Origin of the sequence: Nocardioides oleivorans (assembly GCF_004137255.1) — a bacterium.
Classification (GTDB): domain Bacteria; phylum Actinomycetota; class Actinomycetes; order Propionibacteriales; family Nocardioidaceae; genus Nocardioides; species Nocardioides oleivorans.
Genome location: NZ_SDWT01000003.1, coordinates 52,313 through 107,612 on the forward strand (window position 1 = coordinate 52,313; position 55,300 = coordinate 107,612).

Annotated in this window: 57 protein-coding genes, 1 tRNA gene and 1 pseudogene (2 of these 59 cut by a window edge); 40 read left to right on the forward strand and 19 right to left on the reverse strand. The window is 70.8% G+C overall.

The features are described from left to right. The 5 genes from EUA93_RS18900 to EUA93_RS18915 all read right to left on the reverse strand — a co-directional run. Nucleotides 1–1,023, reverse strand: the 5' portion of a protein-coding gene (locus tag EUA93_RS18900; RefSeq protein WP_129401903.1) for a phage portal protein. The gene continues 162 nt to the left of window position 1, outside the view; only the first 1,023 of its 1,185 coding nucleotides appear in the window; it begins with the start codon at nt 1,021–1,023; its stop codon lies off the left edge, out of view. Between the two features lie 54 nt (nt 1,024–1,077). Next, nucleotides 1,078–2,574, reverse strand: coding sequence for an HNH endonuclease (locus tag EUA93_RS18905; protein ID WP_129401904.1), 1,497 nt, complete (start codon nt 2,572–2,574; stop codon nt 1,078–1,080). Between the two features lie 585 nt (nt 2,575–3,159). After that, complete coding sequence (locus tag EUA93_RS18910) at nt 3,160–4,071, reverse strand: AAA family ATPase (RefSeq protein WP_129401905.1); 912 nt, start codon at nt 4,069–4,071, stop codon at nt 3,160–3,162. Between the two features lie 520 nt (nt 4,072–4,591). Beyond that, a complete protein-coding gene (locus EUA93_RS21680) occupies nt 4,592–4,768 on the reverse strand; it encodes a hypothetical protein (protein WP_165355231.1) in 177 nt (58 codons plus the stop codon). Then, nucleotides 4,765–4,950, reverse strand: a complete 186-nt coding sequence (locus EUA93_RS18915; RefSeq protein WP_129401906.1) for a helix-turn-helix transcriptional regulator — start codon at nt 4,948–4,950, stop codon at nt 4,765–4,767. Before EUA93_RS18915 ends, EUA93_RS21680 begins: the two co-directional genes overlap by 4 nt. A 111-nt stretch (nt 4,951–5,061) precedes the next feature. Between EUA93_RS18915 and EUA93_RS18920 the strand changes: the two genes are divergently transcribed. Then, a complete protein-coding gene (locus EUA93_RS18920) occupies nt 5,062–5,712 on the forward strand; it encodes a helix-turn-helix transcriptional regulator (RefSeq protein ID WP_129401907.1) in 651 nt (216 codons plus the stop codon). After that, nucleotides 5,705–6,793, forward strand: a complete 1,089-nt coding sequence (locus EUA93_RS18925) for a tyrosine-type recombinase/integrase (protein ID WP_129401908.1) — start codon at nt 5,705–5,707, stop codon at nt 6,791–6,793. The genes EUA93_RS18920 and EUA93_RS18925 overlap by 8 nt, the downstream gene beginning before the upstream one ends. A 29-nt stretch (nt 6,794–6,822) precedes the next feature. On the opposite strand, the gene sodN is transcribed toward EUA93_RS18925, so the two are convergent. Continuing rightward, nucleotides 6,823–7,266: a superoxide dismutase, Ni gene (sodN, locus tag EUA93_RS18930; protein WP_242497517.1), complete on the reverse strand. Its 444-nt coding sequence runs from the start codon at nt 7,264–7,266 to the stop codon at nt 6,823–6,825. An 11-nt stretch (nt 7,267–7,277) separates the two neighbouring features. Between sodN and EUA93_RS18935 the strand changes: the two genes are divergently transcribed. Next, entirely contained in the window at nt 7,278–7,631 is a 354-nt protein-coding gene (locus EUA93_RS18935) for a S24 family peptidase (protein WP_129402055.1), read from the forward strand. A 20-nt stretch (nt 7,632–7,651) separates the two neighbouring features. Beyond that, a complete protein-coding gene (locus EUA93_RS18940; protein WP_129401909.1) occupies nt 7,652–8,824 on the forward strand; it encodes an NAD(P)-dependent malic enzyme in 1,173 nt (390 codons plus the stop codon). 15 nt (nt 8,825–8,839) lie between these two features. Here the strand turns inward: EUA93_RS18940 and EUA93_RS18945 are convergent, their stop codons facing one another. Beyond that, nucleotides 8,840–9,259: a DUF7674 family protein gene (locus EUA93_RS18945; RefSeq protein ID WP_129401910.1), complete on the reverse strand. Its 420-nt coding sequence runs from the start codon at nt 9,257–9,259 to the stop codon at nt 8,840–8,842. A gap of 56 nt (nt 9,260–9,315) precedes the next feature. Here EUA93_RS18945 and EUA93_RS18950 point away from each other — a divergent pair, with 56 nt between their 5' ends. Then, entirely contained in the window at nt 9,316–9,690 is a 375-nt protein-coding gene (locus tag EUA93_RS18950) for a DUF2256 and DUF3253 domain-containing protein (protein WP_207208862.1), read from the forward strand. A 27-nt stretch (nt 9,691–9,717) separates the two neighbouring features. Here EUA93_RS18950 and EUA93_RS18955 read toward each other — a convergent pair whose 3' ends face one another. Beyond that, a complete protein-coding gene (locus EUA93_RS18955) occupies nt 9,718–10,959 on the reverse strand; it encodes a GNAT family N-acetyltransferase (protein ID WP_129401912.1) in 1,242 nt (413 codons plus the stop codon). A 69-nt stretch (nt 10,960–11,028) separates the two neighbouring features. Here EUA93_RS18955 and EUA93_RS18960 point away from each other — a divergent pair, with 69 nt between their 5' ends. Both EUA93_RS18960 and EUA93_RS18965 read left to right on the forward strand, forming a co-directional pair. Continuing rightward, nucleotides 11,029–11,997: a zinc-binding dehydrogenase gene (locus EUA93_RS18960; protein WP_129401913.1), complete on the forward strand. Its 969-nt coding sequence runs from the start codon at nt 11,029–11,031 to the stop codon at nt 11,995–11,997. After that, entirely contained in the window at nt 11,994–12,698 is a 705-nt protein-coding gene (locus tag EUA93_RS18965) for an SDR family oxidoreductase (protein WP_129401914.1), read from the forward strand. Before EUA93_RS18960 ends, EUA93_RS18965 begins: the two co-directional genes overlap by 4 nt. Here EUA93_RS18965 and EUA93_RS18970 read toward each other — a convergent pair. Further along, nucleotides 12,695–13,354 carry a TetR family transcriptional regulator gene (locus EUA93_RS18970; protein WP_129401915.1) on the reverse strand — a complete coding sequence of 220 codons (660 nt, stop codon included), beginning with the start codon at nt 13,352–13,354 and terminating at the stop codon, nt 12,695–12,697. The genes EUA93_RS18965 and EUA93_RS18970 overlap by 4 nt on opposite strands. A 146-nt stretch (nt 13,355–13,500) precedes the next feature. Between EUA93_RS18970 and EUA93_RS18975 the strand changes: the two genes are divergently transcribed. Both EUA93_RS18975 and EUA93_RS18980 read left to right on the forward strand, forming a co-directional pair. Continuing rightward, complete coding sequence (locus tag EUA93_RS18975) at nt 13,501–14,589, forward strand: ferredoxin reductase (protein WP_129401916.1); 1,089 nt, start codon at nt 13,501–13,503, stop codon at nt 14,587–14,589. Between the two features lie 14 nt (nt 14,590–14,603). Further along, nucleotides 14,604–15,761, forward strand: coding sequence for a fatty acid desaturase family protein (locus EUA93_RS18980; RefSeq protein WP_242497519.1), 1,158 nt, complete (start codon nt 14,604–14,606; stop codon nt 15,759–15,761). Between the two features lie 48 nt (nt 15,762–15,809). Here EUA93_RS18980 and EUA93_RS21685 read toward each other — a convergent pair whose 3' ends face one another. Together EUA93_RS21685 and EUA93_RS18985 are read right to left on the reverse strand one after the other, a co-directional pair. After that, nucleotides 15,810–15,986, reverse strand: a complete 177-nt coding sequence (locus EUA93_RS21685) for a DUF6104 family protein (RefSeq protein ID WP_165355232.1) — start codon at nt 15,984–15,986, stop codon at nt 15,810–15,812. 18 nt (nt 15,987–16,004) lie between these two features. Further along, entirely contained in the window at nt 16,005–19,874 is a 3,870-nt protein-coding gene (locus EUA93_RS18985; RefSeq protein WP_129401917.1) for a multifunctional oxoglutarate decarboxylase/oxoglutarate dehydrogenase thiamine pyrophosphate-binding subunit/dihydrolipoyllysine-residue succinyltransferase subunit, read from the reverse strand. Nucleotides 19,875–20,007: 133 nt separating this feature from the next. On the opposite strand from EUA93_RS18985, the gene EUA93_RS18990 reads away from it, so the two are divergent. Both EUA93_RS18990 and EUA93_RS18995 read left to right on the forward strand, forming a co-directional pair. Further along, entirely contained in the window at nt 20,008–20,628 is a 621-nt protein-coding gene (locus EUA93_RS18990) for a hypothetical protein (protein WP_129401918.1), read from the forward strand. Beyond that, nucleotides 20,625–21,560: an LCP family protein gene (locus EUA93_RS18995; protein ID WP_129401919.1), complete on the forward strand. Its 936-nt coding sequence runs from the start codon at nt 20,625–20,627 to the stop codon at nt 21,558–21,560. Before EUA93_RS18990 ends, EUA93_RS18995 begins: the two co-directional genes overlap by 4 nt. A gap of 106 nt (nt 21,561–21,666) precedes the next feature. On the opposite strand, the gene EUA93_RS19000 is transcribed toward EUA93_RS18995, so the two are convergent. The 3 genes from EUA93_RS19000 to EUA93_RS19010 all read right to left on the reverse strand — a co-directional run bounded on the left by EUA93_RS19000 (nt 21,667) and on the right by EUA93_RS19010 (nt 23,912). Further along, on the reverse strand, nt 21,667–23,091 hold the full coding sequence (locus tag EUA93_RS19000) for a choice-of-anchor P family protein (RefSeq protein WP_129401920.1): 1,425 nt from the start codon (nt 23,089–23,091) through the stop codon (nt 21,667–21,669). Nucleotides 23,092–23,243: 152 nt separating this feature from the next. Continuing rightward, nucleotides 23,244–23,319, reverse strand: a tRNA-Arg gene (locus EUA93_RS19005). A 95-nt stretch (nt 23,320–23,414) separates the two neighbouring features. Continuing rightward, nucleotides 23,415–23,912, reverse strand: a complete 498-nt coding sequence (locus tag EUA93_RS19010) for a thioesterase family protein (RefSeq protein ID WP_165355233.1) — start codon at nt 23,910–23,912, stop codon at nt 23,415–23,417. 93 nt (nt 23,913–24,005) lie between these two features. On the opposite strand from EUA93_RS19010, the gene argS reads away from it, so the two are divergent. From argS to EUA93_RS19120, 22 genes and pseudogenes are all read left to right on the forward strand, one after another. Beyond that, nucleotides 24,006–25,676, forward strand: coding sequence for an arginine--tRNA ligase (argS, locus tag EUA93_RS19015; RefSeq protein ID WP_129401922.1), 1,671 nt, complete (start codon nt 24,006–24,008; stop codon nt 25,674–25,676). Between the two features lie 6 nt (nt 25,677–25,682). After that, nucleotides 25,683–27,101: a diaminopimelate decarboxylase gene (gene lysA, locus EUA93_RS19020; RefSeq protein ID WP_420819084.1), complete on the forward strand. Its 1,419-nt coding sequence runs from the start codon at nt 25,683–25,685 to the stop codon at nt 27,099–27,101. Continuing rightward, nucleotides 27,101–28,411, forward strand: a complete 1,311-nt coding sequence (locus tag EUA93_RS19025; protein WP_129401923.1) for a homoserine dehydrogenase — start codon at nt 27,101–27,103, stop codon at nt 28,409–28,411. The genes lysA and EUA93_RS19025 overlap by 1 nt, the downstream gene beginning before the upstream one ends. 8 nt (nt 28,412–28,419) lie before the next feature. Then, the gene (thrC, locus tag EUA93_RS19030) at nt 28,420–29,508 is read left to right on the forward strand and encodes a threonine synthase (protein WP_129401924.1); all 1,089 of its coding nucleotides are present in this window, start codon (nt 28,420–28,422) and stop codon (nt 29,506–29,508) included. 9 nt (nt 29,509–29,517) lie between these two features. Continuing rightward, a complete protein-coding gene (gene thrB / locus EUA93_RS19035; protein WP_129401925.1) occupies nt 29,518–30,426 on the forward strand; it encodes a homoserine kinase in 909 nt (302 codons plus the stop codon). A 131-nt stretch (nt 30,427–30,557) separates the two neighbouring features. Beyond that, a complete protein-coding gene (rho, locus tag EUA93_RS19040; RefSeq protein WP_165355234.1) occupies nt 30,558–32,534 on the forward strand; it encodes a transcription termination factor Rho in 1,977 nt (658 codons plus the stop codon). 115 nt (nt 32,535–32,649) lie between these two features. Next, nucleotides 32,650–32,874: a 50S ribosomal protein L31 gene (rpmE, locus tag EUA93_RS19045; protein ID WP_090969789.1), complete on the forward strand. Its 225-nt coding sequence runs from the start codon at nt 32,650–32,652 to the stop codon at nt 32,872–32,874. Between the two features lie 91 nt (nt 32,875–32,965). Then, nucleotides 32,966–34,039 (forward strand): peptide chain release factor 1, encoded by a 1,074-nt coding sequence (gene prfA / locus EUA93_RS19050; protein WP_129401927.1) that lies wholly within the window; start codon nt 32,966–32,968, stop codon nt 34,037–34,039. Further along, nucleotides 34,039–34,878: a peptide chain release factor N(5)-glutamine methyltransferase gene (prmC, locus tag EUA93_RS19055; protein ID WP_129402058.1), complete on the forward strand. Its 840-nt coding sequence runs from the start codon at nt 34,039–34,041 to the stop codon at nt 34,876–34,878. The genes prfA and prmC overlap by 1 nt, the downstream gene beginning before the upstream one ends. Further along, complete coding sequence (locus tag EUA93_RS19060) at nt 34,875–35,540, forward strand: L-threonylcarbamoyladenylate synthase (protein ID WP_129401928.1); 666 nt, start codon at nt 34,875–34,877, stop codon at nt 35,538–35,540. The genes prmC and EUA93_RS19060 overlap by 4 nt, the downstream gene beginning before the upstream one ends. A 9-nt stretch (nt 35,541–35,549) precedes the next feature. Beyond that, nucleotides 35,550–36,617: pseudogene (locus EUA93_RS19065) on the forward strand (MraY family glycosyltransferase); the annotation flags it as partial. Nucleotides 36,618–36,933: 316 nt separating this feature from the next. Next, on the forward strand, nt 36,934–37,437 hold the full coding sequence (locus EUA93_RS19070) for a hypothetical protein (RefSeq protein ID WP_129401929.1): 504 nt from the start codon (nt 36,934–36,936) through the stop codon (nt 37,435–37,437). Nucleotides 37,438–37,466: 29 nt separating this feature from the next. After that, nucleotides 37,467–37,697, forward strand: coding sequence for an AtpZ/AtpI family protein (locus EUA93_RS19075; protein WP_129401930.1), 231 nt, complete (start codon nt 37,467–37,469; stop codon nt 37,695–37,697). 4 nt (nt 37,698–37,701) lie between these two features. Beyond that, nucleotides 37,702–38,499: a F0F1 ATP synthase subunit A gene (atpB, locus tag EUA93_RS19080; protein ID WP_129401931.1), complete on the forward strand. Its 798-nt coding sequence runs from the start codon at nt 37,702–37,704 to the stop codon at nt 38,497–38,499. 96 nt (nt 38,500–38,595) lie between these two features. Then, nucleotides 38,596–38,784 (forward strand): ATP synthase F0 subunit C, encoded by a 189-nt coding sequence (atpE, locus tag EUA93_RS19085; protein ID WP_207208869.1) that lies wholly within the window; start codon nt 38,596–38,598, stop codon nt 38,782–38,784. A 31-nt stretch (nt 38,785–38,815) separates the two neighbouring features. Beyond that, nucleotides 38,816–39,397, forward strand: coding sequence for a F0F1 ATP synthase subunit B (locus EUA93_RS19090; protein WP_129401933.1), 582 nt, complete (start codon nt 38,816–38,818; stop codon nt 39,395–39,397). Next, on the forward strand, nt 39,397–40,191 hold the full coding sequence (locus EUA93_RS19095; RefSeq protein ID WP_129401934.1) for a F0F1 ATP synthase subunit delta: 795 nt from the start codon (nt 39,397–39,399) through the stop codon (nt 40,189–40,191). The genes EUA93_RS19090 and EUA93_RS19095 overlap by 1 nt, the downstream gene beginning before the upstream one ends. A gap of 61 nt (nt 40,192–40,252) precedes the next feature. Further along, nucleotides 40,253–41,893, forward strand: a complete 1,641-nt coding sequence (gene atpA, locus EUA93_RS19100) for a F0F1 ATP synthase subunit alpha (RefSeq protein WP_090969798.1) — start codon at nt 40,253–40,255, stop codon at nt 41,891–41,893. A 3-nt stretch (nt 41,894–41,896) separates the two neighbouring features. Further along, nucleotides 41,897–42,808 (forward strand): F0F1 ATP synthase subunit gamma, encoded by a 912-nt coding sequence (locus tag EUA93_RS19105; RefSeq protein WP_129401935.1) that lies wholly within the window; start codon nt 41,897–41,899, stop codon nt 42,806–42,808. Nucleotides 42,809–42,811: 3 nt separating this feature from the next. After that, the gene (atpD, locus tag EUA93_RS19110) at nt 42,812–44,269 is read left to right on the forward strand and encodes a F0F1 ATP synthase subunit beta (RefSeq protein ID WP_129401936.1); all 1,458 of its coding nucleotides are present in this window, start codon (nt 42,812–42,814) and stop codon (nt 44,267–44,269) included. Further along, nucleotides 44,269–44,673, forward strand: a complete 405-nt coding sequence (locus EUA93_RS19115; protein ID WP_090969801.1) for a F0F1 ATP synthase subunit epsilon — start codon at nt 44,269–44,271, stop codon at nt 44,671–44,673. The genes atpD and EUA93_RS19115 overlap by 1 nt, the downstream gene beginning before the upstream one ends. 115 nt (nt 44,674–44,788) lie before the next feature. Further along, on the forward strand, nt 44,789–45,232 hold the full coding sequence (locus EUA93_RS19120) for a DUF2550 domain-containing protein (RefSeq protein WP_129401937.1): 444 nt from the start codon (nt 44,789–44,791) through the stop codon (nt 45,230–45,232). Here EUA93_RS19120 and EUA93_RS19125 read toward each other — a convergent pair. Beyond that, complete coding sequence (locus tag EUA93_RS19125; RefSeq protein ID WP_165355235.1) at nt 45,229–46,206, reverse strand: LacI family DNA-binding transcriptional regulator; 978 nt, start codon at nt 46,204–46,206, stop codon at nt 45,229–45,231. The genes EUA93_RS19120 and EUA93_RS19125 overlap by 4 nt on opposite strands. Nucleotides 46,207–46,273: 67 nt before the next feature. Between EUA93_RS19125 and EUA93_RS19130 the strand changes: the two genes are divergently transcribed. Beyond that, nucleotides 46,274–47,443 carry an MFS transporter gene (locus EUA93_RS19130; RefSeq protein WP_129401939.1) on the forward strand — a complete coding sequence of 390 codons (1,170 nt, stop codon included), beginning with the start codon at nt 46,274–46,276 and terminating at the stop codon, nt 47,441–47,443. Here EUA93_RS19130 and EUA93_RS19135 read toward each other — a convergent pair. Both EUA93_RS19135 and EUA93_RS19140 read right to left on the reverse strand, forming a co-directional pair. Then, nucleotides 47,421–48,716 carry a serine hydrolase domain-containing protein gene (locus tag EUA93_RS19135; protein ID WP_165355236.1) on the reverse strand — a complete coding sequence of 432 codons (1,296 nt, stop codon included), beginning with the start codon at nt 48,714–48,716 and terminating at the stop codon, nt 47,421–47,423. The genes EUA93_RS19130 and EUA93_RS19135 overlap by 23 nt on opposite strands. Nucleotides 48,717–48,808: 92 nt before the next feature. Then, nucleotides 48,809–49,615 carry an ArsR/SmtB family transcription factor gene (locus EUA93_RS19140; RefSeq protein ID WP_129401941.1) on the reverse strand — a complete coding sequence of 269 codons (807 nt, stop codon included), beginning with the start codon at nt 49,613–49,615 and terminating at the stop codon, nt 48,809–48,811. A gap of 53 nt (nt 49,616–49,668) precedes the next feature. Between EUA93_RS19140 and EUA93_RS19145 the strand changes: the two genes are divergently transcribed. Next, entirely contained in the window at nt 49,669–50,259 is a 591-nt protein-coding gene (locus tag EUA93_RS19145; RefSeq protein WP_129401942.1) for a hypothetical protein, read from the forward strand. On the opposite strand, the gene EUA93_RS19150 is transcribed toward EUA93_RS19145, so the two are convergent. After that, nucleotides 50,256–50,831: a cob(I)yrinic acid a,c-diamide adenosyltransferase gene (locus tag EUA93_RS19150; RefSeq protein ID WP_129401943.1), complete on the reverse strand. Its 576-nt coding sequence runs from the start codon at nt 50,829–50,831 to the stop codon at nt 50,256–50,258. The genes EUA93_RS19145 and EUA93_RS19150 overlap by 4 nt on opposite strands. A gap of 152 nt (nt 50,832–50,983) precedes the next feature. On the opposite strand from EUA93_RS19150, the gene EUA93_RS19155 reads away from it, so the two are divergent. The 5 genes from EUA93_RS19155 (at nt 50,984) to EUA93_RS19175 (ending at nt 55,166) form a co-directional block, all read left to right on the forward strand. After that, nucleotides 50,984–51,292, forward strand: a complete 309-nt coding sequence (locus tag EUA93_RS19155) for an STAS domain-containing protein (protein ID WP_129401944.1) — start codon at nt 50,984–50,986, stop codon at nt 51,290–51,292. A 65-nt stretch (nt 51,293–51,357) separates the two neighbouring features. Continuing rightward, nucleotides 51,358–53,373, forward strand: coding sequence for a protein meaA (locus EUA93_RS19160; RefSeq protein ID WP_129401945.1), 2,016 nt, complete (start codon nt 51,358–51,360; stop codon nt 53,371–53,373). Between the two features lie 23 nt (nt 53,374–53,396). After that, on the forward strand, nt 53,397–54,326 hold the full coding sequence (locus tag EUA93_RS19165) for an FAD-dependent oxidoreductase (RefSeq protein WP_129401946.1): 930 nt from the start codon (nt 53,397–53,399) through the stop codon (nt 54,324–54,326). Then, nucleotides 54,319–54,930, forward strand: a complete 612-nt coding sequence (locus tag EUA93_RS19170; RefSeq protein WP_129401947.1) for a histidine phosphatase family protein — start codon at nt 54,319–54,321, stop codon at nt 54,928–54,930. Before EUA93_RS19165 ends, EUA93_RS19170 begins: the two co-directional genes overlap by 8 nt. Before the next feature lie 44 nt (nt 54,931–54,974). Beyond that, the gene (locus tag EUA93_RS19175; RefSeq protein WP_129401948.1) at nt 54,975–55,166 is read left to right on the forward strand and encodes a hypothetical protein; all 192 of its coding nucleotides are present in this window, start codon (nt 54,975–54,977) and stop codon (nt 55,164–55,166) included. A gap of 9 nt (nt 55,167–55,175) precedes the next feature. On the opposite strand, the gene EUA93_RS19180 is transcribed toward EUA93_RS19175, so the two are convergent. Then, nucleotides 55,176–55,300: the final stretch of a DUF952 domain-containing protein gene (locus tag EUA93_RS19180; protein WP_129401949.1), read on the reverse strand. The gene runs 325 nt beyond the window's last position; the window shows 125 of its 450 coding nt (coding positions 326–450); the start codon falls outside the window, past its right edge; its stop codon occupies nt 55,176–55,178.

Below are 55,300 nucleotides of genomic sequence, written 5' to 3' on the forward strand. Positions count from 1 at the left end.
GCGCAGGAAGGCGTCGAGGTCGAAGCGGGCTCGGTAGCCGCGCGGGCTGACGTTCGGGCTGGAGAGCGTCTGCTCGATCGCCGTCAGGTAGGGGCCGAGCGTGAAGTCGAGGAACGCCTTGCGGCGGTCGAACTGGTTGGCGTAGGTCCGGGAGGTCGTGGAGACGCCCAGCTCCTCGGGGTCGACGCCGGAGATACGGGCGATCTCGAGCACGGCGTGGTTTCGAGCCTCGGCCATCTGGAGCTGCTCAGGAGTCCAGCCGTCCCGCTTGTACCGCACACCCCACGGCACGAAGCCGGTCGTGTTGGTGCGGCGAGCGGTGGCCCAGTCGGACACGAGCGCCTGCGGGTCGTCGATCGGGTCATCCGACTCGAACCAGTCGACAGGCGGCGAACCCTCGGCGTACTTCGCGGCGGAGGAGTCCAGGCGTAGGCAGGTGCGGATGGCTCGCGCGCCGGCCGTCAGTAGTCCCTCGTTGAGGGAGTCGAAGCGGATGAGGTCGCGGTCCTCGACCCACTCAGTCGCCGAACCGGAGTGCAGGCCGCCCTTGGAGACGTACACCTTGCCGTTCTTGGCGACCGTGACCGACCTCGGGTGGAGGCGTCGGACCTTCGCCGGGTAGCCGCGCCAGTCACGCGTCAGGACGCGCCACCAGGCGACCTCCTCGAAGAGGAGATCCTCGACGGTCATCGCGATGGTGTAGGCCGGGATGCGGTCGGGCTCCGGACGCTCAAAGAGAGCCCACGGGGAGTTACGGCGGTCAGGGCCGGAGAGGTTGAGAGGCAGCCCGCCGATGGGGCCGCAGATCTTGTCGCGTGCACCCTTCACCGCGGGCACCTGGAGGGCCGACTTGCGGTCGATGCGTGGGGCTTGCGCGATGGGGTCCGCGTAGGACTCGAGGCCGAAGATCTGAGCGGGGATTGACTCGGCGTCGACAGCGAACGACGGCGGCTGCTCGGGGATGGACGCAGCGAACTCAGTGACCGGCGAGCTTCCGGTCAGCAGCCTTTTGTACCACCCCATGTATCAAGGGTAGCGCATGGTAAGGGCCAGATGGGCGAATGACCCTTACCAAGTTCAGGCAGTCTTGGGCACGACCATCCGAGAACTGCGGCCGGCGCGCTGGCGGGCTGCGGTCGCGGCCCACGCCGCAGCCTTCACTGCGTCGGCTCGTCCGGTCGACGCGAGCCTCACGCCGTCGGCGCCCGGTGTGGTGCGGACGGCGAGGAGCTGGCCCGTGAGGTGCTGACCACCGTCGTGGCGCAGGACGTCCTCGCGCAGCAGCCGGTCGACGTCGGCGACAGACTGGCCGACGCGTGCGCGCATGTCCTTCGTGCGGACCGAGCGGAACGCGGGATCGTCGGCGAGGGAGGCGCCGATGAGCAGCGCGTTGCGGTGGCCGCTGGCCTTGATGAGGTCGACAGCCGTGGCGGCGTCGTCGACCTCGAAGGCACGCACCCGCACCTCCGTGGCATCGGCAGCCCAGGCAAAGGCGACAGAGACCCCGCTGCCGAACCACGACTCGAGTGCGACGGCGTCCGGAATCGTGACGGGCATCGCTACGATTCGGCTGTTCCACACGTCGGGCTTGACCAGGGCTTCGCCCCGCTTCTTCTGGGTCTGCCTCAGGCGCCACTGGTTGAGGTACTGCGAGCGGAAGCCCTGCATCGGGTCGAGGTCGTCGAACTCCGGATCCTGCTCGCCGGCCGCGGCCTTCTCGTACTTGCTCGCCATCATCTTGGCGCGGTCCTCGGACCAGTGCGGAGAGGCCGCGCGCCAGACGATGGGGTCCGAGGGGTCGGCGTCGGCGGGTGCGCCCCAGACCAGCACCAGCGTCTCGCCGTCGTCGACCGTGAGTGCATCGAGGATGCGCCCGGGCATGAGGCTCGTGGCTCTGCGGTGTGCCGTGGAGGTGAGCACGAGCTGCGGGCTCTCGCGCTCCAGCATCGACGGCTCGAGGTCGTCGTCGATCGACGAGGGCTTGATGTCCCAGCACTCGTCAGCGTGCGCGAGGCAGGCGTCGTAGCCGGTGGTCGAGTCCTTTGAGCGGGCGACCCATCGGTTGACCTCGTCGCGCGAGATCTCCGGCTCGGTCATGCCCTTCTTGTGGTCCCATCCGTCGCGGGTGGCAGCCCACGGGTACGCCTTGCGCAGCACCTCGCGGACGATGGCCAGGTTGGCGCCCGTGTGCATGACGAGCTGCTCGTCCTCGAAGAGCTCCGGTCCGTGCTCCAGGCGCCACAGCGATGACCCGCGGAGGCGTACCGACTTGCCGATACGGCGTGGGCCCGACTCCAGAACCACGCGGAAGCACAGCGTGCCGTCGGCTCGGTGCTGGAGCTGGAGGACGAAGGCGAGCTTCTGCCAAAAGCGAAGGCGCAGGGGCTTGCCGCGCTCCTTGAGGTTGGCTTCCATCCACTCGATGGCTGCCGGCCCGTAGGACTCAACTGCCTCGGGGTGCACGGCTGAGACCCATAGCGGCGGTGCGGCGTCCTCTGGAACGTCGAGGAACGGCGTCAGCCAATTGGGCGCAGTCGCCACCAAGGTCGCCCAGTCGAGGCCCTCGCGGACCACGATCGGCTCCTCGTCAGGCCCGTGTGTGTGCACAGGAAGGATCGGAGACTGCCCGGGGGGTACGTCGTGGGGAAAACCAGCATCAACGAGCGCCTGACGTCGTGCCTTCTCGATCACCGCGGCCTGACCAGTGCCTCGTGAACACGCGTCGTGCTCGGGCTGCCAGTTGCTCGGCTCCCATGTGAGCTCTGGGTAGGCGGCACGGGACTTGATGTGCCCGACCACCCACTCGTCGCCTGTACCTACAGTGTGACCACAGCGTCCGCACGGGGCAGGCAGCCGGCCGGCGATGTAGGGCCGAGCCACCTCGGTGACAGCCCTGCCTCCCCACGCCTTCACTGGTCCCTCTCCTCGAGCAGGGCACGCAACCTCTGGATCTCCTTGCGCTGCTCGGTCAACATCCGGTTGGTGGTCTCGGCGAAGCGGCGGTGCTTTGCCTTGAGTCGGGCCAGTTGCAGGACGGTCCTATCTGGGGACACACCTACTGGCGCGTCCTGGGCGTGTTCCCCGCGTGTCCCCCTAAGGGGGAGGGACACGGGGTCACGGGGTGTCCCGGACACACTGGGGACACGGGGGGACACGGGGTCACGCGACGTCATCTACAACCCACTCCTTCAACTTGGTGTGAGGTGTGGCCTCGCTCAGGTATCCATCGAGGATGAGCTGATCGAGGGCCGAGTCGATGGTCATGGCCTTGCCCGTGACGGCAGCACGGATGAGGCGCTTGGAGAGTGGGCCGCGGTCGTTGATGACGGCCATGATCCGACCCATGTAGACGGTGGGCTGGAAGGCGTTGCTGGCCTCGTGGGGCGCCTCGACGGCCACCTCAGAGAAGCCCTCGGGGTGTGAGGTCAGCACGAGATCGCCGGCCCAGAACATGCCGCTCGAGGACGGCAGGGCGTTCTTCCTGAGCTGGCCAGGGCGATCCTTGGCGATGCGCAGGGTGGACTTGCCGGTGATCCCGACGCCGAACGGCTTGCGGTTCTCCAGGACGTAGGCAGCGCCGTCGAGGCCGTTGAGCTTGTGCACGGCGCCGATGGAGTACCTGCCGCGGTTCTCCGTGCTCTTGGCGACGTGGTCGAGGGAGACCGATGCGGCGCCGGCTGAGGCAAAGCGACGAGGCAGCATCCGACCGAACGCGGCGACGTCGGCATTGTCGTTCGGGTTCATCCCGTGCATGGTCAGGGCCTCGGTGACGCCGTCGAGCACGGCGAGGGTGGGCTTGTGGGTCCGCAGGATGTCCATCAGGTCGTCGAGGTGGATGCCTGTGCCCAAGGCGTCCTCGGGCCTGAGGTAGTGGAACCTCTCGCGAATGGCCTTGGGGTTGCCACCCAGGGTGAGCAAACGACCGACGATGCCGCCCTCGTCGTCCTCGAAGTCGAGGTAGAGCACGTGGTTGAGCGCGTCGAGCTCGTCGAGGACCGCGGACATCGCGAGCCAGGTCTTGCCGCCCTCGGACTCGCTCGAGATGGTGTGCACCTTGCCGGGGTAGAACATGCCGGCGCCGTCGGTCCTGCGTCCTACGGTCGGCTCGACGGGCTGCCAGCGACCAGAGAGGACGTCGTCGAGGTCGACTGGCTGCCATGACCTACGGAACACAGGTGATCGCTGGACACCATCAAGTGCCCCTGACGCCTCTAGCGCGCGGACGACGTCGGGGTGGGCAGCACTGAGACATTCCTCGAGTTCACCTTGGGCGATGATGGCGCTGAGGCTCTCGGGGCTCGGACGGTAGTACGGGTCGGCCCAGACGTCGTGCCAGCTCACGCATCACCCCACGGTCCTCGGCCATGGAGGGCGTCCGTCCATGCCGACACCGCTCCGGGCGTGCCGTGCACGTCAAGGTGGAGCGTGGGGATGTACTCGCGGTAGTGGTGGATCTCGGGCGTCACTGACCGTCGGTCGCCGACGAACAGGATCACGCGAGCACCCGGCTCCACGGCGTACAGGGATGTGACGACACGCCGATCGGCGTCGCGATCATCGCGCTCGAGATCGCAGTAGACCGTCGCAGAGATCACTCGCCACCACCACGACGGGCAGCGGCCATGAACAGCTCGTAGCCGGCCATGTCGCCCTTGGCCTTCGCTTCGGCCGCGAGGATGAGAGCGCGGTCCGTGGGGATGCCCTTGGCCCTGTCCGCGGCCTTGACCGCCGCAGTCGCGGTCGGATCCGCGTTGGTGTATCGCTTCACTCGCCGACCGCCTTGGCGAAGAGGCTGTCGATGTACTCCTGCACGTCGGTGCGCCTGTAGACGAGGTGTCGCCCCATTCGCCCACTGGTGGGACCGGTGCCCTGCGCGCGCCAGTACCTCAGCGTGTTTTCGCTGACGCCGAGCCAACTTGCCACGGCGTCGATGCGGAGAAGCTCGTCCATGCTCTACAACTCCTTGTTGGTGGTCACCTATGAAACGATGTTTGCATGAGTGACCCGTGGTGGGCAAGCACGGTGTAGACACACGCCAACAAAACGTTGTACGGTCGCGGAGTGACGGACATCGACGGAAACCCGCTGAGCCCCTGGGAGCGGAACTTCATCGTTCACATGGCTCGCCTGCGCGAATCCCATGGCATGACGCAGACCGACCTGGCGAAGCGGCTCCAGCCCTACGGCCTCAAGTTCCACCAGCAGACGATTCAACGTGTCGAAGCTGGCGAGCGGCCGGTGCGGCTGAACGAGGCCCACATCATCGCGAGGGTCCTGGAGTCAGATCTGAACGTCATGACCACCGATGTCGGCTCTAGCGATGCGTCTATCCGATACGCCGTGGCCGCATGCAGGACCAAGGGTGAGTCGCTGTTCTACAACCTGACCGAGGACATGAACTCGTGGCTCGACGAGTTCGACCAGCTCGCCCTCTTGATCGCGGAGCGCGACCTCTCTACCGAGCTGTCAGAGGGAACAGTCTGGGCTCTCGAATGGTGCTGGCGCATCCGGGAGGTCGCAGCGCACATGATGGACACTCGCGCGCAGCTCGGCGAGTTCGTCCTGGGCAAGTCCGACGCCGAATTGCAGGTCGAGGTACCGGCGTTCGATCTGGCTGGCGAGTGGATCGAAGTCCACCTCGACAAGACCCGTCACTTGGCGGAGATGACCCCCGCTGCGCTCATGGCGCTCTTGGAGCCCACGGATGGCTAGCATCAAGAAACGCCCCAATGGCCGGTGGCGCGCTCGCTACCGCGACGCCTCAGGCCGCGAGATTGCCAAGCACTTCGACCGCAAGGTTGACGGGCAGCAGTGGCTGGACGAGGTCACGGCATCCGTCGTCCGTGGTGACTACGTCGACCCAAAGGCGGGTCGCATCACCGTGGCGTCTTATGCGACCCAGTGGGAGTCCGTGCGCGTCCACAGTGACGGGTCGGCGCGGATCGTCGACAACGCGCTGCGCCTGCACCTCCTGCCGGCGCTCGGCGCCTACCCGCTCGCCAGCGTCCTGCCTACGCAAGTGCAGGGGTTCGTTCACGGCCTCGAGGCCAAGGGGCTGGCTCCCGGCTCGGTGCGCAACATCTACGACGTCACGGCGCGAGTGTTCGAGGCCGCGGTGTACGACCGAAAAATCCCGCGGACACCCTGCGTCAAGATCAGGTTGCCGTCGGGCGGTGGCGTCGAAGTGGTCCCGCCGACGGTTGAGGAGATCGATGCCGTGCGCGTCGAGCTGGATCCTCGCTACAGGGCTGCGTTGCTCGTGCTCTCTGGCTCTGGGCTACGCATCGGCGAGTTCCTCGGCCTCGGCATGTTCGATGTCAACTACCTAGGTCGATCGATTCGGGTTGAGCGCCAGCGACTCCAGACCAACGCGCTGGCTGACCTGAAGACCAAGGCGTCACGGCGCACCGTGCCAATCGGGCAGGTAGTCGTCGACGGCCTCACTGAGCACCTACGCGAGTTCCCGGGTACAGATGAGGCGCTGTTCGTCGACGAGTGGGGCAAGCCTCTTTCGTACTCCCGCTGGAAGAAGATGCTTGCGGCGGCGGCAGGGCGAGCCGGCGTCGAGCTCACCAGCCACGACCTTCGTCACTTCGCTGCCTCGGCGCTGATCTCGGGTGGCGCCTCGGTGAAGCAGGTCCAGGCATTCCTGGGCCATGCGTCCGCGGTCATCACCCTGCGGACCTATGCGCACCTGTTCCCGGGCGACGAGGACCGGACGCGCGTAGTGCTTGATGCCGCCCTCGGTCCGCTTGCGGACTCCTCGCGGACCGAGGGGGCATCCAATGCTTGAACTAGCAGGTCAACGACCTGTCCAGGCGGTTACGCCTTCTTCGTCTCCCAGAAGATCTCCGCGATCTCGTCGATCTTGGCGAGGAGCTGGTCGGCGACCTCGGCGTCCATGGTGCCCTTGGTGCCGGTGGCACCCGCGAGCTTGGTGGCCTCGTTGACCAGCGTGTGGAGCTGGGGGTACTTCTCGAAGTGCGGGGGCTTGAAGTAGTCGGTCCACAGCACCCACAGGTGGTGCTTGACCAGCTCGGAGCGCTGCTCCTTGATCAGGACCGCGCGGGTGCGGAAGTCGGGGTCGTCGCTGTCGTTGACCTTGGCGATGACCGCCTTGATCGACTCGGCCTCGATGCGCGCCTGGGCGGGGTCGTAGACACCGCAGGGAAGGTCGCAGTGGGCCGAGACCTCGACGGTCGGGGCGAGCAGGTGGCGAAGCATCTTGTTCCTCTCGATCGGGAAGCTGAACGTCTGCTGCGACACTACTCCGCGTGATGAGGGGTCGGATCCGGGGTCTCGCCCTCTGGGGTGGTGCCCGGGTGAGGGGCCGCTCGATGCTCCCGACCCTGCACGACGGTGACCTGCTCCTGGTGCAGTACGACGCCCGGCCGCGCCCGGGCGACCTCGTCGTCGCCCGCTTCGTCGACGGCACGGTCGCGGTCAAGCGTGCGGTCGAGAGGCGTCGTACACGCACGGACGGGGCGGGCTGGTGGCTGCTCAGCGACAACCCGGACGAGGGCGTCGACTCGCGCCACCGCGGGGTGGTCGCGGAGCAGTCGGTGCTGGCCGTCGTACGCCTGCGGATGTGGCCTTCGCCACGCGTGGGACGCCACCTGCGCCACCCGTGAGCTGTGCCAGTATCGCCGGCATGGCTTCGCACCCGCACTCCGGCGATCCCGTGTTCGACCTGCACGTCGGCGGCAAGATGGAGACCGTCTCGACGGTCGCCCTCACCGGCCCCGACGAGCTCTCCCTCGCCTACACCCCCGGCGTGGCCCGGGTCTGCGAGGCCATCGCCGCCGACCCGTCGATGACGCAGCACTACACGTGGGTGCCGAACACCGTCGCGATCGTGTCCGACGGCACCGCCGTGCTCGGCCTCGGCGACATCGGCCCGGCGGCCGCGATGCCCGTGATGGAGGGCAAGGCCGTGCTCTTCAAGCAGTTCGGCGGCGTCGACGCCGTGCCGATCTGCCTCGACACCACCGACGTCGAGGAGATCATCGAGACGGTGGTCCGCCTGGCCCCGAGCTTCGGCGGCATCAACCTCGAGGACATCTCCGCCCCGCGGTGCTTCGAGATCGAGGCGCGGCTCAAGGAGCGGCTCGACATCCCTGTCTTCCACGACGACCAGCACGGCACCGCAGTCGTCGCCCTCGCCGCCCTGACCAACGCGCTGCGCCTCACGGGCCGTGACGCGGCCACCGTGCGGGTCGTGGTCCAGGGTGCCGGCGCCGCCGGCGTCGCGGTCGCGCGGATCCTGCTCGAGGCCGGCGTGCGCGACATCGCCGTGCTCGACCGCCAGGGCGTGCTCAACTCCGAGCGGGCGGACCTCACCGAGGTGAAGGCCGCGCTGGCGCGCGACACCGCCGACGTCTTCGGCCGCCGCGGCACCCTCGCCGACGTGATGGCCGGCGCCGACGTCTACATCGGCGTCTCCGGCGGTCAGGTGCCCGAGGAGATCGTGGCCTCGATGGCCGACGACGCGATCATCTTCGGACTGGCCAACCCCACGCCCGAGGTGCACCCCGACCTGGCCCACAAGTACGCCCGCGTCGTGGCCACCGGTCGCTCGGACTTTCCGAACCAGATCAACAACGTCCTCGCCTTCCCGGGCATCTTCCGCGGCGCCTTCGACGTGCACGCCACCGCGATCACCGAGGGCATGAAGGTCGCCGCCGCCACCGCGCTCGCCGAGCTCGTGGGCGACGACCTCAGCGAGGACCTGGTCATCCCCTCGCCCTTCGATCCCCGCGTCCCCGGTGCCGTGCGCGAGGCCGTCTCCGCCGCTGCCCGCGCGGACGGGGTCGCGCGCCGCTGAGCGCAGCCGCGGGGGTCAGGACCGCAGGTCGGGGATGGGCGTGCCCGACTCCCAGAACCGGTGGAGTGCCGCCCAGTACCGGGCCGAGGTCGGTCGCAGCCACGGCGCGAACGCTTCGGGGTCCAGCCCGCGCGACGTGACCGTGTCCATCTGCATGCCCTCGAGGTAGCCGATGACTCCCAGCTCGCTGACGTAGTCGTCGCCCTCGGTGACGAGGCGCTCGACCAGGTCGAAGAGGACGTCGAAGCCGTCGGTGCGTCCGGCAGCGAGCTCGTCGGCCAGCCTGCTGACGACCGCACCGGCGTCGAGGTAGCCCAGTCGCCCACCCGGGCTGTCCGGGTCCGCATTGTCCTCCGCTGCGTCCTGCCAGGCCTCGGCGATCCAGCCCGAGGCGGCGACCAGCAGCCCGGGGACCTGTGCGGCAGTGATGGCCATGGCACCTGAGTATGGACGGCGGAGCGCGGTCTTGGCGCGACGGGGAGGATGAGCAGGTGACCCCACCGGACAAGACCTGCGCCTCGTGCGGGCGTCGGATCCAGTGGCGCAAGAAGTGGGAGCGCGACTGGGAGCAGGTGCGCTACTGCTCGAGCGCGTGCCGGCGTCGCGGGGTGACGCCCGTCGACCAGGCCCTCGAGGACGCGCTCCTCGAGCTCCTGGGGGCAGCAGGCGCCATGCTCGTCGACGTGGGCGAGGCCGCGGGTGCGGTCGCAGCGGCCACCGGCACGCCGCGCCGCGAGCTGGACGAGCCGGCCCGACGCGCTGCCCGCCGCCTGGTCGATCGGGGCGAGGTCACGGTCGTCCAGGGTGGCCGGGTCGTGGACCCGTCCACGGCCAAGGGACCGATCAGCGTGCGCCGCGCCCGCTAGGACCAGCCGGCAGCGCGCCCCTCCGCCTCAGAACCCGAACGACGGCTCCGGTGCGGCAGCGGTGCGCAGCGCCCGGGCCAGGTCGGCGTACGCGCCCGGGCGGTGCTCCTGCACGAGGCCCGCGCGGAGCAGGTTCGCGACGGAGCGTCCCAGGTAGCCGGCGCCCAGGACGGCGGCGTCGAGCGCGACGTCGGCCGCGGAGTCGGTCCGCACCGCCGTGCCTTCGCCGCCGGAGGCGACCACCTGCCAGCGGCCGGCGTTCCACGGTGCGTGGCGGTCCGCGACCTCGACCACGACGTCGCAGTCGTCCTCGTAGGTCCGCTGCGACCACGCGGCCGCCAGGTCGACGACCCGGATCCAGGTGCTGTCCCAGGTCTTCACGGTGCCAGTCCCGCGAGGCCCGCCGACCCAGTCGAGCACCGGGTCGTCGGTGGCGACGGCGTCGACCTTCGTCGTCCCCATCAGGTCCAGGTCGACGAGGCGCCGGAGCAGCGCCAGCCGGGCCGCGGGTCCGCCCGTGAGCAGGCCGGCGGTGACCGTGCCGGAGGGCCGGGCGTCGTCCCACTTGTGCTCGCGACGGAACGCCACGGCGCCCACGTCACGGCCCTCGCGGCGGGCGAAGAGGATGCGCCGGCGCTCCTTGTCGCGCAGCTCGGCGGCCGACTCCGAGCCGAAGAGCCGGGTGAAGTCGGAGGACCCGATGATGGTGCCGGGGGCACCCGGCGCACCGGCACGCGCACAGTCGCGCCACCGGTCGGTCGCGCCCGGCGCCGAGCTGTCGACGAGGTGCGTCGTGATGCCGGCGACCTCGTCCTCGAGGTGGGGAGCGGTGAAGGTGGTGCCGCGGCCCACGTGCACCTGGAGCTGGAGGGCCGCCATCCCGTAGCCGAAGCGTCCGTAGATGCCCTGCTCGCTGGCGTGCAGGGCCGACAGGGCGAGCCCGGCGTCGCGCGTGCGGGCGAGGTGGTCGGCCATCATCGCGGACAGCACGCCGCGGCGGCGCACGTCCGGGTGGACGCCCACCCAAGTCAGCCCCGCGATCGGCACCAGGGCACCGCCGGGCAGCGCGAGCTCCATCGGTCGGACGCCGTAGATCCCGCTGTGCCGGTCGTCCGGACCGTCGGGCAGGTCGGCCACGAAGCGCTGGTCCTCGGGGAGGCCGAGCCGCAGGTGGTCGGCGTCGGCCTCGCCGACCTCCCCGAACCACACCAGCTGGTCGGTGGCCAGGAAGCGGGCGGCGTCCTCGGACGGGCGTACGTCGATGCTCACGGGGCCAGCCTTTCGCCCGTGCGGGGGACCTGCAACCGGTTAAGGAGGCCCACTCGCTAGGGTCGGAGGATGTTCGCCGTCTACGCCGAGACCTTCTCCTTCGACGACCCGCTGAGCGGCCTGGTGGTGGGGGAGCGGCCCGATCCCGAGGCGCCGGACGGGTGGGCGACGGTGACGGTGAAGGCGGCCAGCCTCAACCACCACGACCTGTGGTCGCTGCGCGGTGTCGGCCTGCGCGAGGAGGCCCTGCCGATGATCCTCGGCTGCGACGCGGCCGGCCTCGACGAGGACGGCAACGAGGTCGTGGTGCACGGGGTGATCGGTGACCCGGCGTGGACCGGCGAGGAGGCCGACGACCCCGGTCGCTCGCTCCTCTCCGAGCGTCACCAGGGCACGCTGGCCGACCGGGTGATCGTGCCGCGGCGCAACCTGGTGCCCAAGCCCGCCTCGCTCTCCTTCGAGGAGGCCGCCTGCCTGCCGACCGCGTGGCTCACCGCCTACCGGATGCTGTTCGTCCAGGGCGCCTGCAAGCCCGGCGAGACGGTGCTCGTGCAGGGCGCCGGAGGCGGTGTCGCCACGGCCCTCATCACCCTCGCCCGCGCCGCCGGCGTCCGCGTCCTGGCCACCAGCCGTGACGAGGCGAAGCGGGCCCGCGCGCTCGAGCTCGGCGCGCACGAGGTCTTCGAGTCCGGAGCCCGGCTGCCGGTGAAGGTCGACGCCGTGATGGAGACCGTCGGCAAGGCGACGTGGACCCACTCGATCAGGTCGCTGCGCCCGGGTGGACGCATCGTCATCAGTGGCACGACGTCGGGTCCCGACGTCGACGACGCAGGGCTCACCCACGTCTTCTTCAAGCAGCTCTCCGTCATCGGCTCGACCATGGGCACCCGCTCGGAGCTGGACGCCCTCGTCCGGTTCCTCGACGCCACCGGCGCCCGCCCCGTGCTGGACCGGGTCCTGCCGATGGAGCAGGCCCGCGAGGGCTTCGCGGCGATGGCCCAGGGCGACCTGTTCGGCAAGGTCGTCTTCACCCGATGACCTCGAAGCGACACGTCATCACCGGTGCCGGGTCGGGCATCGGACTGGCGCTGGCGCGCCGGCTCGCCGAGCGCGGCGACGACCTCGTCCTCGTCGCGCGCAGCCGGGCCCGCGCCGACGACCTCGCCGGCACCTTCCCGGCCGCACAGGTGCTGGTGGCCGACCTCGCCGACCCCGGCACCCTCAACGGCCTCGGGAGACAGGTCGACGGCGGTGTCGACACCCTCCTCCACGTGGCCGGCGTGGTCGAGCTCGCCCCGGTCGAGCGGCTCCGCCTCGCTGACTGGGAGGAGCAGCTCGCGGTCAACCTGACCGCCCCGGCCGTGCTCAGTCGCGAGCTGCTGCCGCAGCTGCGGGCCAGCGGCGGCACGGTGGTGTTCGTCAACTCGTCGGCCGGGCTCAGCGCCGGCGCCGAGTGGTCGGCGTACGCCGCCTCGAAGTTCGGGCTGCGCGCCTTCGCCGACGCGCTCCGCGCCGAGGAGGTCGAGCACGGGGTCCGGGTCAGCACGATCTACCCGAGCCGCACGGCCACGCCGATGCAGGAGAAGGTCCACGAGCAGGAGGGCCGGACCTACGACGCCTCGCGGTGGATCAGCTCGGACACGGTCGTCGACACGATCGTCCACGTCATCGACCTGCCGGGGGACGCGACGATCCCCGACGTGACCGTGCGACCGGTCGCGCCGCGCCCGGGCGCCTAGCCCTCGCGCGAGCGCCAGCTCAGCGCGCCCACGAGGAGCATCCGCAGCTGGGTGCGGGCCTGCTCGAGCGTGCGTGCCTCACCGTCGGGATCCTCGACGAGGCGCTCGGCCATGGTGACCACGAACGACACGATGAGGTCGGCCAGCAGCCCGATGTCGGCGCTGGAGTACTGCTCGGCCGCGCCGCTGCGGGCGATGTCGGTGGCGAGCTCGCGGGTGATCAGCTCGATCTCGTGGCCGATCGCCTCGCGCACCCGGGGCGGACCAGCGGTCCGCTCGCGGGCGATGAAGGCGTAGTGCGAGCGGTTCTCCCGCACGTGCTGCGCCACGATCGGGAGCGAGCCGTCGATGAAGTCGGTGTACTCGGGTGCGTGCCGCCAGACGTCGAGCAGCATCATCCGCAAGGACCGGAAGCTCTCGTCGACCAGCGCGAGTCCGAGCAGCTCGAGCGACCCGAAGTGGCGGTAGAACGCGGTGGGCACGACGCCCACCTGCTTGGCCACCTGGCGCAGGGAGATCGCCATCAGGTTGGAGTCGGCGGCCAGGGCGAGGGCGGCATCGAGGATCGCGCGGCGGGTGCGTTCCTTGCGCTCGGCGCGTGAGCCGTGGTCCTCCTCGGTTGGGCGCCCGGCGTCGCCCGACCCCTCCCTGGTCATGTCGCGATGGTAGGGCATCCGGGCGTCCCGAGGTGGCGGTGAACGACTGTGCACGAAAAGTGCGGCGGATCACGTGAGCCGCCATTGACGGCCGGAACGCCACGGGTCATTGTTGAGTGAACATACGTTCACCCAAGGAGGACGCGATGAGCACCCTCACCAGGATCGCCCGCTCCCGCACCGTCGCCGCGCTGGCGTCGCCGCACGGCGTGGACCACTACCTCTCGCGGATCAACCCGATGTGGGCCGCGCACGAGGTGCGCGCCCGCGTCGTCGACGTCCACCGGGAGACCGACACGCCCGGCGCACCCGTCGCCACCCTCACGCTCCAGCCCACCGCCACCTGGCGCGGCCACCGCGCCGGCCAGTACGTCCAGGTCGGGCTGGACCTGCCGGGCTCGGCCCGGCGGATGACCCGGTGCTTCTCGATCTCGTCCGCCGCCTCGGGAGCGGGGGAGCAGATCACCCTGACCGTCCGCTCCCACGCGGAGGGCCAGGTGAGCAAGTACCTCGTCGACGCCGAGCCGGGCCTCGTCCTCCACCTCTCGCAGGCGCAGGGCCGGTTCACGCTGCCGGTCAGCCCGGCCACCCCCGGCATCGACCCGCTGCTGTTCATCACCGGCGGCTCGGGCATCACGCCCGCGCTGTCGATGGTCCGCACCCTCCTCCGCGACGGGTACGACGGCAGGGCGGGGCGGCCGGTCACGTTCCTCCACTACGCCCGGTCCGAGGCCGACCAGATCTGTGCCGACGAGCTCGCCCGGATCGCCGAGGACGACAACGACGTGACGGTGCACCTGCGCCACGGCGACGCCGTCTTCAACGAGCTCGAGCTCCGACGACTGGCCCCCGGCTTCCGGGACACCGACACCTGGGCCTGCGGGCCCGCCGGGATGATCGACCTCGTGCGGGCGGCGTACGGCGACAGCCCCCGGCTGCGGCTCGAGCTCTTCAAGCCGCCGAGCGCCGCCAGCGGCAGCGCCGAGGGCGACCTCACCTTCGCCGGCAGCGACCAGCGGGTCGCCAACTCCGGCGCGTCGATCCTCGAGCAGGCCGAGGAGCTCGGCCTCAGGCCGGAGTTCGGCTGCCGGATGGGGATCTGCTTCTCCTGCACCACCCGCAAGACCGAGGGCACCGTGCGCAACGTGCTCTCCGGCGCCGAGTCCTCGCTCCCCGACGAGGACATCCAGATCTGTGTCTCCGCCCCCGTCGGCGACTGCGTCGTCGACCTGTGAAGGAAGGACCCACCGTGAAGACCACCCCAAAGCCCACCCCCAAGCCCACCCCTAAGCCCACCCCTAAGCCCACCCTGACCGCTGAGCAGCTCGAGGCGTTCGGCGAGGAGATGGACGCGCTGCGCCAGCGCGTCCTGGCCGACCTCGGCGAGGACGACGCGGCGTACATCCGCACCGTCGTCAAGCGCCAGCAGCAGCTCGAGGTTCTCGGCCGCGCGCTGTTCTACCTCCCGCCCGCCTGGCCGCTCGCCGTCGGTGCGCTGTCACTGTCCAAGATCATCGAGAACATGGAGATCGGGCACAACGTGATGCACGGCCAGTACGACTGGATGGGCGACCCGCACCTCAACTCGCGCATCTACGACTGGGACAACGTGTGCCCGGGCGAGCAGTGGAAGTACTCCCACAACTACATCCACCACACGTTCACCAACATCCTCGGCAAGGACCGCGACATCGGCTACGGCATCCTCCGCATGGACGAGGACCAGGAGTGGCACCCCTACTACCTGGGCAACCCGGTCTACGCGTTCTTGCTGATGGTGTTCTTCGAGTGGGGCGTGGCGATGCACGACCTCGAGGTCGAGAACATCGTCAGGGGCACCCGCACGATGGAGGACAACAAGGAGCTCCACGCCGGGATCATGCGCAAGGTGCGCCGCCAGGCGCTCAAGGACTACCTGCTCTTCCCGGCACTGACCGGTCCGCTGTTCCCGCTGACCTTCGTCGGCAACGCGACGGCCAACCTGGTGCGCAACGTCTGGGCGTTCAACATCATCTTCTGCGGCCACTTCCCGGCCGGCGCCGAGACCTTCAGCCAGGACGAGTGCGCCGACGGACCGGAAGGCCGCGAGACCCGGGGCCACTGGTACTACCGGCAGATCCTCGGCTCGGCCAACATCACGGGCAGCCCGCTGTTCCACGTCCTGTCGGGCAACCTGAGCCACCAGATCGAGCACCACCTGTTCCCCGACCTGCCGGCCCGGCGCTACCCCGAGATCGCGCCCGAGGTGCGCGAGATCTGCGAGCGCTACGGCATCGAGTACACGACCGGCCCGCTGCGCAAGCAGCTCGGCAGCGTCGCGCGCAAGATCTGCCGCCTCGCCCTGCCCGACCGCAGGGCGCCGCAGCCGGGCACGCCCGAGGCCGTACGCCGTCCGCTCGCGGCCTGAGCGGGCCCGGTCGTCGGGGTCCCGGTCGGGGTCCCGGTCGTCGGGGTCCTAGTCGTCCGGGTCGTCGAGCCGCGCCAGCCAGGTGGCGAGGCGCTCGATCGGGATCTCGAAGTCGGGGTGGGCGTCGACGAACGCCTGGAGCTGCTCGGCGAGCCACGCCAGGGTGACCTCCTCGTCACCCCGGCGCTTCTCGAGCTCCTCGATCCCGCGATCGGTGAAGTACACCCGTCCGGCTCCCGTGCCTCAGTAGTCGGTGCCGCTGCCGCGGGGCGACTCGAAGGCCGCGTCGAGGAGCGTCTTCTGCTCCTCGACGTGGCGCTTGACGGTGCCGACCGACGGCGAGGCCGACGACGGACGGGTGATCGGCTCGACCACCTGGTCCAGCTCGGGCCACACGTTGAGCTGGTAGTGCGGCCACGGGCCCATGTTGCGCGGCTCGTCCTGCACCCAGCGGATCGCCTTGAGGTTGGGGTACTTCGCGATCTCGGCCCGGATCTCCGCGAGCGGGTTCGGGTAGAGGCGCTCGACGCGGCCGATGGCGAACGTCGACCCGTTCTCGCGCTTGGCCCGCTCGACCATGAGGTCCCACGTGACGCGGCCCGAGCACATGATCAGCGTCTCGACCTGGGCCGGGTCGGCCTCGCCGTCGTCGAACATGGCGTCGCCGATGAACGGGCGGAACGTGGTGTCCCCGACGAAGTCGGCCGGCTGCGAGGCCGCCTCCTTGCGCTTGAGCATCGACTTCGGGGTGAAGACGATGAGGGGGCGGTGCTCCTCGCCGAGCGAGTGAGAGCGCAGCAGGTGGAAGTACGACGCGGGGGTCGAGGGCTGCGCGACGACCATCGCGTCCTCGGCGCTCATCGTCAAGAAGCGCTCGATGCGTGCCGACGAGTGGTCCGGGCCCTGGCCCTCGTAGCCGTGGGGGAGCAGCAGGACGACGCCGGACTGCTGGCGCCACTTCGTCTCGCCGGCGGAGATGAACTCGTCGATGACGGTCTGCGCGCCGTTGACGAAGTCACCGAACTGCGCCTCCCACAGGACCAGCGCCTCGGGGCGGGCGACGGAGTAGCCGTACTCGAAGCCGAGGGCGGCGTACTCCGAGAGCAGCGAGTCGTAGACGTGGAACTTCGCCTGGTCGTCGGTCAGGTTGGTCAGCGGCGTCCACTCGTCGGCGTTGACGCGATCGATGATCGTGGCGAACCGCGACACGAACGTGCCACGACGCGAGTCCTGGCCCGCCAGGCGGACCGGGCGGCCCTCCATGAGGAGCGAGCCGAAGGCGAGGATCTCGCCGGTGCCCCAGTCGATGGGACCGGCCGAGATCGCGGCCGAGCGGCGTTGGAGCTGCGGCATCACCTTCGGGTGGACGGTGAAGTCGTCCGGCGGGGTGACGTAGCTGTCGGCGATCCGCTTGAGGACCTCCTGGGTGACCGCGGTCGAGAAGTCGCCTGCGGGCTTGTCCGGGTAGTCCGGGACGGTCGTCCACTCGGTCGGCGCCTCCGAGCTGGCCTCGCGCACCTCGGTGAAGACGCGCTCGAGCTGCTGCTGGTAGTCCTTGAGGACCTGCTCGGCCTCCTCGATCGTGATGTCACCACGACCGATGAGCGACTCGGTGTAGAGCTTGCGCACCGAGCGCTTCTGCTCGATGAGGTCGTACATCAGCGGCTGCGTGTACGACGGGTCGTCACCCTCGTTGTGACCGCGACGGCGGTAGCACACGAGGTCGATGACGACGTCCTTCTTGAACGCCTGGCGGTAGTCGAACGCGAGCCGGGCCACGCGGATGCAGGCCTCGGGGTCGTCACCGTTGACGTGGAAGATCGGCGCCTGCACCATCCGCGCCACGTCGGTGGCGTAGAGGGACGAGCGCGACGAACCCGGTGCGGTGGTGAAGCCGACCTGGTTGTTGATCACCACGTGCACGGTGCCGCCGGTGCGGTAGCCGCGCAGCTGCGAGAGGTTGAGCGTCTCGGCGACCACGCCCTGGCCGGCGAAGGCGGCGTCGCCGTGCACCAGCAGGGGGAGGACCGGGAACTTCTCGCCCTGGTCGAGGATGTCCTGCTTGGCGCGGGCGATGCCCTCGAGGACCGGGTTGACGGCCTCGAGGTGGGACGGGTTCGCGGCGACCGAGACCTTGATCTTGTCGCCCGAGCCGGCCACGAACTCGCCCTCGGCGCCGAGGTGGTACTTCACGTCGCCCGAGCCCTGGACCGTGCGCGGGTCGATGTTGCCCTCGAACTCGCGGAAGATCTGGCTGTACTTCTTGCCGACGATGTTGGCGAGCATGTTGAGCCGGCCGCGGTGGGCCATGCCGATGGTGACCTCGTCGAGGCCCGCCTCGGCGGCCGCCTCGCAGATCTCGTCGACCAGCGGGATCGTGGTCTCGCCGCCCTCGAGGCTGAAGCGCTTCTGGCCGACGAACTTGGTCTGGAGGAACGTCTCGAACGCCTCGGCCTGGTTGAGCTTGAGCAGGATGCGCAGCTGCTCCTCGCGGGGCGGCTTCACGTGCGGCTGCTCGACGCGCTCCTGGATCCACTTGCGCTGCTCGGGATCCATGATGTGCATGTACTCGATGCCGGTCGTGCGGCAGTAGGAGTCGCGCAGGATGCCGAGGATGTTGCGCAGCTTCATGAAGCGCCGGCCCTCGCCGCCGAACGAGCCGGTGGCGAACTCGCGGTCGAGGTCCCACAGGGTCAGCCCGTGCGACTCCACCTCGAGGTCGGGGTGGCTGCGCTGGCGGTACTCCAGCGGGTCGGTGTCGGCCATCAGGTGGCCGCGGACGCGGTAGGCGTGGATCAGCTCGAGGATCCGGGCCTGCTTGACGATGTCGTCGTCGTGGGAGGCCACGACGTCGCGCGACCAGCGGATCGGCTCGTAGGGGATCCGCAGCGAGCGGAAGATCTCGTCGTAGAAGTCGTTCTCGCCGAGCAGCAGGCCGTGGACGCGCTTGAGGAACTCACCCGACTGAGCACCCTGGATGACGCGGTGGTCGTAGGTCGAGGTCAGCGTCATCGCCTTGCTGATGGCGTTGCGGTTGATCGCCTCGTCGGAGGCGCCCTGCCACTCCGGCGGGTACTCCATCGCGCCGACGCCGATGATCGCGCCCTGCCCGGCCATCAGGCGCGGCACCGAGTGGACGGTGCCGATGCCGCCGGGGTTGGTCAGCGAGATCGTGGTGCCCTGGAAGTCGGCGACGGTGAGCTTGCCGTCGCGTGCCTTGCGGACCATCTCCTCGTAGGCGGTCCAGAAGGCGGCGAAGTCCATCGCCTCGGCACCCTTGATGCTCGGCACGAGCAGCTGGCGGGTGCCGTCGGGCTTCTGCATGTCGATCGCGAGGCCGAGGTTGATGTGCGCCGGCGTGATCAGGTTGGGCTTGCCGTCCACGACCTCGAAGCCGACGTTCATCTCCGGCATCGAGCGCAGGGCACGGACGAGCGCGTAGCCGATGAGGTGGGTGAACGACACCTTGCCGCCACGGGCGCGGGCGAGGTGGTTGTTGATGACGGTGCGGTTGTCCCAGAGCAGCTTCACCGGGACCGAGCGCACGGAGGTCGCGGTCGGGACCGTCAACGAGGCGTCCATGTTGGCCGCGGTGCGGGCCGGGGCGCCGCGCAGCACGGTGTAGGTCGGCTCGTCGCTCGCCTGCGTCGGAGCGGCGGGCTTGGCGTCCTTGGCGAGGGGGGTGGCGGTGCCCTTGGCGGGCTCGTCGGCCTGCGCGACGGGGCGCGGGGTGGACTTCGCGGGGGACTTCGCGGCGGCGGCAGCCGGGGCCGGCTCTGCGGCCTTCGCGGGGGCGGCGGCGGGCGCGGGTGCCGCAGCCTTCGCGGGAGCGGCGGCGGCCGGAGCCGGGGCTGCGGCCTTCGCGGGAGCCTTCGCGGGAGCGGCAGCCGGGGCCGGCGCGGCGGCGGGATCAGCCGCGGGGGCGCTCCCGTTGCCGAAGTACTTCACCCACTCCGGGCCCACGCTCGCGGGGTCCTTGTCGTACTGCTCCTTCATCTCCTCCACGAGCCACTCGTTGGCTCCCAGGTCAGAAGACGGAGCAACCGAGGACTGGTTGCCGGACGGCCCGTTCGGGGACTGCGCCACGCTTGTTTCGCCTCTTTCAGATCTCATCGCGCAAGGGTGTGACAACTGTGCCTATCAAGGCGCCCACAAGGCTAGTCGCACACGCACGCAAATGCAGGGGCGGGCTCGTCCTTTGAGGCATGGTGTGGGCCACACCAGATCCGTACCTGTCGGAGACGTCATGCCAAGCAGCTCGTGGGCACGCCGCTGCGCCGGACTCGCGCTTGCCCTCCTCGTCCTTCCCACCACCTCCCTGGGCCTCGTCGCCTGCCAGTCCGAGGTCGACCCGTCGGCCTCCTCGCCGGAGCGGCCCAGCCGCGACGACGCGCAGGCCACCCTCGCCTCGCACCCGGTCGAGACGCGGACCAGGATCCACCGGGTCTTCGGCCGACTGCCCGACGCGCGCCGCAAGGCCGTCCGCGCGCAGGTCGGCTCGGTCGTCGACGCCTGGTGGGAGGCGTCGTACCTCGGCGGCAGCTATCCGCGCTCCGACTTCCCGCAGGCGTTCCCCGGCTTCACGAAGGCCGCCGAGAGGCGCGCCCGCTCCGACAAGGCCCTGCTGACCAACCAGACGCAGGGCCCGCGCATCGACTCGGTGAGCGCCAGGCACCGCATGATCGCGCTCGACATCCTCGCCACCGACCGGCAGGCGCGGTCGGCGACCGCGTCCTTCGTCCTGAAGTTCGAGACCGGTGGTGAGCTGGTCGGCACGACCACCGTCCGCGGCCGGCTCTTCCTGGTCCGCCGCGACGGCGAGTGGCGGATCTTCGGCTACGACGTCGCGAAGGGATCGACCCGATGAGCACCCACCTCCAGCCGACCGCCGTACGACGACTGCGCCGGGGCGCGAAGGCGCTCGTCCTCGCAGGGGTCCTGGCCGTCACGGCGCTCGTGGTGCCGCAGTCGGCGGTGCAGCCGACCGACGTCGCACTCGTGAAGATCCGCCACGCCCAGGGGGTCGCGGTCGGCAGCGAGGACGTCGTGTGGATCCTCGCCGTGGGCTCCGACGCCCGGCCGGGCGAGGTGATGACCCGCTCGCGCGGCGACGCGCTGCAGCTCGTCGGCATCAACACGCGCACCGGGTCCGCGACCGCGATCGGCGTGCCGCGCGACTCGTGGGTCGCGATCCCCGGCCACGGCCGGGAGAAGATCAACTCGGCCCTCTACTTCGCCGGACCGCGCGGCATGGCGGGCGCGATGCGCAACCTGGTCGGGATCGAGCCCGACTACGTCATGGTGACCCGGTTCCCGTTCTTCGAGGACATGGTCGACGACATCGGTGGCATCACCGTGGCCAACCCGCGCCGCTTCTCCGACCCCTACCTGAAGAAGGAGGGCTTCGCGAAGGGCCGGATCCACCTCAACGGCTACAACGCGATGGCCTTCTCCCGGATCCGCAAGGGACTCGCAGGCGGCGACTTCGACCGCTCGGCCAACCAGCAGCGCACGCTGCGCGGCATCCACGCCCGGATCCGCTCGCAGGCGTCGAGGCCCGGCTTCATCGAGCGCGGCGTGATGACGGTGATGGAGCACATGGACACCAACGCCTCGCCCGGTGAGCTGTTCGAGCTCGCCCAGGCGGTCGCGCAGGTCGACCCGTCGAGGATCACCACCTGCGTGGTGCAGGGCCGGGTCGGCTACGTCGGCGCGGCCAGCGTGGTCTTCCCCGACATGGCTCAGGCCCGCCGGCTCGGCCGCGACGCCCGCGGCGACGCGGCCCTGGGGCACTGCTGAAACCGAGGGACGGACGCGACGTCGGGTCACACCCCATGGCTGACCCGACGCCGCTGCTCGTGAACTCTACGGTCGATGCCCAGATCACGCGCCCGGGCAGGCGGCCCTACTTGGCGTAGATCCGTCCGGCCGTCCGGGCCAGGTCGATGACGACGGCCTCGGAGTAGAGCGTGATCCGCAGGGCGATCACCTGCGAGCCGCGGTAGCCCGTGTCGACCAGCTGCCGCTGGATCTCACCGATGCCGTTGGGCAGCTCGACGACCTCGCCCGGGGCCGGGACGGGGACGGCCTGCCCGCCGACGGTGATCGCACCGATCGCCGTCGAGATCTTCGAGGTCACCCGCTTGCCGGTCTTCTGGCGCATCGCCGCACGCGAGCTGACGTCGGAGACGACCAGCTGCGCGCTCGGGATCGAGACCGAGGAGATGGCCGTGCGGGACCACCCCTTCGCCACCTTCTTCGCCTTCATCTGGTCGCCGTTGACCTGGTAGGTCACGCCGTCGAGCAGCACCGGGACGGGCACCAGCTGGCTGGCGGCGGCGACCCGGTAGGTCTGGGTCCTCCCGCGCGATCCCTGGCAGGGGAGCGCCTTGTGCTGGACGTTGCCGAAGCGCAGGGCGCCCTGGAGCGCCTGGTAGTCCATCGCCGTCCCGCCGGAGCGGAAGACGCCGACCGGGGCGGGCCCGCCCATGCGCACCCGGGCCGTACCGAGCTCGACGAGCTGGCGGCGCTCGCCCGCGGTCACGTCGATGCGCAGGGCCGAGGCCTGCGACTGGGCGTTGTTCGCGTTGGCGCGGCCGTTCTCGTAGCCGAGCGCGATGCTGCCCAGGCCGGGGATCTGGATCGGCTCGGTCACGTCGCTGAGCACCTGGAAGACCTGCTGGGCGGCCTGCTGGGTGCCGGTGAACACGGTGTCGGTGACCTGGTCCAGCGGCGCCAGCAGCTGCTGGAGCTCGGGCGGCAGGCTCTCGACGAGGGTGTTGTCGAGGAGCTCGAGCGAGATGCTCGCGAAGGTGAAGCTCTCCGCGTGGCCGTAGCCCTGCGGGGTGTTGAAGGCCTCGGCCGTGGTCTGCAGGCCCTTGATCACGAGCTTCGGCGTGGTGAGCGGTCCGACCGTGCCGCCGATCGTGATGTCGCCGATGGTGTTGGTCCCACGGACGCCGTGCTGGTTGCCGCTGGCGTAGGTCTCGGTGCGGCTGGTGCTCGCCGAGACGTGGATCAGCGGGTTGTCCGGCACGGACGCGACGCTCGTCCTCTCCACCACCTGGCCGACGGCGCGGGTGCAGAGCTGCTGGGCGTGGGCGTCCTTGAGGTTGAGCGCCTCGACGCTGTCGGTCACCAGCTTCACGCCGTAGACGTCGCCGCGGTAGCCGAAGTCGCTGAGCTGGGCGGCCTGCGCCGCGCGCTCCGCGGTGGCCGCCGGCACGGCGGACGCGGAGCCGCCGGTGAGTGCGAGGCCGGCGGTGAGGCCGAGCGCGGTGGCCCGGACTGCGAGGGCGCCGCCGAGTCGGCGCCTGGTCGTGCTGTTCATCGTTCCCTCCCGAGGGTGCGGGGGAGACGTGCTGGCCCGGACCGTCAGGTGACCGGCGGGTAACTCCCTCGTCCAGCCCAACGAGACGACCGCCACAGGGTCACGCCCTGCGGCGGTCTGGGTCGATCTGGGTCGATCTGGGTCGATCTGGGTGGTGCCTCCGGCAGGATTCGAACCTGCGGCACCTGGTACCGGAAACCAGTGCTCTATCCCCTGAGCTACGGAGGCCAGCCCCTTCCCGGGCAGGCCCGGTCCAGCGCGCGGTGAAGACTACCGGTCGGGGGACGAGGTCGTGAAACCGCCTCGCCCGACGTCGTACGCCGTCAGCGCAGGGCCAGCGAGCCGGACGTGTCGGCGGCGAAGGGGAGTGCGTCGTGCTCGGCGATGCGGGCGTCCATCTTCTCGGCGACGTCAGCCGGCCACGGTGCCGTGCGCCGGGTCTTGAGGTCGATGTGGAGGAAGATCTCCTCGACCACGCACGCGACCTCCTTCTCGGTCTCGTCGAGCAGGTAGATGAGCGCGTGCGCCGCGCGCTCCGAGCGGCCGAGCAGGCGGACGCGGGCCGACATCGTGTCGCCCGTCTGCAGCTCGTTGATGTAGGTGACGTGGTGCTCGGCGGTGAAGCACGCCTGCTGGTGGGTCAGCGGCCACATCTGCGGGATGCCGACCTCGACGAGCGACTCGTCGAGGCCCTCGCTGGCGATGCCGACGTAGTGGCGGACGTTCAGGTGGCCGTTGATGTCCTCGAAGGGCATCGGCACGGGCTGCTCGACGTAGGCCGGGAGGGCGATCAGCTGGTCGTAGGTGGGGTGCGTCGTCACAGCCCGAACCATAGGGCAGGCCGGGCACGGCGACGGTGGCCACGGCGTGAAACCGGTTCGGTCGGTGGCAGGCGCCGCCGATAGGCTTGCCCGGTGAATCCCGATCAGCTCTCCGAGACCATCGTCGACGTGCTGGGAGCCCTCGTGGCCGACGGCGCGATCACGCTTCCTGACGGCGTGCCGACCCAGGTCACGGTGGAGCGACCGCGGCAGAAGGGGCACGGCGACTACGCCACGAACGTCGCGATGCAGCTGGCCAAGAAGGCCGGGACCAACCCGCGCGCCTTCGCCGACCTCGTGGCCGACCGGCTGCGGGCCTCCGCCGGCATCGGCGAGGTCGAGGTCGCCGGTCCCGGCTTCCTCAACGTGAGCGTCGAGGCGGGCGCCCAGGGGCAGGTCGCGGCCGACATCGTGGCGGCCGGGTCGTCGTACGGCTCCGCGACGAGGCTCGCGGGCGAGAAGATCAACGTCGAGTTCGTCTCGGCTAACCCCACCGGCCCGCTGCACCTCGGCGGCACCCGCTGGGCCGCCGTCGGCGACGCGCTGGTCCGGGTGCTCCAGTTCTCCGGCGCCGAGGTCACCCGGGAGTACTACTTCAACGACCACGGTGCGCAGATCGACCGGTTCTCCGGCTCGCTCCTGGCGTCCGCGCGCGGTCGTGACGTGCCGGAGGACGGCTACGGCGGCGACTACATCAGCGAGATCGCCGACCAGGTCATCGCCAAGCGCCCCGACGTCACCGACCTGCCCGACGGCGAGGCGCAGGAGGTCTTCCGCGAGGTCGGGGTCAACCTGATGTTCGAGGAGATCAAGTCCGACCTCCACGACTTCGGGGTCGACTTCGACGTCTACTTCCACGAGAAGTCGCTCCACGACTCCGGGGCGGTCGAGCGCGCCATCGAGCGCCTCACCGAGATGGGCAACACCTACACCGAGGACGGCGCGCTGTGGCTGCGCACGGAGAAGTACGGCGACGACAAGGACCGGGTGATCGTGCGGTCCAACGGCACCCCCGCCTACATCTCCGGTGACCTCGGCTACTACCTCGACAAGCGCGAGCGTGGCTTCGACCGGTGCTTCATCCTGCTCGGCGCCGACCACCACGGCTACGTCGGCCGGATGATGGCGATGTGCGCCGCCTTCGGCGACACGCCGCGGCAGAACCTCGAGATCCTCATCGGCCAGATGGTCAACCTGCTCCAGGACGGCCAGCCGGTGCGGATGTCCAAGCGCGCCGGGACGGTCATCTCGATGAACGACCTCGTCGAGGCGATCGGGGTGGACGCCTCGCGCTACGTGCTGGCGCGCTACACCAACGACACCACGATCGACATCGACCTCGAGCTCTGGGCGAGGCAGTCCAACGACAACCCGGTCTACTACGTGCAGTACGCCCACGCGCGCACGTGCCGGATGGCGGAGAACGCCAAGCAGCTCGGCATGCAGCTCCCCGGCGCCGACTTCGATCCCTCGCTGCTCGCGCACGAGCGCGACGGCGAGCTGCTGCGGGCGCTGGCCGAGTTCCCACGCGTGGTGGCCAGCGCCGCCGACCTGCGCGAGCCGCACCGCATCGCGCGCTACCTCGAGGACACCGCGTCGGTCTTCAACAAGTGGTACGACACCAAGGAGTGCCGGATGCTGCCGCAGGGCGACGAGCCCGTCGGACCGGCCAACCTGGCGCGCCTCGTGCTCGTCCACGCCACGCAGACGGTCCTCGCCAACGGGCTGGGCCTGCTCGGCGTCTCCGCGCCCGAGAGGATGTGAGCGGCCGTGCCGACCGCCCACCCCTCCGGCTGGGCGCACGCCGACGGTGCCCTGTCCGCCCATCGACCGGGGGGACCGAACTGGCTGCGTGAGCCGGCCGACCCGAACGTCCTCGTCGACCACCTCTGGTCGCAGACCGCGGTCAAGGCCGACGGCGTGCTGAGCGTCGGGGGAGTGCCGCTGCCCGAGCTGGTGCGCGAGCACGGCTCACCGGCGTACGTCCTCGACGAGGCCGACTTCCGGGCGCGGGCCGGCGCCTTCCGCGACGCGTTCGCCGCCTACGACGTCTACTACGCCGGCAAGGCGTTCCTCAGCACCACCGTCGCGCGGTGGCTGGAGGAGGAGGGGCTCTCGCTCGACGTCTGCTCCGGCGGTGAGCTGACCGTCGCCGAGCGCGCCGGCTTCCCGATGGCGAAGGTCGGCTTCCACGGCAACAACAAGACCCTCGGCGAGCTCGAGCGGGCCGTCGAGCTCGGGGTCGGCCGGATCATCGTGGACTCGTTCCACGAGATCGAGCGGCTGGCCGCCGTCACCACCGAGCTCGGCCGCACCACCGGGGTGATGGTGCGGGTGACCGCCGGCGTCGAGGCGCACACGCACGAGTACATCGCCACCGCCCACGAGGACCAGAAGTTCGGCTTCTCGATCGCGAGCGGCGACGCCCTCGAGGCGGTGCGTCGCGTGCACGCCGCCCCGGGCCTGCGGCTGCTCGGGCTGCACTCGCACATCGGCAGCCAGATCTTCGACACCTCCGGCTTCGAGGTCGCCGCCCGCCGCGTGCTCGCGCTCCACGCCCGGGTCGGCGAGGAGCTCGGCGTCGAGATGCCCGAGATGGACCTCGGCGGTGGCTTCGGCATCGCCTACACCACCCAGGACGACCCGTCCGACCCCTCGCGGCTCGCCACCGAGATCACCACGATCGTCGAGCACGAGTGCCGCGCCCTCGGGGTGGCCGAGCCGCGGCTCTCCATCGAGCCCGGTCGCGCGATCGTCGGCCCGGCGATGTGCACCGTCTACGAGGTCGGCACGGTCAAGGAGGTCGCCCTCGACGGCGGCGCCCGTCGTTCCTACGTCTCGGTCGACGGCGGGATGAGCGACAACATCCGCACCGCCCTCTACGACGCCGACTACTCCGCCACGATCGCCTCCCGCGACTCCGGGGCCAGCCCGACGCTGTCGCGGGTGGTGGGCAAGCACTGCGAGGCCGGGGACATCGTCGTCAAGGACGAGTTCCTGCCCGGCGACGTGCGTCCCGGGGACCTCGTCGCGGTGCCGGGAACGGGCGCCTACTGCAGATCCATGGCCTCCAACTACAACCACGCGCTGCGTCCTCCGGTGATCGGAGTTCGGGACGGGAAGACTTTCACCGTGTTGCGACGAGAGACTGTCGCCGACCTGTTGGCGACCGATGTGGGTGTTTCTTGATGAGTGAGGGTGCGAAGTCGCTCAAGGTGGCGGTGCTCGGCTGTGGTGCCGTGGGGTCCCAGGTGGTGCGGCTGCTGACCGAGCAGGCCGACGACCTGACGGCCCGGGTGGGTGCGCCGGTCGAGCTGGTGGGCGTCGCCGTACGCCGCCTCGACGCGCCCCGCGACGTCGAGGTGCCCGAGGGCCTGTTGACCACCGACGCCACCGGGCTGGTGTCCCGCGACGACGTCGACCTGGTCGTCGAGGTGATCGGCGGCATCGAGCCCGCGCGATCCCTCATCCTCGCCGCGCTGGAGAACGGCGCCAGCGTGGTCACCGCCAACAAGGCCCTGCTGGCCGAGGACGGCCCGACGCTCTTCGAGGCCGCGGCCAAGGCCGAGCGCGACCTCTACTACGAGGCCGCCGTCGCCGGCGCCATCCCGATCCTGCGCCCGCTGCGCGAGTCGCTCGCCGGTGACAAGGTGACCCGGGTCCTCGGCATCGTCAACGGCACCACCAACTTCATCCTCGACAAGATGGACTCCTCCGGGGCGGGCTTCTCCGAGGCGCTGGAGGAGGCGCAGCAGCTCGGCTACGCCGAGGCCGACCCGACTGCCGACGTGGAGGGCTTCGACGCCGCCGCGAAGGCCGCGATCCTGGCCAGCCTCGCCTTCCACTCGCGCGTCACCGCCTCCGACGTCTACCGCGAGGGGATCTCCGAGGTCACCGCCGCCGACGTGGCCAGCGCCCGCGACATGGGCTCGGTCGTCAAGCTGCTCGCGATCTGCGAGCTCCGGCCCGGACCCCACGGCGACCAGGTCGCCGCCCGCGTCCACCCGGCCATGATCCCGCGCTCGCACCCGCTCGCCAGCGTCCGCGAGGCCTACAACGCGGTCTTCGTCGAGTCCGAGGCGGCCGGCCAGCTCATGTTCTACGGTCCCGGGGCCGGTGGCGCGCCGACCGCCAGCGCCGTGCTCGGCGACCTCGTCACCGTGGCCCGCAACCGCCTCGCCGGCACCCGCGGCGCGGGGGAGTCGGCGTACGCCGATCGCGCGGTGCAGCCGATGGGCGAGACCCGCACCCGCTACCACGTCGCCATCGACGTCGACGACCGCGCGGGCGTGCTCGCGGCGGTCGCCAACGCCTTCGCCGACCACGACGTGTCGATCCAGACGGTCCGGCAGGAGGGCCGCGGGGCCGACGCCCAGCTCGTCGTCGTCTCGCACGCCGCCTCCGACGCCGCGCTCAGCGCGACCGTCGACCAGCTGCGCAACATGGACATCGTCCGCGAGGTCACCTCGGTGATGCGCGTCGAGGGAGGGGACGAGTGAGCACCGGCATGACCACGACGACCAGTGGGACGACCAACGGCCAGTGGCGCGGGGTCATCGAGGAGTACCGCGACCTCCTCGAGATCCCCGAGGGCCTGGCGGCCGTCACCCTCCGCGAGGGCGGCACCCCGCTGGTGCACTCGGAATGGCTCACCGGCGCCACCGGCGGCCAGGTGTGGCTCAAGGTCGAGGCCAACAACCCCACCGGCTCCTTCAAGGACCGCGGCATGACCGCGGCCATCTCGGTGGCGAAGCACGAGGGCGCGCAGGCCGTGGTCTGCGCCTCGACGGGCAACACCTCGGCGTCGATGGCCGCCTACGCCGCCAAGGCGGGGCTCAAGCCGCTCGTGCTGATCCCCGAGGGCAAGATCGCCGCCGGCAAGATGGCGCAGGCCGTCGTGCACGGTGCGCAGATCATCATGGTGCGCGGCAACTTCGACCACTGCCTCGACATCGCGCGCGGGCTGGCTCGCGACTACCCGGTGGCACTGGTGAACTCGGTCAACCCCGTCCGCCTCCAGGGCCAGAAGACCGCGTCCTTCGAGGTCGTCGACTTCCTCGGCGACGCCCCCGACTACCACCTGCTGCCCGTCGGCAACGCCGGCAACATCGCGGCGTACTGGCTCGGCTACCAGCAGTACGTCGAGCTCGGGCGGGCCACGAGGAAGCCCGTCATGCGGGGCTTCCAGGCCGAGGGCGCCGCGCCCCTCGTGACCGGCGAGCCCTTCCCGGACCCCGAGACCAAGGCGACCGCGATCCGCGTCGGCAACCCGGCCTCGTGGCACCTCGCCGAGATGGCGGCCAAGGAGTCCGAGGGTCGCTTCGCCGCGGTCTCCGACGCCCAGATCCTCGCCGCGCAGATCGAGCTGGCGCGCCGCGACGGCGTCTTCGTCGAGCCGGCCTCGGCGGCCGGTGTCGCCGGCCTGCTGGCCGAGCTGGCCGCGGGCGAGAGCTACGCCGGGCGCACGGTGGTCATCACGGTGACCGGTCACGGCCTCAAGGACACCGCCACCGCCCTGGAGTCGTTCGGCGACATTGTCGACACCGTGGTGGACGCCGACGTCGCGGCCGCGGCTGCGGCCGCCGGACTGGCCTGAGGGCGGTCGATGACGTTCATCGACGGGCCGGTGCGGGTCACCGTCCCGGCCACCTCGGCCAACCTCGGCCCGGGCTTCGACTCGCTGGGCCTTGCCCTCTCGCTCCGCGACGAGCTCGAGGCGGAGGTGCTCACCGACGGCCTGGTCGTCGAGGTCGACGGAGCCGGCGCAGGTGCGGACGGGACCGGCGTCCCCCGCGACGAGTCGCACCTCGTCGTCCGCTCCATGCGCGCCGCCTTCGCGCTCATGGGGGAGCAGCCGCCCGGCCTGCGCCTGTCGTGCCACAACGTCATCCCGCACGCCCGCGGGCTCGGGTCGTCCTCGGCCGCGATCGTCGCCGGCGTGGTGCTGGCCCGCGCGCTGGTCGCCGGGGGACAGCTGCTCGCCTCCGACGAGGCGCTGTTCGACCTCGCCGCCGACCTCGAGGGCCACCCCGACAACGTCGCCCCGGCCTTCTACGGCGGCTTCGTGATCAGCGGGCGCGAGGACGACCGCTGGTACGCCGTCCGTGCGGGCGTCGACCCGCGGATCACGGCCGTCGCCTTCGTGCCGCCCACGGGGGTGGAGACCAAGGTCGCCCGCGGGCTGCTGCCCGACGTCGTCGCGCACGCCGACGCCGCGGCCAACTCCGGTCGCGCCGCCCTGTTGGTCGCCGCCCTCACCGGGCAGCCCGAGCACCTGCTCGCCGGCACCCGGGACTGGCTGCACCAGGACCAGCGCGAGCCGGCCATGCCGGAGACGCTCGCGCTCGTCCGCCGCCTGCGCGCGGACGGCGTACCGGCCGTGGTCTCGGGCGCCGGGCCGACCGTGCTGGCGTTCGGGTCGAGTGACACCGCGGCGCTGAGGGCGAGCTGCCCGGACGGGTGGGCGTGTCACGACCTCGCGATCGAGCCTGACGGGGCCGTGCTGCTAACCTGAGCGGGCGCCGTTCGGCGTACTGCCCGTCCCGTTCCTCGTGTCCACCTCGAGGGATGCGTGCTCGGGCGACCACCATCCGCCTCGCAGGCCGCTCGAGCGCTCGCAGGCGACGCAACGTGCGAAGGATCCACGTGACCGAGACTCCCTCGAAGCCTGCCAAGAAGGCCGCTTCGAAGTCCTCCAGCAAGCCGTCCGGCCTCGGCTCGATGCTGCTGGCCGACCTCAAGTCGATGGCCGTCGGCCTCGGCATCCCCGGCGCCGGCTCGATGAAGAAGGCCCAGCTCGTCGACGCCATCAAGGCCGCCGGCACCCCGATCAGCTCCGCCCCTGCCGCGGACGCCCCTCGTGCCGAGGCATCGTCGGCCGCGACGGCTCCCGCCGAGACGAACGCCGAGACGAACGCCGAGACGAACGCCGAGACGAACGCCGAGGCGACCGCCGAGCCGGCCTCTGAGCCGGCCTCTGAGCCGGCCTCCGGGACGACTCCCGAGCCGACGTCCGCCGAGCCGGAGGAGCGGACCACCGTCCAGACGACGGTGCGCACCCGCACCCGCAAGCAGCGCCAGGCCGAGCAGGCCGAGCAGCGCTCCGAGCAGCCCGCTGACGCGCAGGGCCGGCAGGACCGGTCCCAGGACCAGCCGCAGGACCAGCCGCAGGACCGGCAGAAGGACCAGAAGGGCGACCAGAAGCAGGCCAAGGGCCAGCAGGGTGGCAACCAGGGCAAGCGCCAGCAGGACCAGAACAAGGGCCAGCAGGACCAGAACAAGGGCCAGCAGGACCAGAACAAGGGCCAGCAGGGCAACCAGCAGGGCAACCAGCAGGGCGGCAAGCAGGCGCAGGCCGACCAGCGCGGCCAGCAGGGCAACCAGCATGCGAACCAGCAGGGCAACCAGAACCCCGGCAACCAGAACCAGAACAGCCAGGACCTCGACGACGACGAGGACGGCGAGGGCGGCAGCCGCCGCAACCGGCGCCGCCGCGGCCGCGACCGCACGACCGTGCGCGCCGGCACCCGCAACGAGCCGGACACCACGATCCTCGAGGACGACGTCCTGGTGCCGGCTGCCGGCATCCTCGACGTGCTCGACAACTGCGCGTTCGTCCGCACCTCGGGCTACCTGCCGGGCACCGAGGACGTCTACCTGTCGCTGTCGATGGTGCGGAAGTACCACCTCCGCCGCGGTGACGCCGTGGTCGGCCAGGTCCGCCAGCCCCGCGAGGGCGAGCGCCGCGAGAAGTTCAACCCGATGGTCCGCATCGACAGCGTCAACGGCACCGAGGCCGAGGGCGCCAAGGAGCGCCCGGAGTTCTCCGACGCCGTCCCGGTGCACCCGCACCAGCGCCTGCGCCTCGCGGTCGAGGGCGACCTCACCGGCCAGGTCATCGACATCGCGGCGCCGATCGGCAAGGGCCAGCGCGGCCTCATCCTGACCCCGCCCCGCACCGGGGCCACCTCGCTCCTGCAGTCGATCGCCCGCTCGGTGACGACCAACAACCCCGAGTGCCACGTAATGGTCGTGCTCGTCGACGCCCGTCCCGAGGAGGTCACCGACTTCCAGCGCGCGGTCAAGGGCGAGGTCGTCGCCTCGACGTTCGACCGGCAGCCGGCCGACCACACCCTGGTCGCCGAGCTGGCCATCGAGCGGGCCAAGCGGCTCGTCGAGCTGGGCCACGACGTCGTCGTGCTGCTGGACTCCCTCACCCGCCTCGGGCGCGCGTACAACCTCGCGGCCCCGGCCAACGGGCGGGTGCTCGCCGGGATCGTCGACGCCTCCGCGGTCCACCCGACCAAGGAGTTCTTCGGCGCCGCGCGCAAGATCGAGGACGGCGGGTCGCTGACCGTGCTGGCCACGGTCGCGGTCGGCACCGGGTCGGCCACCGACGAGTTCTTCCTCGAGGAGATCGCCGGCACGGAGAACCTCGAGCTCGCGCTCAGCGCGGACCGTGCGGCCAAGGGCATCGTCCCGGCGGTCGACGTCACCGCCTCGGGCACGCGCCACGAGGAGAAGCTCCTGGCGCCCGCCGAGGGTGCGGTAGTGGGCGGCCTGCGCAAGCAGATCGCGGCAGCCGACACCCAGCAGGCCGTCGTCAAGGCGATCGGTCGCTGACGGGAATTCCCGGATTCGCTTCGCTGTTCATACCGGTGGCACACTTGTGCGTCGGTTCCGGTTCACGTCCTATGCGATCCACGCGGGCGACCCGGAACAATTCGAGAGGACACCCATGAAGAAGGACACTCACCCCGACTACGTCGAGACCGCCGTGACCTGCACGTGCGGCGCGTCGTTCACCACCCGCAGCACCGCGACCTCCGGCTCGATCCACGCCGACGTCTGCTCGCAGTGCCACCCGTTCTACACCGGCAAGCAGAAGATCCTCGACACCGGCGGCCGCGTCGCCCGGTTCGAGTCCCGCTACGGCAAGAAGGCTGCTGCCGAGAGCAAGTAGTCCACGCCAGGCGCCGGTCGCCCGCTCCGTGCGGGTGGCCGGCGCCTTGCTGTCTGTCCATGGGTGTGCCGAGCAGGAGGAGTGGAGCGAGATGTTCGAGGCCGTCGAGGGCATGCGTGCCGAGCACGCCGAGCTCGAGCAGCGACTGGCGCTCCCAGAGACGCATGCCGACCAGCGCCTGGCCAAGCAGCTCAACCAGAGGTACGCCGAGCTGACCGCGGTCGTCACCACGTGGCAGGAGTGGCTCCAGCTCGGTGACGACATCGAGGCGGCGCGCGAGCTCGCGTCCGACGACCCGGCCTTCGCCGAGGAGGCCGAGGAGCTGACACACCGCCGCGAGGTCGCGAGCGAGCGGTTGCGTCGCCTGCTCGTGCCGCGCGACGCCGCCGACGGCAAGGACGCGCTCCTCGAGATCAAGTCGGGGGAGGGCGGTGAGGAGTCGGCGCTGTTCGCGGGCGACCTGCTCCGGATGTACTCCCGCTACGCCGAGGCGCGCGGCTGGAGCGTCGAGGTCCTCGACTCCACCGAGTCCGACCTCGGCGGCTTCAAGTCCGTCACGGCCGCCGTGAAGGCCAGGGGCGCCGTCGAGCCCGGCCAGGCGCCGTACGCCCTGCTCAAGTTCGAGGGCGGCGTCCACCGCGTGCAGCGGGTGCCCGTGACCGAGTCGCAGGGTCGCGTGCACACCTCCGCCGCCGGCGTCCTGGTGATGCCCGAGGCCGAGCAGGTCGACGTCGAGATCAACGACAACGACCTGCGCATCGACGTCTACCGCTCCAGCGGACCCGGTGGCCAGAGCGTCAACACCACCGACTCGGCGGTGCGGATCACCCACCTCCCCACCGGCATCGTGGCCAGCTGCCAGAACGAGAAGAGCCAGCTCCAGAACAAGGAGCAGGCGATGCGGATCCTCCGGGGGCGCCTGCTCCAGGCCGCCCAGGACGCCGCCGACGCCGAGGCCAGCGACGCACGTCGCTCGCAGGTGCGCACCGTCGACCGCTCCGAGCGGATCCGCACCTACAACTTCCCGGAGAACCGGATCTCCGACCACCGCACCGGCTACAAGTCCTACAACCTCGACCAGGTGCTCGACGGCGACCTCCAGCCGGTGCTCGACTCGTGCGTCGAGGCCGACATGGCGGTCCGGCTCGCGGCACTCGAGTCGTGATGCGGGCCAGCGCGGCCCGCCGAGCCGCCGCGGCACGGCTGAGGGAGGCCGGCGTCGCCTCCCCGGAGCGCGACGCGGACCTCCTGCTCGCCCACGTGCTCGACGTACCCCTCGGCCGGCTGCCGCTCGTCGACGACCTCAGCGAGGACGACCAGGGGCAGTACGACGCCCTCCTCGCGCGCCGCGCGGCCCGCGAGCCGCTGCAGCACCTGACCGGCACCGCGGCGTTCCGGCACGTCGAGCTGGCCGTCGGCCCGGGGGTCTTCGTGCCCCGCCCCGAGACCGAGCTCCTCGCGGGGTGGGCCATCGACGTGGCCTCGACCCTCTCGTCCCCGGTCGTGGTCGACCTCTGCACCGGCTCGGGGGCGATTGCCAGGTCCGTCGCCGACGAGGTGCCCGGTGCCGAGGTGCACGCGGTCGAGCTCGACGAGGGCGCACTGGCCTGGGCCGAGCGCAACCTCGCCGGCACCGGCGTCGACCTGCGCCACGGTGACCTCGCGACGGCCTTCGACGACCTCGCGGGCATGGTCGACGTCGTCGTCTGCAACCCGCCCTACATCCCGCTCGAGGCGTGGGAGTCGGTGGCCGCGGAGGCACGTGACCACGACCCCTACCTGGCGCTGTTCTCCGGCCAGGACGGCCTCGACGCGATGCGTGTCCTGGAGCGGCGGGCCGCGCTGCTGCTGCGTCCCGGGGGAGTGGTCGGTGCCGAGCACGCCGACGTGCAGGGGGTGTCCGCGCCCGCCGTCTTCGCGGCGTCCGGCCGCTGGGTCGACGTCGCCGACCACCTCGACCTCGCGGGTCGAGCGCGCTACGTGACGGCGAGACTGGCACGATGAGCGGCGTGGACAGGTTCGAGACCTCGACCGAGGAGGAGCGCGAGGCAGCGATCACCGCTGCCGCCGGCGCCGTACGACGCGGAGAGCTGGTGGTCATCCCCACCGACACCGTCTACGGCATCGCCGCCGACGCCTTCTCGCACGACTCCGTGAAGGCGCTGCTGGAGGCGAAGGGCCGCGGGCGCGACATGCCCCCGCCGGTGCTGGTGTCGGCCGCGACGACGCTCGACGCGCTCGCGGAGGGGGTGCCCACGTGGGCTCGCACCCTGGTCGAGCAGTTCTGGCCGGGCCCGCTGACGCTCGTGTGCCGCCAGCAGGCCTCCCTCATGTGGGACCTCGGCGAGACCCGCGGCACCGTCGCGGTCCGGATGCCCGACGACGAGGTCGCCCTCGCCGTGCTCGAGCGCACCGGCCCGCTCGCGGTCAGCTCGGCCAACACCACCGGCCGGCCCGCGGCGACCGACGCGGCCACGGCCGAGGAGATGCTGGGCGACGCGGTCTCCGTGATCGTCGACGCCGGCACCTCGCCGGGTGGCGAGGCCTCCACGATCATCGACTGCACGGTCCCGGAGGGACGCGTCCTGCGCCACGGCGCGCTGTCGCTCGAGACGCTCAACGCGGCCCTCGAGGAGCACGGCGTCGTGCTCGTGGACGAGGACTGACGGCGGCCCGTGCGGGAATACCTCCTCGTCTTCCTGGTCGCCCTCTCGGTGACCTACCTGCTCACCGTCGTCGCACGCGAGATCGCGCTGCGCACGGGAGCCGTCGCCCAGGTCCGTGACCGCGACGTGCACGCGGAGCCGATCCCCTACCTCGGCGGGCTGGCGATGCTGGGCGGTCTCGTCGCGGCGTACGTCGTCGCGCAGCGGCTGCCCTTCCTGGGCGGGCAGAGCGAGTTCTTCGTCTTCAACGACGCCGGCGTCGTGCTGCTGGCCGGTGCGCTCGTGTGCGCGGTCGGCGTCATCGACGACATCTTCGACCTCGACGCGCTGACCAAGCTCGGGGGCCAGGTGCTGGCGGCCGGGCTGCTGGTCGCGCTCGGCGTGCGGTTCTACTACTTCCCGGGGCCCGACGGGGTGCAGTTCTCCCTCGACGACGCCCAGGGCGCCCTGCTCACGCTCGTCGTCGTCATCGGCACCATGAACGCGGTGAACTTCGTCGACGGCCTCGACGGCCTCGCTGCCGGGGTGGTCGGCATCGGGGCGGCGGCCTTCTTCTTCTACTGCTACATGGTCTCGGACCAGAACAACCTCACCCTCGCCACCACCGGCGCCCTGCTGAGCGCCGCTCTGGCGGGCGCGTGCGCGGGGTTCCTGCCGCACAACTTCCACCCCGCTCGCCTCTTCATGGGCGACTCGGGCTCGATGCTGATCGGCCTGGTGCTCTCGGCCAGCGCGCTGACCCTCACCGGCCAGTTCGTCGGGATGCCGGCCACCGAGGGCAACAGCCTCTTCGTGACCGTGCTGCCGGTGCTGCTGCCCATCTCGCTGCTGATGGTGCCGATGGTCGACCTCGTGCTCGCCGTCGTACGACGCACCCGGGCGGGCCGCTCGCCGATGAGCGCCGACAAGCAGCACCTGCACCACCGCCTGCTGGAGATCGGGCACTCCCAGCGCCGCGCGGTGCTGATCATGTGGATGTGGGCCTTCACCATCTCCACCGGCGCCGTGATCGTCAGCCTCTCGAGCAGCCCCGGGGTCTGGTGGGGCCTCGGCGCGATGCTGGCGCTGACCGTGGCGCTGACCTTCCTGCTGCCCAAGGTGCACCGCCCGCGCAAGACCGGGCTCGGTGACACCGGGCTGCCGGAGAACGCGCTGGTCGAGGGCCGGTCCGCGGACCCGCTCGACGAGCCCGGGGGCGAGGCGGACGCGGACTTGACCGCAGCCTCCGAACAGGGTGTCGTGGAGGCCTCCGGTGGCACCGGGACGGGTCCGGGCGAGACCGTCGCCTGATCCCGGTTGGGGGCCCTCGGAGACTTTGTGATAACTTTCACGAGCAGTCCAGAACTGCTTCCCAACTGAGTCGCACCGACCTCTTGAGAGACAGGCCGCCGCCATGACGACCGAGTCGAAGCACACGACCCGCACCGGGTCGTCGCCGCTCCTCGGTGCGTGGGGCGCAGGTGCCGTCGCGCTCCTGCTGCTCGTCGTGCTGGCCGCCTTCGCGGACGGGCGGCCGGCCGTCGTCGGCGCGGCCGTCGGGGGAGTGCTCACGCTCGCCGTCTTCGGGTTCGGCCTCGCCATCGTGTCCACGGTCGCGCGCGTGATGCCGTCGGCTTCGCTGCTGGTCGCGCTGATGACCTACGCCCTCCAGCTACTCGTCCTCGCGCTCTGCGTGGCCGCGATCGACCGGGCCGGCATCGGCCCCGACACCCTCCGGCCGAGCTGGTTCGCGGCGGGGGTGATCGTGGTGACGCTGCTCTGGCTGGCGGGCCAGGTGCTGGCCTCCGTGCGGCAGCGGATCCCGGTCTACGACCTCCCCGAGGAGGCTGGTGAGGGTCACCTCACCCAGCCCGTGCGGGCAGGTGCTCCGGTCGATCACCCCGGGGGTGAGCGATGAGCGAAACCGCTGCTAGTGTCCGGTCTGCGATGGCTCGACAGCTTCCCCCGACGGCCTCACCCGACGACGACACCCCCAAGGGCGACCCCTGGCACGCCTTCGGCTACATCGTCTCGGGCGTGGCGTTCTACGGGCTGGCGGGCTGGGCGCTCGATCGGTGGCTCGGAACGGACTTCCTCGTGGCGATCGGCATCCTCGTCGGTGCCGGCTTCGGGATCTACATGACGTATGCACGGTTCAACAAGGCAGTAGGAGACTGACTCGATGTTCGGCATCACGATGGCGGCGTCCGGTGACGAGTTCGTCGCCCCGGGCCCCAACAGCTTCGACTTCTCCGAGGTCCCGCTGTTCCACCTCGGTGGGCTCGCGGTCACCAAGCCCATGGTCCAGCTGCTCTTGGGTGCGGTCATCGTCTTCGGCTTCTTCTGGGTCGCCTTCCGCCGCCCGCAGCTCGTGCCGGGCCGGATGCAGTTCGCCGGCGAGAGCGCCTACGGCATGGTTCGCAACTCGATCGGCCGCGACATCATCGGCAGCCGCGACTTCGTCAAGTTCGTGCCCTACCTGGTGACGATCTTCTTCTTCCTCCTGATCAACAACGTGATGGCCTCGATCCCCGCGATCCAGTTCCCGACGTTCTCGCGTGCCTCGATGGCCTACGCGCTCGCCGGCCTGAGCTGGGTCATCTACAACGGGGTCGGCATCAAGAAGCACGGCTTCGTGGGCTACCTCAAGCTGCAGAGCGTGCCGAGCGGCGTCAGCCCGCTGATGTACCCGCTGCTGGTCCCGCTGGAGTTCTTCTCCAACATCCTGGTCCGCCCCGCGACGCTGGCGCTGCGACTCTTCGCCAACATGTTCGCCGGCCACCTGCTGATGATCCTGTTCACCACCGGTGGCCTCTTCCTCCTCCAGTACGGCGGCATCGGCTACGTCGCGGGTCCCGCCGCCTGGCTGCTCGCCATCGCCATCGGCTTCCTCGAGCTGCTGGTGCAGTTCCTGCAGGCCTACGTCTTCACCCTGCTCAACGCGATGTACATCTCCGGTGCACTCGCCGACGAGCACTGATCCACCCGCACCATCCTGATCTGCACCACCCCTACCTGAAGTAGCACCAACCGAAAGGAAACTGCCGTGGACGGCACTCTCAACGGCTCGCTCAACATGATCGGCTACGGTCTGGCGGCCATCGGCCCCGGTATCGGCATCGGCCTGATCTTCGCGGCCTACATCTCCGGTGTCGCACGTCAGCCGGAGGCCCAGGGCCGCCTGCAGTCGATCGCCATCCTGGGCTTCGCTCTCGCCGAGGCACTCGCGATCATCGGCATCGCGCTCGCCTTCGTCCTGAACTGACGCTGGCCCTCCACCGACCTAGGACTGCCACATGCAGAATCTGATCATCCTCGCCGCTGCCGAGGGCGAGAACGAGGGCGGCCACGCCCCGGAGAACCCGCTCGGCTTCGTGCCCGTCGAGTTCGCCCTGTCGCTCGTCATCTTCGGCCTGCTGCTCTTCCTCATCTGGAAGTTCGTCGCCCCGCGCTTCGAGCAGACCTTCGCCGAGCGCACCCAGGCGATCGAGGGTGGCATCGCCGCGGCCGAGTCCAAGCAGGCCGAGGCCGACGCCAAGCTCGCCGAGCTGGAGAAGCAGCTCGCCGACGCCCGGCACGAGGCGGCGCGCATCCGCGAGGAGGCGCGTGAGCAGGGTGCCCAGATCGTGGCGGAGATGCGGGAGACGGCCCAGGCCGAGTCCGCCCGCATCGTCGAGCACGGCAAGGCCCAGATCGAGGCCGAGCGCCAGCAGGCGGTCACCTCGCTCCGTGCCGAGGTCGGCACCCTCGCGACCGGCCTGGCCGGTCGCATCGTCGGCGAGAGCCTGGAGGACGAGGCTCGTCAGAGCCGCGTCGTCGAGCGCTTCCTCGCCGAGCTCGAGGCCGACAACGGTGCCTCGTCGGGGAGTGTCAACTGATGATGCGAGGTGCGTCCGCAGACGCCTACGCCGCAGCCGCCGCCGTGCTTCCGGGCACCGGCGACCTGGGCCGGGTGGGGCAGGACCTGTTCGGGACGGCGGACCTGCTCCGCGCCGAGCCGGGCCTGCGCCGGGTCGCCACCGACGTGTCGATCCCGGCCGAGGCCAAGGCCGAGCTGCTCCGCGGGGTGCTGGCCGGCAAGGTCGCGCCCGAGTCCCTCGACGTCGTCACCGCTGCGGTCTCGCAGCGGTGGACCGCCGGACGTGACCTGGGCGACGCCCTGGAGCAGCTGGGCGTCGTCGCCACGGTGCGCTCCACCGGCAGTGAGGCCACTCGCCTCGAGGACGAGGTCTTCGCGGTGGGCCGGCTCGTGCAGGAGAACCCTGCGCTGCGCGACGCGCTCTCCGACCCGGCCCGCAGCCGGGGCGACAAGGCGGACCTGGTCAAGGGTCTGCTGGGCGACAAGGTCCTGCCCGCGACGGTCGCGCTCGTGCAGCAGGCGCTGTCCGGCAGCCACCGCACCGTCGCGGTCGCGCTGGCGGCCTTCCAGAAGGTGGCGGCCGAGGTCCGTGGGGAAGGGGTCGCGACCGTTCGCGTCGCCCGCCCCCTCTCGGGCGCCGACCGCGACCGGCTCGCCGGCGCGCTGGCGCGCAGCTACGGCCGCGAGGTCCACCTCAACGTCATCGTCGACCCCGACGTCATCGGTGGCATCCGTGTCGAGATCGGCGACGACGTCGTCGACGGGACGGTGTCCAGCCGCCTCGACGACGCCGGACGCAGGCTCGCCGGCTGACGCCCCACCGACAACCCAGAACTTTTCGAGCAGAGCAGACCCAGAGAACAGGTGAGATGAAATGACGGAGCTGTCCATCCGTCCGGACGAGATCCGGGACGCGCTTCAGCGCTTCGTGTCGGACTACAAGCCCGACTCGGCGACCAAGGAAGAGGTCGGCACGGTTGCCGAGGCCGCCGACGGCATCGCCCGCGTGAGCGGTCTGCCCTCGGTCATGGCCAACGAGCTGCTCGAGTTCGAGGACGGCACGCTCGGCCTCGCCCTCAACCTCGACACCCGCGAGGTGGGCGTCGTGGTCCTGGGTGACTTCGACAAGATCGAGGAGGGCCAGACCGTGCGTCGCACGGGCGAGATCCTTTCGGTCCCGGTCGGGGAGAACTACCTCGGCCGCGTGGTCGACCCGCTCGGCAACCCGATCGACGGCCTCGGCGACATCGCCTCCGACGAGCGTCGCGCGCTGGAGCTCCAGGCTCCCGGCGTGATGGTGCGCAAGTCGGTGCACGAGCCGCTCGCCACCGGCATCAAGGCGATCGACGCCCTGACGCCTGTGGGCCGTGGCCAGCGCCAGCTGATCATCGGTGACCGCGCGACCGGCAAGACCACGATCGCGATCGACACGATCATCAACCAGAAGCAGAACTGGGAGTCCGGTGACCCGGACAAGCAGGTGCGCTGCATCTACGTCGCCATCGGCCAGAAGGGCTCGACCATCGCCTCCGTGCGTGGTGCCCTCGAGGAGGCCGGCGCCCTGGAGTACACGACCATCGTGGCCTCCCCGGCGTCCGACTCGGCCGGCTTCAAGTACCTCGCCCCCTACACCGGCTCGGCCATCGGCCAGCACTGGATGTACGCCGGCAAGCACGTGCTGATCGTGTTCGACGACCTGACCAAGCAGGCCGAGGCCTACCGCGCCGTGTCGCTGCTGCTGCGTCGCCCGCCGGGCCGCGAGGCCTACCCCGGTGACGTGTTCTACCTGCACAGCCGGCTCCTCGAGCGTTGCGCGAAGCTCTCCGACGACATGGGCAAGGGCTCGATGACGGGTCTGCCGATCATCGAGACCAAGGCCAACGACGTCTCGGCGTTCATCCCGACCAACGTCATCTCGATCACCGACGGCCAGATCTTCCTGCAGTCCGACCTGTTCGCGGCCAACCAGCGCCCGGCGATCGACGTGGGTGTCTCGGTCTCGCGCGTGGGTGGCTCGGCCATGACGAAGGCGATGAAGGCCGTCACCGGCTCGCTCAAGGTCGACCTGGCGCAGTTCCGCGCCATGGAGGCCTTCGCGATGTTCGCCTCCGACCTCGACGCCGCCTCGCGCCAGCAGCTCGACCGTGGCCAGCGCCTGATGGCCCTGCTCAAGCAGCCGCAGTACTCGCCGTACCCGGTCGAGGAGATGACCGTCTCCCTGTGGACCGGCACGTCGGGTCGCCTCGACAAGGTCCCGACCGACGACGTGCTGCGCTTCGAGAACGAGTTCCTCGACTACCTGCGTCGCAGCCACGAGGGCATCCTCGCCGGCATCCGCGAGACCCAGAAGTTCGAGGACTCCACCGAGGACCAGCTCGCTGCGGCCTACGACTCCTTCCTCGACCAGTTCGAGACCTCCGACGGCCAGAGCATCAAGGCCGGCAAGGAGGAGCACGTCGCTCTCGAGGACGAGGACGTCGAGCAGGAGCAGATCGTCAAGCAGAAGCGGGGCTGAACCATGGCTCTCTCGGTACGCGAGTACCGCGCGCGGATCAAGTCGACGGAGTCGATGAAGAAGATCACGCGTGCCATGGAGCTCATCGCCGCGTCCCGGATCATCAAGGCGCAGCAGCGGGCCCAGGCCGCAGCGCCGTACGCCCGTGAGCTCACCCGCGCGGTGTCGGCCGTGGCGACGTTCTCCAACGTCGACCACGCCCTCACCCTCGAGCCGGAGGACCCCAAGCGGGCGGCGATCCTGATCGTCACCTCCGACCGCGGTCTGGCGGGTGCCTACTCCTCGAGCGTGCTCAAGGAGGCCGAGCGCCTCATCGAGAAGCTCAAGGGCGAGGGCAAGGAGGTCGACCTCTACATCTCCGGACGCAAGGGCGAGGCCTACTTCAAGTTCCGCCAGCGCGCCGTGGTGCAGGCCTGGACGGGTCACTCCGACCAGCCGACCTACGACGTGGCGGCCGAGATCGGCGCCCGGCTCATCGAGACCTTCCTCGCCGAGGAGGGTGACGGCGGCGTCGACGAGGTGCACGTGGTCTACACGCGCTTCCGCTCGATGCTCAGCCAGGAGCCGACCGCCGTACGCCTGCTGCCGCTGGAGGTCGTCGAGGGCACGGAGGCGCCCGAGGAGGGTGACCTGCTGCCGCTCTACGAGTTCGAGCCGTCGCCGTCCGACGTCCTGGACTCGCTGCTGCCGCGCTACGTCCAGAGCCGGATCTTCTTCGCCCTGCTGCAGGCGGCCGCCTCCGAGCTCGCCGCCCGACAGAAGGCGATGAAGGCTGCGACGGACAACGCGGACGAGCTCATCAAGAAGTACAAGCGCATCGCCAACCAGGCTCGCCAGGCTGGCATCACACAGGAAATCAGCGAGATCGTCGGTGGCGTCAACGCGCTCGCCGACGCACAAGCCGGGAGTGAATGAGATATGACTGCCACCATCAACGAGTCCGCGGAGACCACCTCTGCAGGCGGCGTGGGCCGCATCGCCCGCGTCATCGGCCCGGTCGTGGACATCGAGTTCCCGACCGACTCCATGCCGCCCCTCTACAACGCGCTCACGTGCGAGTTCCAGCTGAGCGGCGAGACCCACTCGATCATCCTCGAGGTCGCCCAGCACATCGGTGACGGCATGGTCCGCGCCATCTCGATGAAGCCGACCGACGGCCTCGTCCGCGGCGGCCAGGTCGTCGACACCGGTGAGTCGATCACCGTGCCGGTCGGCGACGCGACGCTCGGCAAGGTGTTCAACACCACCGGCGACGTGCTCAACCTGGCCGAGGGCGAGACCTTCGAGCCCGCCGAGCGGTGGGGCATCCACCGCAAGGCCCCGGCCTTCGACCAGCTGGAGTCGAAGACCCAGATGTTCGAGACCGGCATCAAGGTCATCGACCTGCTCACCCCCTACGTCCAGGGCGGCAAGATCGGCCTGTTCGGCGGTGCCGGCGTCGGCAAGACCGTGCTCATCCAGGAGATGATCGCGCGCGTCGCCAAGGACCACGGCGGTGTGTCGGTGTTCGCCGGGGTGGGCGAGCGCACCCGTGAGGGCAACGACCTCATCGTCGAGATGGAGGAGGCCGGCGTCCTCGGGCAGACCGCCCTCGTCTTCGGCCAGATGGACGAGCCGCCGGGCACCCGCCTGCGGGTCGCGCTGTCCGCCCTGACGATGGCGGAGTACTTCCGCGACGTGCAGAAGCAGGACGTGCTGCTCTTCATCGACAACATCTTCCGCTTCACCCAGGCCGGCTCCGAGGTCTCCACGCTGCTCGGCCGCATGCCGTCCGCCGTGGGCTACCAGCCCAACCTGGCCGACGAGATGGGTCAGCTGCAGGAGCGCATCACCTCGACGCGTGGTCACTCGATCACGTCGCTCCAGGCGATCTACGTCCCCGCCGACGACTACACCGACCCGGCCCCGGCCACGACGTTCGCCCACCTGGACGCCACGACCGAGCTGTCGCGCGAGATCGCCTCGCTCGGCATCTACCCGGCCGTGGACCCGCTGACGTCGACCTCGCGCATCCTCGACCCGCAGTACATCGGCGAGGACCACTACCGCTGCGCGGTGCGGGTCAAGCAGATCCTGCAGCGCAACAAGGAGCTCCAGGACATCATCGCGATCCTCGGTGTCGACGAGCTCTCCGAGGAGGACCGCATCATCGTCTCCCGTGCGCGTCGCATCCAGCGCTTCCTGTCGCAGAACACCTACGTCGCCAAGCAGTTCACCGGCATCGAGGGTTCGACCGTCCCGGTGGCCGACACCATCGAGGCGTTCAACAAGATCGCCGACGGCGAGTACGACCACGTGGCCGAGCAGGCCTTCTTCATGTGCGGCGGTCTGGACGACGTCGAGCAGAAGTGGGCCGAGATCCAGAAGAGCCTCTGATGGCAGAGTCCTCCGGCAAGGTCCTCCAGGTCGAGCTGGTCGCCGCCGACCGTCTCGTCTGGTCGGGCCAGGCCACCATGGTCATCGCCCGCACCACGGAGGGCGACGTCGGCATCCTGCCCAACCACGCTCCGCTGCTGTCCTCGATCATCGAGGGTGTCGTGGACGTGCAGACGGTGGACGGCGAGACCTGGATCGCGGCGGTCGACGCCGGCTTCCTCTCGGTCGCCGACAACCGGGTCTCGATCCTCTCCGAGCGGGCCGAGATGTCGCACGAGATCGACCTCGAGCACGCCCGGGCCGAGCTCGAGCGCTGCAAGCAGGCCGGCGAGAACGACGACGAGGCGCAGGAGAAGGTCCGTCGCGCCGAGGCACGGGTCCGTGCCGCGGAGCGGGCCTCCTGACAGTCGTCAAGACACTGGCGCTAGGGTGAGCGCACGAACCGCAGGGTTCGTGCGCTCATCTGTATTTCTCGGTGCTTCTGGTCGGACCGCCCCGGGCGGTCGAAGGGATGCGTGGATGCCGGTCTGGGAGTGGCTGCTCGACCTGGTCGGGCTCTTCCTGCTGCTTGCCCTGCTCTACGGCATCACCCTCATCGTGCGACGCCGCCTCCTGGCCCGCCACGGCGGCACCTTCGAGCTGAGCTACCGCGTCCGTCCCGAGCACCCCGGCCGCGGCTGGCTCCTCGGCATCGGTCGCTACTCCGGGCAGTCCCTGGAGTGGTTCCGGATCTTCTCGCTCTCGCCGCGCCCCAAGCGCGTGTGGGCGCGCGACCTCCTCGAGTACTCCGGCCGTCGGGCCCCTGCCGGGCCCGAGGAGATGTCGCTCTACGACGGTCACGTGGTGGCGTCGTGCCACTACAGCGGCGATCCCCTCGAGATCGCGATGAGCGAGGCGTCGCTCACCGGGTTCCAGGCCTGGCTCGAGTCCGGTCCTCCCGGCACCGACTGGAACCGTCGCTAGCCGCTCGCCCGTCCGGTCGAGCGACCCACCCGCAGCGTGACGGGCAGCAGCACGTCGGCGGCGGGCTCGTCGGCGACCCGGGCCAGAGCGGCACCCGCCGTCGCCCGGCCCTTCTCGGCGAACGGCTGGACCACCGTGGTGAGCTCGAGGTCGAGCCACGGGGTGTCGATGCCGTCGAAGCCGGCGACGCTGAGGTCGCCCGGCACGTCGAGGTCGCGCCGGCGGGCCTCGAGCACGACCGCCGCGGCCTGGACGTCGCTCTGGCACACGATCGCCGTCACGTCCGGCTCGCCGTCGAGGAAGGCCGAGGCCAGATCCTGGGCGGCGGTGAGGTCGCTGACGCAGCGACCGACCACGACCGCGTCGGGGAACACCTCGCGCAGGCCGGCCTCGCGCTCGCGCTGCGGGTGCGACTCCTGGAGCGTGAGGGTCGCGACGCGGCGGTGCCCGAGGTCGTGCAGGTGGCGGGCGACCGAGGCAGACCCTCCGCGGTGGTCGATGTCGATGAACGTGGCGCCCGGCCACGCCGGCCCCTCCACGACGACCAGCGGCACGTCACGCGCGACGAGGTCGTCGTACGCCGCCCAGGTCTCCTGGCCGCAGACCTGGTAGATCACCGCGTCGAGGGGGAGCCGCGCGTGCTCGACGCTGTCGCCCATCAGGAGCAGGCCCATGCCGGCCGCCTCCAGCACCTCGGACACCGCGTCGAGCATCGGCAGCGCGGCCGGGTCGCGGAACGCGGTGCTCAGCGGCCCGACGGCGATGCCGACCACGCCACTGCGGCCCTGGCGCAGGTTGCGGGCCAGGGGGTTGGGCCCGGTGTAGCCGAGCGAGCCGGCGGCGGCGAGGACCCGCTCGCGGGTCGGCCCGGAGACGGGCTTGTTGCCGGAGAAGGCCAGCGACGCGGTCGAGAGCGACACGCCCGCGGCCGCGGCGACGTCGGCCAGGGTCGGGGTGCGAGTTGATCCGGACACGGGGCAGAGGTTAGCATCGAATCGATTCGATCGAAACGATTCGATCATCCGCGCACCGAGGAGAGCCGTGCCCCAGCTGACCGCCGCCCGCAACGCCGTCGGGCTGACGTTCTTCCTCAACGGGCTGGTCTTCGCCAGCTGGGTCTCGCGCATCCCCGAGGTGCGCTCCAGCTTCGAGCTCTCCAACGGCCAGCTCGGCCTGGTCCTGCTCGCCATCGCCATGGGGTCGGTCGCAGCGCTGCCGACCACCGGAGCCCTGATCAACCGCTGGGGGACCGTGCGCATCGTCCGGCTGGGTGCGGTCGCCGCGTCGGTCGGCATGCTCACGGCGGCGCTCAGCCTGGGCAACCTCCTGCCGGCGACGGTGGCCGGGTTGTTCGTCTACGGCCTCGGCATCGGGGTCTGGGACGTCGCGATGAACGTCGAGGCGGCTGAGGTCGAGCGTGGCCTCGGGCGCACGATCATGCCGCGCTTCCACGCCGGGTTCAGCGGCGGGACGGTCGTCGGCGCGCTGCTCGGCGCGCTCGTCGTCGAGGTCGATCTCCCCGCGGTGGTGCACCTGGTCACGATCGTCGTGATCGCCCTGGTCCTGGTCCTGCGCACCTCGCCGGCGTTCCTGCCGGTGGCCGAGACCCACGCGGAGCACCAGGTCTCCGCCGCGCGCGCGTGGCTCGAGCCGCGCACCCTGATGATCGGCGTGATGGTGCTCGCGCTCGCCATGACCGAGGGCACCGCCAACGACTGGCTCGCCGTCGCGCTCGTCGACGGGCACGACGTCTCCCACGCGACGGGGGTGGCGGGGTTCGCGGTGTTCGTGACGGCGATGACCGTCGGACGCTTCATCGGCACCGGCCTCATCGACCGGTTCGGCCGCGTGGTCGTCCTCTGGTCGACGATGGTGGTCGCGGGGGCGGGCGTGCTGCTGATCGTGTTCTCGACCCAGCCGGTCCTGGTCGTCCTCGGGATCGTGCTGTGGGGCGTCGGGGCCTCGCTCGGCTTCCCGGTCGGCATGAGCGCCGCGGCCGACGACCCGGTCCGGGCCGCCTCCCGGGTGAGCGTGGTGTCGACCATCGGCTATGCCGCCTTCCTCGCCGGCCCGCCCTTCCTCGGATTCGTCGGCGACGAGGTCGGCACCCTCAAGGCGCTCCTGGTGGTGGCGTTCCTGCTCCTGCCTGCGGCGCTGGTCGTCCCGTCCGCCCGCGAGCAGCAGCGGGTCAGCGCCCCACCCGCACGCTGACGCCGTCGGTCGCGGGCCAGCTCGACGCCGTACGACGATCGCCGCCGTCGCCGCGCGACCTGCCCGGGCACGTCATGGCGAAGGCCGACGACACGAGCTTCTGCGACAGCACGAGCTGCTTGCGGTACTGCTGCGGGACGTAGCTGCGACCCGTCATCGCGACGGTGACCTGCGTGCCGCGGCCCGCGGCCAGGGAGAACGTCACCGTGCCCCACGTGCCGCCGTCGTGCCCGTTGATCGTCGCGCCGCCCCGGCAGGGGTTGGGCACGGAGTAGGAGCCGAGGCCGTAGCCGGAGCCGGGAGCCACCTCGCGCTGCATGGTGCGCACCAGTCGGCGGGGGATGAGCCTGCCCGACTCCAGGGCTGCGTGGAAGTCGTTGAGGTCGGTGGTCGTGGAGACCAGGGACCCGGCCGAGGAGAACATCGACGGGTGGAACCGCTCCAGGGCGACGAGGCGGGGGAGTCGCGCGTACTCGGCGAGACGGGGCGCGGGGAGGCGCCGGTCGTCGGCGAAGAAGCTGTCGCCCATGCCCGCCGGGCGCAGGATGCGGCGCTCGGCGAGCGCGGCCACGGAGCGGCCCGTCGCCTGCGTGAGCAGCTGGCCGAGGACGACGTAGTTGGTGTTGCTGTAGGAGAACTCGCCCGGCGCCGTGACCGGCAGCTGCTGGGCCACGGCGATCAGCTGGGCGTCGGTCCACCGGTCGTCGGTGGCGTCGAGGAAGCCCTGGGTCGTGTCGGCCTCGGCGACGAGCGGGGTCAGGAACTCCGGGAGCCCGCTCGTGTGGCTGAGCAGCTGGCGCACCGTGACGGACTCCTGCCCCGGCCACAACCCGGGCGCGACCTCGCCGATCGTCGTGTCGAGGGTCCAGGTGCCCCGGTCGACCAGCTGCAGCGCCAGCACCGAGACGAGCTGCTTGGACACGCTGCCCGCCCGGTAGGCCGAGCCGGCCACGGCCGGGCGCCGCGGGTCGACCTGCGAGCTGCCCGCGGCCATCGACCACGTCTGGTCCCCGCGTCGCACCTCGACGTCGACCGCCACGGCTCCGGCCCCCCGGAGTCGCCGGACCAGCCGCTCGACCGCGTCGGAGCGCATCTCGGTGCGGGACCGGTCGGTGGAGGGCTGGTCGGTGGGGGCTTGGTCGGTGCGGGCCCGCTCGGCCGGCGCGGCCGTGGCCGCGCCGGTCGCGCCCAGGAGACCCGCCGCGACGGCGAGCGCGGTGGCGGCGGCCACCGTCCTGCCCGCCGGGCGGCGCCGTGGACGTGCTGTGGTCATCGAACGCATGAGCGTCCCTCCGATCGTCGTGGACGTGCCTGCCTCATGGCTACCACGCGATCCGGGCGCCGAAACCCCTACCAAGGTCGGGTTCAGGAGTAGCGCAGCGAGCCGGGGGTGTCGAGGCCCTCGCCGGTCTCCAGCAGCGTCTTGAGGCCGGACAGGATCATCGGCCAGCCGCCGTAGAGCTCGGGGTTGGCCTGGTCGGGGAGGCCGTCGTGGATGACGGTGAGCCGGCACGAGGTGCCGACCGGGACGATCTGCCAGGTGACCCGGGTCGTGCCCTGGGCCCTGACCTCGTCGCTCCAGAGCGCCTCGAAGGTCTGCACCAGCAGGCGCGGCGGATCGACCTCGACGTTGGTGCCCTTCGAGATGTCGACGGTGCCGGGGACGCCGGCGACGTAGTCGGACCCGGTGGTCCAGTCGCTCTGGACGCCGACCCCGAAGCTGTAGATCGCGCGCTGCTGCGGGTCGGTGATGGCCTCCCACAGGCGCTCGGGCGTGGTCTTGATGTAGACCTCGAAGACTGCTGTGCCGGCGGCAACGGGCGCGGTGCCCTGCTCCCACGAGACGGTCGTGACGCTGCTCATGTCCTCATCCTCCAGATAGCTCTTGAGGCCGCTGAGCGTGGCTGCCCAGGGCTCGGCGTACTTGCTCACCCACCGGTCGTGGACGAGCCGGATCGGGACGGGGTTGAGGAAGTGCAGCTTCTCGCGGCCCTGCTTGCGCGTGGTCACCACGCCGGCCTCCTCGAGCACCTTCAGGTGCTTCATCACGCCGAACCGGGTCATCTCCAGCCGCCCCTCGAGGGCGGTGAGGGTCTGGCCGTCGTCAGCGAAGAGCGCGTCCAGCAGGGCCCGACGGGTCGGGTCTGCCAGCGCCTTGAACACCTCGTCCATGGCCCGACAATAGGTGACCATATGGTCACATGTCAACGGACTAGCGTCGAGGGATGACCACGACGACCACGCCGACCCGAGCAGCCCTGCTCGCCCTCCCCGGGCTCACGCTCGCCGTCGCCGGGCTGTTCCACCCGCACTCGCTCAGCCATGCGTCGGCACCGCGCTGGACGATGCTGCACGTGGCGGGGCTGGTCGTCTTCCCGCTCGTCGGCCTCGCGCTGGCAGCGCTCGTGAGGGATCGACGTGATCCGGTGGCCGGCCTCGTGGTGCTGACGGCCTACCTCTACGCGACGGCGTACTCCGCGCTCGACGTGATCAGCGGCATCGGGGCCGGCTACGTCACCTGGCGCCTGGGCGAGGGCGTCCCGCGACCCGACGAGGTGCGGTTCCTCTTCGTCATCGGCGGGCGGATCGGGGACGTCGGTTCGGTGGCGCTGATCGCCTGCGCCGTGGTCGTCGCTGCCGATGCCCTGCGACGGCTGGGACCGCTCGCGCTGCCGGGCCTGCTGATGGTGCCCGGTGCGCTGCTCGTCCACGTCGGGCACATCTTCGCACCGACGGGGGTGGCCGGGATGGCGCTCGTGGGTCTGGCCACCGGCTACCTCGGGTGGTGCGCGGCGCGAACCGCCGGTGCCCGCTAGCCCCGCTCGCCGCCGGGCACCCAGAGCACGTCGCCGTTCGCGCGGTTCGCGTGGCGGGCGAGGATGAAGAGGAGATCGGAGAGCCGGTTGAGGTAGGTGATCGCGAGCAGGTTCATCGACTCCTCGTGCTCGGCCCACGCGGCCCAGCCGGCCCGCTCCGCGCGTCGTACGACGGTGCGCGCCACGTGGAGGTGCGCGGCCCCGAGCGTGCCCCCGTTGAGGATGAAGGAGCGCAGCGCCGGCAGCTCCTCGTTGTAGTGGTCGCACCACGCCTCGAGCCGGTCGACGTAGTCCTGCTCGACGCGCAGCGGCGGGTACTGGGGGTCGGGCACGACGGGCGTGGAGAAGTCCGCGCCGACGTCGAAGAGGTCGTTCTGCACGTGGGTGAGCACGGCGACCACGTCGTCGTCGAGGTCTCCCTGCGCCAGTGCGACCCCGATGTGGGCGTTGCCCTCGTCGACGCAGGCGTACGCCTCGAGGCGGAGGTCCGTCTTGGACGTCTCGCTCATGTCGCCGAGCCGGGTCCGCCCGGCGTCGCCGGTGCGGGTGTAGATGCGCGTCAGGTTGACCATGCCCCGACCCTAGTGGGGAGCCGGGACCCGAACCCGTTCGCACGACGCGCCGAAAAGGTGAGGCGTGGATGCAACCGAAGGGAGTACAACGGCGTCTATGAGGTGACAGCAGTCACGTTGCGGCGTCGGGGGACGTCGGGAAGGGGCACCCGATGAACATCTTCACGGACGGTCACACCCTGGTCCTGCAGGGCGCGTTCGACGTGCGCAGCACGTGGGAGGTCCGCGACGCGATCTACGAGCGCCTCGACGGCCCCGACGACGACGTCGTCATCGACATGACCGACGTGACCACCATCGACGCCACCGCCCTGCGCCTGCTCGCGGTCGCCACCCGGGCCGCCTGGCTGTCCGGGCACCACCTCACCGTCCGCAACCCCGGACCGGCCGTGCGACGCATGGCGCACCTGACGCGGCTCGCCCACGCGATCGAGGTCGAGAGGGTCGCCGCAACCGCGTGACGCTGAGGTTGTTGTCACATTTCCTGCCGGTGACTGATCGGTAACCAGCGTCCTACATTGACCCCATGACGGATGCTCCGGCTCAGAAGGACCGCCCCTGGGTGATGCGGACGTACGCCGGCCACTCGACGGCCGCGGCGTCCAACGCGCTCTACCGCACCAACCTGGCCAAGGGGCAGACCGGACTCAGCGTCGCGTTCGACCTGCCCACGCAGACCGGCTACGACCCCGACGACCCGCTCAGCCGCGGCGAGGTCGGCAAGGTCGGCGTGCCCGTCCCGCACCTGGGGGAGATGCGCAAGCTCTTCGACGGGATCCCGCTGACGGAGATGAACACGTCGATGACGATCAACGCCGTCGCGATGTGGATGCTCGCGATGTACCAGGTCGTGGCGGAGGAGCAGAACCCCGACTCCCCGCCGGCGGAGGTCGCCGCGCAGCTCGCCGGCACCACCCAGAACGACATCATCAAGGAGTACCTCTCGCGCGGGACGTACGCCTTCCCGCCCGAGGCCTCGATGCGGCTGATCGCCGACATGATCGCCTACACGGTCCACCAGGTCCCGCAGTGGAACCCGATCAACATCTGCAGCTACCACCTGCAGGAGGCCGGGGCGACGCCGACGCAGGAGCTCGCCTACGCGCTGAGCACCGCGATCGCCGTGCTCGACCAGGTCAGGGACGCGGGCCAGGTCTCCGAGGACGACTTCGAGAAGGTCGTCGGCCGGATCTCGTTCTTCGTCAACGCCGGCGTGCGCTTCGTCGAGGAGACCTGCAAGATGCGGGCCTTCGTCCGGCTCTGGGACGAGATCACCCGCGAGCGCTACGGCGTGCAGGACGAGAAGATGCGCCGCTTCCGCTACGGCGTCCAGGTGAACTCGCTCGGCCTCACCGAGGCGCAGCCGGAGAACAACGTGCAGCGGATCGTGCTCGAGATGCTCGGTGTCACCCTCTCGAAGAACGCGCGCGCCCGTGCCCTGCAGCTGCCGGCCTGGAACGAGGCCCTCGGCCTGCCGCGTCCGTGGGACCAGCAGTGGTCCCTGCGCCTCCAGCAGGTGCTGGCCTTCGAGTCCGACCTGCTGGAGCATGACGACATCTTCGACGGCTCGCACGTGATCGAGGCCAAGGTCGCCGAGCTGGTCGAGGGGGCACGGGCCGAGATCGACCGTGTGCAGGCGATGGGCGGCGCGATCGCCGCCGTCGACTACATGAAGTCCGAGCTGGTCTCGTCCCACGCGGCCCGGCGCGCACGCATCGAGTCGGGTGAGGAGGTGATCGTCGGCGTCAACAGGTACGAGACCACCGAGCCGTCGCCGCTCACCGCGGACCTGGACGGCGCGATCATGGCCGCCGACCCGGAGGCCGAGAACGCCGCGCGGACCAGCGTCGAGCAGTGGAAGGCCCAGCGTGACGAGACCGAGGTGGCCGACGCGCTGGCCGCCCTGGCCGCGGCCGCGAAGACCGACGAGAACCTGATGGCGCCGACGCTCGCCGCCGCCCGCGCCGGTGCGACGACCGGGGAGTGGGCCGGCACGCTGCGCTCGGTGTTCGGTGAGTACCGCGGACCCACCGGAGTCGCCGGCGCGGTGGCTCTGTCGTCGTCGGAGGGGTCGGCCGGCGCCGAGCTGTCCGCCGTGCGGGAGCGGGTGCGGGCCACGGGCGAGGAGCTCGGGGGCCGGCTGCGGCTGCTCGTCGGCAAGCCGGGTCTCGACGGCCACTCCAACGGGGCCGAGCAGGTCGCCGTGCGCGCGCGCGACGCCGGCTTCGAGGTGATCTACCAGGGCATCCGGCTCACGCCGGCCCAGATCGTCGCCGCCGCCGTCGCCGAGGACGTCCACTGCATCGGCCTGTCGATCCTCTCCGGGTCGCACATGGAGCTGGTGCCCGACGTGCTCGACGGACTGCGCGAGGCCGGGCTGGCCGACGTCCCGGTGATCGTCGGCGGGATCATCCCCGACGCCGACGGCCGCCGGCTGCGCGAGCTCGGGGTGGCCGCGGTCTACACGCCGAAGGACTACGGGCTCACCCAGATCATGGACGGCATCGTCGACGTCATCCGCTCGGCCAACGACCTGGACTGAGCCGGACTGGCACACTGCAGCCCATGCCCACCTCCGCCCGCCGCGTGATCGTGGTCGGCGCCGGCGTGGTCGGCCTGACCTGCGCGGTGCGCCTGCTCGAGGCGGGCCACCGGGTCGACGTCGTCGCGCGCGACCTGCCGCTCGAGACGACCTCAGCCGTGGCCGCCGCGCTCTGGTACCCCTACCGTGCGCTGCCCCAGGACCGCGTGACGGCCTGGTGCGCGACGACGTACGACGCCCTCGCGACGCTCGCCGCGGACGAGGAGTCCGGCGTGCGGATGCTCACCGGCACCGAGGTCCTGGCGACCCCGCAGCCCGATCCGTGGTGGCGTGCGGCGGTCCCGTCGCTCGACCGCGAGACGTCGCTGCCGCCCGGCTACGCCGACGGCTGGACGTTCGTCAGCCCCGTGCTCGACATGCCCGTCCACCTGCGCTGGCTGGCCGGCCGGGTCGACGAGCTCGGCGGCACCCTGACCCGGATGAACCTCTCGGCCCTCCCGGACGACGGCAGCCTCGTCGTCAACGCGACCGGTCTCGGCGCGCGCCACTTCGGGGCGGACCCGTCGGTCATGCCGGTCCGGGGGCAGGTGGTGGTCGTCGAGCAGGTCGGGCTCGAGCGGTGGATGCTCGACGGCGGATCGACGGGCGGCGGCCCGACCTACGTCGTGCCGCGCGGCTCCGAGATCGTCCTCGGAGGCACGAGCGTCGAGGGGGAGTGGAGCCGCACCCCGGACCCGGTCGTCGCCGAGCAGATCGTGCACCGTGCCGCCGCGCTCGTCCCCGAGATCGAGGGCGCGCGCGTGCTGCGGCACAAGGTCGGCCTGCGACCCTCCCGCCCGGAGGTGCGGCTCGAGCGGGTCGGCGGGGTGATCCACTGCTACGGCCACGGCGGTGCCGGGGTGACGCTGGCGTGGGGGTGCGCCGACGACGTGGTGGGACTCGCGGATGGCTGACCGACCGGTCTCCCGGGTCGTGGTGGCCCGGCACGGGGAGGCGCTCTACGAGTCCGAGCTGCTCAGCGACGCGGGCGGCTGGCTGAGCCCGCTGGGACGCGAGCAGGCTGCGGGGCTGGGGGAGCTGCTCGCCGCCGAGGTGATCACCCGCGTGTGGACGAGCGACATGTCGCGCGCCGTGCAGACCGGGGAGATCGTGGCCGCCCGGCTCGGCGTCGACGTCGTCGTGCGCACGGGCGTGCGCGAGTTCGGGGTCGGCGCCGCCGCGGGTACGACCGGCGTGCCCGACCCGTTCGCGGAGACCTTCGCAGCCTGGGTCTCGGGCGACCTGGCGGCCCGCATCCCGGGCGGGGAGAGCGGCGACGAGGTCGTCGCGCGCTGGTCCGGCGTGCTCGAGGCGATCGCGGACGAGCACGAGGGTGAGTCGGCGTTGCTGGTGAGCCACGGGGGCGTGATGAGCATGGTCCTGCCGCTGCTGGCGACGAACCTCGATCCCGGTCACGCCCGCGACCGGCCGATCCCGAACTGCGGCCACGCCGTCCTCGAACGGGGTGCGGCCGGATGGGTCGTGCGCTCGTGGCTCGGCGACCGGCTCGACCCGTGACGTGAGGTAAGGCTCCCCTCACATTCTTTGTGTACAGTGCCCGCGTGGGGTCGTCCAAGAAGGGCAAGGCCAAGGTCGCCAAGCTGCCCAAGAAGAAGTGCTGCGTGTCGTCGACGCGCTGCAAGCGGTGCCCCATCCGCATGCTGAAGGAGGGCACCCTGCCCCCGGGCTACACGGTCAAGAAGCGCAAGCTGGTGCGGATCGAGGTCAAGGGCGGCAAGAAGAAGGCCGCCTGACCCCTCCGGTCACCCCCGGAGCGCGACGGCCCAGACGACGGCCGCGACGACCAGCATCACCAGCAGTGCGATCCCCATGCGCGTGGCCATGCCCTTGATCCACAGGGACAGGATCGTCTCCGGCTGGCCGGTGC

Coding starts and splice junctions, on each gene's coding strand:
- EUA93_RS19140 (WP_129401941.1), bottom strand. CDS start 49,615: ATGGACGAGGTGTTCAAGGCGCTGGCAGACCCGACCCGTCGGGCCCTG.
- EUA93_RS18945 (WP_129401910.1), bottom strand. CDS start 9,259: ATGGCCATCACTGCCGCACAGGTCCCCGGGCTGCTGGTCGCCGCCTCG.
- EUA93_RS19160 (WP_129401945.1), top strand. CDS start 51,358: ATGACGGATGCTCCGGCTCAGAAGGACCGCCCCTGGGTGATGCGGACG.
- EUA93_RS18975 (WP_129401916.1), top strand. CDS start 13,501: ATGAGCACCCTCACCAGGATCGCCCGCTCCCGCACCGTCGCCGCGCTG.
- EUA93_RS19170 (WP_129401947.1), top strand. CDS start 54,319: ATGGCTGACCGACCGGTCTCCCGGGTCGTGGTGGCCCGGCACGGGGAG.
- EUA93_RS19165 (WP_129401946.1), top strand. CDS start 53,397: ATGCCCACCTCCGCCCGCCGCGTGATCGTGGTCGGCGCCGGCGTGGTC.
- EUA93_RS19060 (WP_129401928.1), top strand. CDS start 34,875: ATGAGCGGCGTGGACAGGTTCGAGACCTCGACCGAGGAGGAGCGCGAG.
- atpA (WP_090969798.1), top strand. CDS start 40,253: ATGACGGAGCTGTCCATCCGTCCGGACGAGATCCGGGACGCGCTTCAG.
- EUA93_RS18935 (WP_129402055.1), top strand. CDS start 7,278: ATGAGGGGTCGGATCCGGGGTCTCGCCCTCTGGGGTGGTGCCCGGGTG.
- EUA93_RS18965 (WP_129401914.1), top strand. CDS start 11,994: ATGACCTCGAAGCGACACGTCATCACCGGTGCCGGGTCGGGCATCGGA.
- EUA93_RS18985 (WP_129401917.1), bottom strand. CDS start 19,874: ATGAGATCTGAAAGAGGCGAAACAAGCGTGGCGCAGTCCCCGAACGGG.
- EUA93_RS18995 (WP_129401919.1), top strand. CDS start 20,625: ATGAGCACCCACCTCCAGCCGACCGCCGTACGACGACTGCGCCGGGGC.
- EUA93_RS19000 (WP_129401920.1), bottom strand. CDS start 23,091: ATGAACAGCACGACCAGGCGCCGACTCGGCGGCGCCCTCGCAGTCCGG.
- EUA93_RS19025 (WP_129401923.1), top strand. CDS start 27,101: ATGAGTGAGGGTGCGAAGTCGCTCAAGGTGGCGGTGCTCGGCTGTGGT.
- EUA93_RS19105 (WP_129401935.1), top strand. CDS start 41,897: ATGGCTCTCTCGGTACGCGAGTACCGCGCGCGGATCAAGTCGACGGAG.
- EUA93_RS19075 (WP_129401930.1), top strand. CDS start 37,467: ATGGCTCGACAGCTTCCCCCGACGGCCTCACCCGACGACGACACCCCC.
- EUA93_RS19155 (WP_129401944.1), top strand. CDS start 50,984: ATGAACATCTTCACGGACGGTCACACCCTGGTCCTGCAGGGCGCGTTC.
- thrB (WP_129401925.1), top strand. CDS start 29,518: ATGACGTTCATCGACGGGCCGGTGCGGGTCACCGTCCCGGCCACCTCG.
- EUA93_RS19135 (WP_165355236.1), bottom strand. CDS start 48,716: ATGACCACAGCACGTCCACGGCGCCGCCCGGCGGGCAGGACGGTGGCC.
- atpB (WP_129401931.1), top strand. CDS start 37,702: ATGTTCGGCATCACGATGGCGGCGTCCGGTGACGAGTTCGTCGCCCCG.
- prmC (WP_129402058.1), top strand. CDS start 34,039: ATGCGGGCCAGCGCGGCCCGCCGAGCCGCCGCGGCACGGCTGAGGGAG.
- EUA93_RS19115 (WP_090969801.1), top strand. CDS start 44,269: ATGGCAGAGTCCTCCGGCAAGGTCCTCCAGGTCGAGCTGGTCGCCGCC.
- thrC (WP_129401924.1), top strand. CDS start 28,420: ATGACCACGACGACCAGTGGGACGACCAACGGCCAGTGGCGCGGGGTC.
- EUA93_RS18915 (WP_129401906.1), bottom strand. CDS start 4,950: ATGGACGAGCTTCTCCGCATCGACGCCGTGGCAAGTTGGCTCGGCGTC.
- EUA93_RS19090 (WP_129401933.1), top strand. CDS start 38,816: ATGCAGAATCTGATCATCCTCGCCGCTGCCGAGGGCGAGAACGAGGGC.
- EUA93_RS18990 (WP_129401918.1), top strand. CDS start 20,008: ATGCCAAGCAGCTCGTGGGCACGCCGCTGCGCCGGACTCGCGCTTGCC.
- EUA93_RS18910 (WP_129401905.1), bottom strand. CDS start 4,071: ATGTTCTACCCCGGCAAGGTGCACACCATCTCGAGCGAGTCCGAGGGC.
- EUA93_RS19150 (WP_129401943.1), bottom strand. CDS start 50,831: ATGGTCAACCTGACGCGCATCTACACCCGCACCGGCGACGCCGGGCGG.
- prfA (WP_129401927.1), top strand. CDS start 32,966: ATGTTCGAGGCCGTCGAGGGCATGCGTGCCGAGCACGCCGAGCTCGAG.
- EUA93_RS18970 (WP_129401915.1), bottom strand. CDS start 13,354: ATGACCAGGGAGGGGTCGGGCGACGCCGGGCGCCCAACCGAGGAGGAC.
- EUA93_RS19095 (WP_129401934.1), top strand. CDS start 39,397: ATGATGCGAGGTGCGTCCGCAGACGCCTACGCCGCAGCCGCCGCCGTG.
- EUA93_RS19120 (WP_129401937.1), top strand. CDS start 44,789: ATGCCGGTCTGGGAGTGGCTGCTCGACCTGGTCGGGCTCTTCCTGCTG.
- EUA93_RS19070 (WP_129401929.1), top strand. CDS start 36,934: ATGACGACCGAGTCGAAGCACACGACCCGCACCGGGTCGTCGCCGCTC.
- EUA93_RS18960 (WP_129401913.1), top strand. CDS start 11,029: ATGTTCGCCGTCTACGCCGAGACCTTCTCCTTCGACGACCCGCTGAGC.
- EUA93_RS19145 (WP_129401942.1), top strand. CDS start 49,669: ATGACCACGACGACCACGCCGACCCGAGCAGCCCTGCTCGCCCTCCCC.
- atpD (WP_129401936.1), top strand. CDS start 42,812: ATGACTGCCACCATCAACGAGTCCGCGGAGACCACCTCTGCAGGCGGC.
- EUA93_RS18940 (WP_129401909.1), top strand. CDS start 7,652: ATGGCTTCGCACCCGCACTCCGGCGATCCCGTGTTCGACCTGCACGTC.
- atpE (WP_207208869.1), top strand. CDS start 38,596: ATGATCGGCTACGGTCTGGCGGCCATCGGCCCCGGTATCGGCATCGGC.
- EUA93_RS18925 (WP_129401908.1), top strand. CDS start 5,705: ATGGCTAGCATCAAGAAACGCCCCAATGGCCGGTGGCGCGCTCGCTAC.
- rpmE (WP_090969789.1), top strand. CDS start 32,650: ATGAAGAAGGACACTCACCCCGACTACGTCGAGACCGCCGTGACCTGC.